At 70.4% G+C, this 57671-nt stretch carries 45 protein-coding genes and 1 pseudogene (1 of these 46 running past the window's edge); 13 read left to right on the forward strand and 33 right to left on the reverse strand.

Annotated elements, in window-relative coordinates; translation table 11 throughout:
• Positions 1–515 precede the first annotated feature (515 nt).
• Positions 516–1805: an amidohydrolase family protein gene (locus tag ACFV1L_RS29525; protein WP_380371489.1), complete on the forward strand. Its 1290-nt coding sequence runs from the start codon at positions 516–518 to the stop codon at positions 1803–1805.
• Positions 1806–1878: 73 nt separating this feature from the next.
• Here the strand turns inward: ACFV1L_RS29525 and ACFV1L_RS29530 are convergent, their stop codons facing one another.
• Positions 1879–2211, reverse strand: a complete 333-nt coding sequence (locus tag ACFV1L_RS29530) for a hypothetical protein (protein WP_380371491.1) — start codon at positions 2209–2211, stop codon at positions 1879–1881.
• A 118-nt stretch (positions 2212–2329) separates the two neighbouring features.
• Between ACFV1L_RS29530 and ACFV1L_RS29535 the strand changes: the two genes are divergently transcribed.
• Positions 2330–2929 carry a helix-turn-helix domain-containing protein gene (locus ACFV1L_RS29535; RefSeq protein ID WP_380371493.1) on the forward strand — a complete coding sequence of 200 codons (600 nt, stop codon included), beginning with the start codon at positions 2330–2332 and terminating at the stop codon, positions 2927–2929.
• A 147-nt stretch (positions 2930–3076) separates the two neighbouring features.
• Here the strand turns inward: ACFV1L_RS29535 and ACFV1L_RS29540 are convergent, their stop codons facing one another.
• The 7 genes from ACFV1L_RS29540 to ACFV1L_RS29570 form a co-directional block, all read right to left on the reverse strand.
• The gene (locus ACFV1L_RS29540; RefSeq protein WP_380371496.1) at positions 3077–3616 is read right to left on the reverse strand and encodes a hypothetical protein; all 540 of its coding nucleotides are present in this window, start codon (positions 3614–3616) and stop codon (positions 3077–3079) included.
• 47 nt (positions 3617–3663) lie between these two features.
• Complete coding sequence (locus ACFV1L_RS29545) at positions 3664–4545, reverse strand: VOC family protein (RefSeq protein ID WP_380371499.1); 882 nt, start codon at positions 4543–4545, stop codon at positions 3664–3666.
• 30 nt (positions 4546–4575) lie between these two features.
• Entirely contained in the window at positions 4576–5382 is an 807-nt protein-coding gene (locus tag ACFV1L_RS29550; protein WP_380371502.1) for a class I SAM-dependent methyltransferase, read from the reverse strand.
• Between the two features lie 177 nt (positions 5383–5559).
• Positions 5560–7935 (reverse strand): Helicase associated domain protein, encoded by a 2376-nt coding sequence (locus ACFV1L_RS29555; RefSeq protein WP_380371505.1) that lies wholly within the window; start codon positions 7933–7935, stop codon positions 5560–5562.
• Between the two features lie 112 nt (positions 7936–8047).
• Entirely contained in the window at positions 8048–8752 is a 705-nt protein-coding gene (locus ACFV1L_RS29560) for a helix-turn-helix domain containing protein (RefSeq protein WP_380371507.1), read from the reverse strand.
• Complete coding sequence (locus tag ACFV1L_RS29565; protein ID WP_380371510.1) at positions 8749–10986, reverse strand: hypothetical protein; 2238 nt, start codon at positions 10984–10986, stop codon at positions 8749–8751. The genes ACFV1L_RS29560 and ACFV1L_RS29565 overlap by 4 nt, the downstream gene beginning before the upstream one ends.
• Positions 10987–10993: 7 nt before the next feature.
• Positions 10994–11335, reverse strand: coding sequence for a helix-turn-helix transcriptional regulator (locus tag ACFV1L_RS29570; RefSeq protein WP_380371512.1), 342 nt, complete (start codon positions 11333–11335; stop codon positions 10994–10996).
• Between the two features lie 391 nt (positions 11336–11726).
• Between ACFV1L_RS29570 and ACFV1L_RS29575 the strand changes: the two genes are divergently transcribed.
• The 3 genes from ACFV1L_RS29575 (at position 11727) to ACFV1L_RS29585 (ending at position 13649) form a co-directional block, all read left to right on the forward strand.
• Positions 11727–12209: a hypothetical protein gene (locus ACFV1L_RS29575; RefSeq protein ID WP_030463975.1), complete on the forward strand. Its 483-nt coding sequence runs from the start codon at positions 11727–11729 to the stop codon at positions 12207–12209.
• 127 nt (positions 12210–12336) lie between these two features.
• On the forward strand, positions 12337–13305 hold the full coding sequence (locus tag ACFV1L_RS29580; RefSeq protein ID WP_380371514.1) for an ATP-dependent DNA ligase: 969 nt from the start codon (positions 12337–12339) through the stop codon (positions 13303–13305).
• Positions 13306–13343: 38 nt separating this feature from the next.
• Positions 13344–13649, forward strand: coding sequence for a hypothetical protein (locus ACFV1L_RS29585; RefSeq protein ID WP_380371517.1), 306 nt, complete (start codon positions 13344–13346; stop codon positions 13647–13649).
• A gap of 104 nt (positions 13650–13753) precedes the next feature.
• Here ACFV1L_RS29585 and ACFV1L_RS29590 read toward each other — a convergent pair whose 3' ends face one another.
• From ACFV1L_RS29590 to ACFV1L_RS29640, 11 genes are all read right to left on the reverse strand, one after another.
• Positions 13754–14284 carry an NUDIX domain-containing protein gene (locus tag ACFV1L_RS29590; RefSeq protein ID WP_380371519.1) on the reverse strand — a complete coding sequence of 177 codons (531 nt, stop codon included), beginning with the start codon at positions 14282–14284 and terminating at the stop codon, positions 13754–13756.
• Positions 14285–14319: 35 nt separating this feature from the next.
• Complete coding sequence (locus tag ACFV1L_RS29595; RefSeq protein ID WP_380371585.1) at positions 14320–15027, reverse strand: HNH endonuclease family protein; 708 nt, start codon at positions 15025–15027, stop codon at positions 14320–14322.
• A gap of 215 nt (positions 15028–15242) precedes the next feature.
• Complete coding sequence (locus tag ACFV1L_RS29600; protein ID WP_380371522.1) at positions 15243–17375, reverse strand: FtsX-like permease family protein; 2133 nt, start codon at positions 17373–17375, stop codon at positions 15243–15245.
• A 77-nt stretch (positions 17376–17452) separates the two neighbouring features.
• Positions 17453–18073, reverse strand: a complete 621-nt coding sequence (locus ACFV1L_RS29605; RefSeq protein WP_380371525.1) for an ABC transporter ATP-binding protein — start codon at positions 18071–18073, stop codon at positions 17453–17455.
• Positions 18074–18302: 229 nt separating this feature from the next.
• Entirely contained in the window at positions 18303–18653 is a 351-nt protein-coding gene (locus tag ACFV1L_RS29610; protein WP_380371527.1) for a hypothetical protein, read from the reverse strand.
• Positions 18654–19125: 472 nt separating this feature from the next.
• Positions 19126–19734, reverse strand: coding sequence for a helicase-related protein (locus ACFV1L_RS29615; protein ID WP_380371588.1), 609 nt, complete (start codon positions 19732–19734; stop codon positions 19126–19128).
• Positions 19735–19791: 57 nt separating this feature from the next.
• Positions 19792–23001, reverse strand: a complete 3210-nt coding sequence (locus tag ACFV1L_RS29620; RefSeq protein ID WP_380371529.1) for a DEAD/DEAH box helicase — start codon at positions 22999–23001, stop codon at positions 19792–19794.
• Positions 23002–23078: 77 nt separating this feature from the next.
• The gene (locus tag ACFV1L_RS29625; protein ID WP_380371532.1) at positions 23079–23483 is read right to left on the reverse strand and encodes a DUF6009 family protein; all 405 of its coding nucleotides are present in this window, start codon (positions 23481–23483) and stop codon (positions 23079–23081) included.
• The gene (locus tag ACFV1L_RS29630) at positions 23480–25099 is read right to left on the reverse strand and encodes a phage/plasmid primase, P4 family (RefSeq protein ID WP_380371534.1); all 1620 of its coding nucleotides are present in this window, start codon (positions 25097–25099) and stop codon (positions 23480–23482) included. The genes ACFV1L_RS29625 and ACFV1L_RS29630 overlap by 4 nt, the downstream gene beginning before the upstream one ends.
• A gap of 38 nt (positions 25100–25137) precedes the next feature.
• Positions 25138–26214, reverse strand: a complete 1077-nt coding sequence (locus ACFV1L_RS29635) for a bifunctional DNA primase/polymerase (RefSeq protein ID WP_380371537.1) — start codon at positions 26212–26214, stop codon at positions 25138–25140.
• 1358 nt (positions 26215–27572) lie between these two features.
• Positions 27573–27836 carry a hypothetical protein gene (locus ACFV1L_RS29640; protein ID WP_380371539.1) on the reverse strand — a complete coding sequence of 88 codons (264 nt, stop codon included), beginning with the start codon at positions 27834–27836 and terminating at the stop codon, positions 27573–27575.
• Positions 27837–28089: 253 nt separating this feature from the next.
• Between ACFV1L_RS29640 and ACFV1L_RS29645 the strand changes: the two genes are divergently transcribed.
• Together ACFV1L_RS29645 and ACFV1L_RS29650 are read left to right on the forward strand one after the other, a co-directional pair.
• Positions 28090–29376 (forward strand): pentapeptide repeat-containing protein, encoded by a 1287-nt coding sequence (locus ACFV1L_RS29645; protein WP_380371542.1) that lies wholly within the window; start codon positions 28090–28092, stop codon positions 29374–29376.
• 298 nt (positions 29377–29674) lie between these two features.
• Positions 29675–32299, forward strand: a complete 2625-nt coding sequence (locus ACFV1L_RS29650; protein WP_380371544.1) for an ATP/GTP-binding protein — start codon at positions 29675–29677, stop codon at positions 32297–32299.
• A gap of 42 nt (positions 32300–32341) precedes the next feature.
• On the opposite strand, the gene ACFV1L_RS29655 is transcribed toward ACFV1L_RS29650, so the two are convergent.
• The 5 genes from ACFV1L_RS29655 to ACFV1L_RS29675 all read right to left on the reverse strand — a co-directional run bounded on the left by ACFV1L_RS29655 (position 32342) and on the right by ACFV1L_RS29675 (position 39404).
• Complete coding sequence (locus ACFV1L_RS29655; protein WP_380371547.1) at positions 32342–32809, reverse strand: hypothetical protein; 468 nt, start codon at positions 32807–32809, stop codon at positions 32342–32344.
• 259 nt (positions 32810–33068) lie between these two features.
• On the reverse strand, positions 33069–33341 hold the full coding sequence (locus ACFV1L_RS29660) for a hypothetical protein (RefSeq protein WP_380371549.1): 273 nt from the start codon (positions 33339–33341) through the stop codon (positions 33069–33071).
• Positions 33342–33688: 347 nt separating this feature from the next.
• The gene (locus ACFV1L_RS29665; protein WP_380371550.1) at positions 33689–34123 is read right to left on the reverse strand and encodes a hypothetical protein; all 435 of its coding nucleotides are present in this window, start codon (positions 34121–34123) and stop codon (positions 33689–33691) included.
• Between the two features lie 614 nt (positions 34124–34737).
• Entirely contained in the window at positions 34738–35028 is a 291-nt protein-coding gene (locus tag ACFV1L_RS29670; protein ID WP_380371551.1) for a hypothetical protein, read from the reverse strand.
• A gap of 83 nt (positions 35029–35111) precedes the next feature.
• Positions 35112–39404, reverse strand: coding sequence for a LamG-like jellyroll fold domain-containing protein (locus ACFV1L_RS29675; protein ID WP_380371553.1), 4293 nt, complete (start codon positions 39402–39404; stop codon positions 35112–35114).
• Positions 39405–40066: 662 nt separating this feature from the next.
• On the opposite strand from ACFV1L_RS29675, the gene ACFV1L_RS29680 reads away from it, so the two are divergent.
• A complete protein-coding gene (locus ACFV1L_RS29680; RefSeq protein WP_380371555.1) occupies positions 40067–47110 on the forward strand; it encodes a polymorphic toxin-type HINT domain-containing protein in 7044 nt (2347 codons plus the stop codon).
• Positions 47111–47235: 125 nt separating this feature from the next.
• Positions 47236–47532: a hypothetical protein gene (locus tag ACFV1L_RS29685; protein ID WP_380371557.1), complete on the forward strand. Its 297-nt coding sequence runs from the start codon at positions 47236–47238 to the stop codon at positions 47530–47532.
• A 341-nt stretch (positions 47533–47873) separates the two neighbouring features.
• Here ACFV1L_RS29685 and ACFV1L_RS29690 read toward each other — a convergent pair.
• A pseudogene (locus ACFV1L_RS29690) lies at positions 47874–48376 on the reverse strand (site-specific integrase); the annotation flags it as partial.
• 68 nt (positions 48377–48444) lie between these two features.
• On the opposite strand from ACFV1L_RS29690, the gene ACFV1L_RS29695 reads away from it, so the two are divergent.
• The 3 genes from ACFV1L_RS29695 (at position 48445) to ACFV1L_RS29705 (ending at position 51406) form a co-directional block, all read left to right on the forward strand.
• Positions 48445–48891 (forward strand): hypothetical protein, encoded by a 447-nt coding sequence (locus ACFV1L_RS29695; protein WP_380371558.1) that lies wholly within the window; start codon positions 48445–48447, stop codon positions 48889–48891.
• A gap of 344 nt (positions 48892–49235) precedes the next feature.
• Entirely contained in the window at positions 49236–50318 is a 1083-nt protein-coding gene (locus ACFV1L_RS29700) for a ParA family protein (RefSeq protein WP_380371561.1), read from the forward strand.
• A complete protein-coding gene (locus tag ACFV1L_RS29705) occupies positions 50315–51406 on the forward strand; it encodes a ParB/RepB/Spo0J family partition protein (RefSeq protein WP_380371563.1) in 1092 nt (363 codons plus the stop codon). Before ACFV1L_RS29700 ends, ACFV1L_RS29705 begins: the two co-directional genes overlap by 4 nt.
• 610 nt (positions 51407–52016) lie before the next feature.
• Here the strand turns inward: ACFV1L_RS29705 and ACFV1L_RS29710 are convergent.
• Positions 52017–52472, reverse strand: coding sequence for a hypothetical protein (locus ACFV1L_RS29710; RefSeq protein ID WP_380371565.1), 456 nt, complete (start codon positions 52470–52472; stop codon positions 52017–52019).
• Positions 52473–52791: 319 nt separating this feature from the next.
• On the opposite strand from ACFV1L_RS29710, the gene ACFV1L_RS29715 reads away from it, so the two are divergent.
• Positions 52792–53220, forward strand: coding sequence for a DUF6210 family protein (locus tag ACFV1L_RS29715; RefSeq protein WP_380371567.1), 429 nt, complete (start codon positions 52792–52794; stop codon positions 53218–53220).
• Positions 53221–53237: 17 nt separating this feature from the next.
• On the opposite strand, the gene ACFV1L_RS29720 is transcribed toward ACFV1L_RS29715, so the two are convergent.
• The 7 genes from ACFV1L_RS29720 to ACFV1L_RS29750 all read right to left on the reverse strand — a co-directional run.
• On the reverse strand, positions 53238–54101 hold the full coding sequence (locus tag ACFV1L_RS29720) for an endonuclease/exonuclease/phosphatase family protein (RefSeq protein ID WP_380371569.1): 864 nt from the start codon (positions 54099–54101) through the stop codon (positions 53238–53240).
• Positions 54102–54175: 74 nt separating this feature from the next.
• Positions 54176–54652, reverse strand: coding sequence for a hypothetical protein (locus ACFV1L_RS29725; RefSeq protein WP_380371571.1), 477 nt, complete (start codon positions 54650–54652; stop codon positions 54176–54178).
• A 21-nt stretch (positions 54653–54673) separates the two neighbouring features.
• A complete protein-coding gene (locus ACFV1L_RS29730) occupies positions 54674–55219 on the reverse strand; it encodes a hypothetical protein (protein ID WP_380371574.1) in 546 nt (181 codons plus the stop codon).
• 86 nt (positions 55220–55305) lie between these two features.
• Positions 55306–56019 (reverse strand): hypothetical protein, encoded by a 714-nt coding sequence (locus ACFV1L_RS29735; protein WP_380371576.1) that lies wholly within the window; start codon positions 56017–56019, stop codon positions 55306–55308.
• Positions 56020–56093: 74 nt separating this feature from the next.
• Entirely contained in the window at positions 56094–56777 is a 684-nt protein-coding gene (locus tag ACFV1L_RS29740; protein ID WP_380371578.1) for a hypothetical protein, read from the reverse strand.
• Positions 56778–56887: 110 nt separating this feature from the next.
• Positions 56888–57379, reverse strand: a complete 492-nt coding sequence (locus ACFV1L_RS29745) for an AAA family ATPase (RefSeq protein WP_380371580.1) — start codon at positions 57377–57379, stop codon at positions 56888–56890.
• A gap of 40 nt (positions 57380–57419) precedes the next feature.
• A protein-coding gene (locus ACFV1L_RS29750; protein ID WP_380371581.1) for a transcriptional regulator crosses the window boundary here: on the reverse strand, positions 57420–57671 show its 3' portion. Its footprint extends 219 nt past the window's final position; only the last 252 of its 471 coding nucleotides appear in the window; the start codon falls outside the window, past its right edge; it ends in the stop codon at positions 57420–57422.

The following is a 57671-nucleotide window of genomic DNA, read 5'->3' on the forward strand; positions in this document are numbered from 1 at the left end:
GTTCAGCATCGGCTAGCAGCGCACACCCGCCCGTGCCCGGCCCACCCCTCGGGGCCGGGCACGCCCCTCGCCCGCCCGCCCGCAGCCCCTCGTGCGGCGGGCTCCCCGCTCACAGCGGCCCGAAACGTCGATCGACCGGTCGAAGACGCGATGCTTGGCATCGGGTGATCTCGTGCCGCAGACCCCGCCTCGCCTGCAGCGTATGCCGACGACTTCGAAGTTAGTGTGTGCAGTTGAGGGGCCACGCTGTCGGCTACCGGTTCCGCGGGAGGAGATCATGGCCGCCGGTCAGGCCTTGGGTTGTTCCGCGCGCCGCGACTTCCTCGGCGGTTCCCAGGATCACCGAGTCGAGACGAGCGGCACACGCCGGCTCCGGGCGGCACCCTTTCTCGGGAGAGCGGAGGAGGGAGATTGCCTGCCCGGTGTCCTGGCCTCTCCTTCTGCGCGAACGACCGAGTGCCTGCCCGGCCGGTGGGTCCCATCGGCTCGCACTGTCCCGCCATGAGAGGAAGACCGTGCCGGTCCAGCAGCCCCCCGTGCCGATCCTGATCAGCAACGTGCGTGTCTTCGACGCGATGAGTTCCGGGCCCAAGCCGACCCCGCCGACGTCCGTGCTCATCCAGGAGAAGAAGATCACGGCGATCGGCACGCCGAGCCCCCCGGAGGGGGCCGTCGTCATCGAGGGCGGCGGGCGGGTGCTCATCCCCGGCCTGACCGACGCGCACGTCCACCTCTTCGCGATCGGGACCTCCCTCGCGGGCCTGACAACCGGTGCCACCGGCACCGGCTACTACACCGCGCTCGCCTCGGCCGAGCAGATGCTCATGCGCGGCTTCACCACCGTCCGGGACATGGCCGGCGACGTCACCTCGCTGCGGCACGTCCTGGACGCCGGAACGTTCCCCGGCCCGCGCATCTACCCCAGCCAGGCCGCGATCTCCCAGACCTCCGGACACGGCGACTTCTCCCCGGTCTACGAGGACGCGGACACCTTCGCCTGCGGAGCACACGCCCGCGCCCAGCAGATCGGGTTCCTGCGGGTCGCGGACGGGCGCGACCAGGTCCTCGCGGCCGTCCGCGAGCAGTTGAAGAAGGGCGCCTCCCAGATCAAGGTCATGGCCGGCGGCGGGGTGTCCTCCGCCTACGACCCGCTGGACGTGCTGCAGTACACGCCGGACGAACTCGAGGCCGCGGTCGAAGCCGCCACGGACTGGGGCACGTACGTGGCCGCGCACGTCTACAACGACGAGGGCGTCCGCCGCGCGATCGCCGCGGGGATCAGGTCGATCGAGCACGGCCACCTCGTCGCCGGCGCCGAGACCGTCCGGCTGATGGCGGACAACGGGGTGTGGCTGAGCACCCAGCCCTTCCTCGAAAGCGACCACGAGTACCCCGACCCGGCGAACGCCGAGAAGAACAGGCGGGTCTGCGAGGGGGTGGCGAACACCTTCCGGTGGGCGCGGGAGGAGGGCGCGAACGTCGCCTTCGGCACCGACCTGCTGCTCGAACCGGAGAAGGCCGGGCTGCAGAACGAGATGCTCACCCGGCTGTCCACCCACTTCGGCTTCGAGCCCGTGGAGGCGCTGAGGATCGCCACGTCCGGCAACGCCGAGCTCTTCCGGCTCTCCGGCGAGCGCGACCCCTACCGGGCGGCCCCCCTCGGCCGGATCACCGAGGGCGCCTGGGCCGACGTCCTCCTCGTCGAGGGCGACCCCACCCAGGACCTCACCGTCCTCGGCGCCCCGGACAAGAACCTCGCCGTGATCATCAAGGACGGCCGCATCCACAAGAACCTCCTCGCCTGACCCGCGACGCCGCGCTGATGGCGCTACGGGTCGACCGAACCACGGCCCGGCCCCACACCGGGTAGGAGGAGGACTACCCCTCTCCGGCCGACGCCGCCCCGACCGGCCGAGCGGCCCACCCGCGGAGGGCCGGCCTGTCGGGGGCCGGGGCGGGCAGGCCGGCGGTCGGTTCCGCGGCGTACCGGCGGACCCTGCGGCGTCCGGCGAGTGCGGCGTTGGCCTTCAGCAGCGCGGGCACCAGGCCGTAGACGGCGGCGGGGACGAGGATCGCCGTCAGGACCAGGGTCCGCAGGTAGACCGGCAGCGGCGCGAGCACCGGTCCGAGCAGGACCGACAGCAGGGTGATGCCGGGGTAGATCGCCAACCAGGTGATCAGGGCCCGGCGGTGCACGGACGGGGGCTTCACGGCTGCTCCTCGAAGACCAGGGGAGCCCGGGCGGGCTTCCGGATGCCTGTGCATGCGACGATGCGGCCGAACGGGCCCGGCGGGCAAAGAACGTTGCTCTTCTGTCAAGGTGGGAATCATGGACGGCACCGCCGATCGCCCCCTGGACTCAGTGGGGCCCCGGCTGCGGGAGCTGCGCCGGGCGCGCGGCGCGACCCTGGCCGCCGTCGCCGAGGCGACGGGAATCTCCCCCAGCACCCTCTCCCGGCTGGAGTCCGGCAAGCGGCGCCCCACCCTGGAGATGCTGCTGTCCCTGGCCGGGATGTTCGACGTCACCCTCGACGGCCTCGTCGGAGCCCCGCCCACCGGTGATCCACGCATCCACCTGCGCCCCCGGACCGTCGACGGCATGACCGTCGTCCCGCTCAACCGCCGCCGGCCGGGCGGAGGCATCCAGGTCTTCAAGATGCTCGTCCCGCCCACCTCGCGGACCCCCGCGCCGCGCACCCACGAGGGCTTCGAGTGGCTGTACGTCATCGAGGGGCGGCTGCGTCTGGTCCTCGGCGACCGCGACCTCGTCCTGGCGCCCGGTGAGGCGGCCGAGTTCGACACCCGCACCCCGCACTGGTTCGGCACCGCCGACGGCCGGGCCGTGGAGGTCCTCTCCATGTTCAGCGGCCAGGGCGAGCGCGCCCACCTGCGGACCAGCCGCACCGACGCGCCGCCCCGCGGCGCCTAGCCGCACGGCGCCGCACACGACCCCATGGTGTGACACCAGCGACAGCAGGGCCCCTGACGCGCTCGGCGTCTCGACGACTTGAGCCGCATCGGGGGCCCTGCCTTCATGGCCGGCGAGCGGCGATCGCTACGACGCCGGCTTCCGAACTCAGTCGATCACCAGGACAGTCGTGCCGGTGAGGGAAGTGATGCCCGTGGTGGCGCACCTCTGCGCGAAGTCGGGGGCCAGGTAGGTGATGGTCTCGTTGAACACGTCGCCGGTGAAGGGGCCGCTGGTCACGGTGCCGGTGCGGGTGACCACGAGGTCCAGCCCTTCCTGTGTGGCGATGACGTTCACATCCGCGGTCGATACGGAGCCGTTGTTCCACGTGATGGACAACGTGTCCTGGCGCTGGCGCAGCAGGTCCAGGCAGGACCGGGCTCCGGTCCGCGACCCCGTGTCGGTTCCGCTGGTGATCCCCGGCGCGTTGACGACCAGGCAGGTGCTGTAGTGGTAGTTCCAGGCGTAGGTGACGGTGCTGGACGTGTCGGTGAGTCCCGGTGTGTACGTGGCGTGCGCCGTGCCGGCGCAGTTGGCGGTGCTCAGGGTCCGGGGCGAGGCGTGGGTGACACCGCCTGAGCCGATCGACAGGGCGCCCGTGAGGCACGACACCGCCACGGTGGCGAAGAGCTTCTTGAGTGCGGCCATGGAGTCTCGTCAAGCAAGCCAGTCCACGGGCGACGCCGCCGGGGCTCTCACCGGTCGGCTTCGCCCGCCCGCAGGGTGAGGCGCGCGGGGAAGGTTCCGGCGGTCTCCAGGACCACTTCGCCCGGGACGGAGGTCGAGGTGGTCGCCACTCCACGCCGGGCCAGCCGCCTGCGCGCCGCGTCGAGGTGCCCGGTGGCAAAGGCGACCGCGAACAGGCCCCTTCCGCGGGTGCGCAGATGCCGCGCCAGCGGGCCGTCGTCGCTCTCGGGCGCGAGCAGACGGACATGCCGTCCGTCGGGCAGGGTCCAGCGGGCCCAGTGGGCGCGCAGGTCGGTGTCGTGCCCGTGGCGCGGTGGGGCGCCGAGCAGGATCGTGTAGGACGGCACCGCCTCGGCGAGGCTCTCGGCCGCGACGTCCACGCCCGCGACCCCGTGGATCGCCCCGGGTTCCGCGTCTCCTGCGGGAGGGCTGTCGTACCGGTAGGGGTCTCCCTCGTACTCGACCAGATTGGGCAGCCGTCCGGTGCGGAACGTCTCGCCCTGCCCGGCGACCCACCAGCGGTAGTAGGAGCCGTCGCTGTCGCGGGTGGCCTGGCCGAGGGGCGGGGCGAGCTCCAGGCCGGCCTCCGCGAGGTCGGCCCAGGTGCGCACGACGTCGTCCGCGCGCAGGCCGAAGGACTTCCAGCCGTCCCCGGAGGCGAGCAGTTCCAGGCCGCGCTGTCTGGCCGTGCCGACGCCTCGGTGCGGGTCGGTGATCGCCTGGATCTCCAGGTAGTGCCCGGGGAAGAGCACGACGCGGGTGGCGGTGCCCCAGCCCGCTTGGCGGCGCTCGCCGCCGACCGGCAGGCCGAGCGTTCCGGAAAGGAAGTCGCAGGTGCCGTCGAGCGACGAGACCATGAGCGTGACGTAGTCGAGGCCGGTGACGGGCATGGAACCCTCCTGGTAGGACCGGGCCGGTGCTCAGGACACCCGGCGGGCGCAGTGCACGCGGGTGACGTACGGCAGTCGGAAGCGCGAGCGGCCGCGCAGGTCGGGGTGGGTGTCGACGAGGCGCGCGATGTCCTCCTCCAGACGCGCGCGGCCCTGCGCGTCCGAACGGATGTGGAAGGAGTGGCTTCGGTAGAGGTCGAGCAGACTCTCCCGGTTGTGCTCGACGGTGAAGGGGAAGCTCCGGCGGCTGAACGCGCCGAAGTGCTCGTCGGGCTCCGGCGGGCCGACGGTGGTGGCACCGGTGCGGTCGTAGGGGCGCAGGACCTCGGTGAGCGCCCGCACCCAGGGCGTCGAGTCGTCGCGCAGCTGCCACATGACCACGAAGCGGCCCCGGGAGCGCAGCACGCGGGCGATCTCGGCGTGCGCGCGCGGAACGTCGAACCAGTGGTAGCACTCGGCGGCCACCACCGCGTCGACACACCCGTCGGACAGTGGCAACGCCTCGGCCGTGCCGTCCAGCACGGTGACGGCAGGCATGCGACGGGAGAAGGCCTCCCGCATCCGCGCGTCCGGGTCCACCGCCGTGCAGCGGTGCCCGAGGGCGTCCAGTTCGCGGGCGAGGATTCCGGTGCCGGCCCCGACCTCCACCACATCCAGCGGCTGGCGGCCCAGCGCCCACCGCAGCGCGGCTCGCGGATAGCGCGGGCGGGCACGGTGGTACACCTCCGCCACCTCGCCGAACGACAGCGCATAGCCGCCGCCCTCCGGCTGTGGCTCGTGGCGGCCCGTGGGGACAGACCCCTCGCCGCCGGTGCCCGGGAACGGATCTCCTCGCATTCCGGCCTCCTCGGACTGCTTTCGGATCCGAAGGACCAACATAGCCCGGAAGCAAGGTCGAAAAAGCACCGATCAGACGGCTCGTCGCAAATTGTCCGATTCGCAGCGCCCGGCTACACGGCGGCCAGCCGGTGCCGCGCATCTGCCCTCCTCGACGGGTGTGGGTGCGGGACGCGATCAGCCGGTGACGGTCTCGGCGTGCCGGGTCAGCGCGTCCAGGAGCGCGATCTGCTGCTCGGTCAGCTTGCCGTCGGTGCGCGCCTTTTCCTGCTTGCGCAGCCAGGTGCCGGGCCTGAAGGCGGGGTCGTCGCCGAGGCCGGTGCGGTTCGCGGGGCCGTCGAGGGTGCCGCCGGCCTTCAGGTAGGTAAGGAGGCGCCGGTAGGAGCGGTTCCAGTCCGGCTCCAGGCGCCACAGCTCGTCCAAGGCATCGAGCTTGGCCACCTGGTCCTTGGTGAGGTTGTCGGCCTTGCGCTGGCGGCGCATCCACGCGCCCACCGCGTAGTCGTCGAGCTTCGCGGTCGCGGGGATCGCGAGGTGGCCGTGCTGGTGGTGGAAGGCCTTGGCGTACGCGAAGCCGCGCCCCCACGCGTTGGCGTTTTTCGACCAGATCATCCCGAGCGCGTCCAACTCCGAGATGCGGGCCGCATCCAGCAGGCCCTGGCCGGCCAGGTGGCGCTGGCGGGTGAGCCAGGAGATCAGCTCGGTGTGCTTGGCCTTGTCGGTGGGGTCGAGGTGGCCGTGCTGCAGGTGGAACATGGCGGCGACCGCGTGCATGCGCTGCCACTCGACCGCCCGGGGGTTGAACGCCCGCAGTTTGACGGTCTGCAGGATCTTCGCGGCGTGCCGGCGGGCGTCGATCTGGAGCCACTCGATCGGCGACTCCACCGGGACCGGCTGCTCTCCCTCCCCGGCTTCCCCGGCCTTGGCGCGCTCGCTGTCGGTCGGCGTGGCCGCGGTGGTGTGTGCGGCGCCCTGCGAACGCGCGCCGCGCAGCTCGGTGATCCGGCCGACGACGCGGGCGTCGTGCGCGGCCAGGGCGCGCAGGACGCGCCAGATGGTGCGGAAGGAGCTGGCTTCGATCTCGGCGTCGGCCTCCGCCTTCACCGCCTCCGCGGCGTCGTGGACCTCGGCCGGGTCCGCGGTGGCGGTGTCGTCGCCGACCGCCGGGGTCGGCAGGTAGACGGGGATGATGATCCAGGAGACCTTGCCCTGGCGGTAGGACTGGCGCAGCGCGCGGCCGACGGCCTGGACGATGTCGATGACCGAGCTCTTGGGGTCCGCGAAGCAGATGGCGTCCACGGCGGCGACGTCGATGCCCTCGGTCAGGAGTCGGCTGTTGCAGAGGATGCCGCACTCCTCGCCGTCCTCGCCGGTGTGGGCCTTGAACTCGGTGAACGCGGCGCGGCGGTCCTTGAGCCGGTCGGTGCCGGCCACCGCCTTCGCCCAGATCCGCTCCGGACGCTCCGCGTCGGGCAGCAGCTCCGAGGCCTCCAGCAGGCTGCCGGCGAACTCCCGCGCTCCGGCCACCCGGGAGTGGAACGTGATCACGCGGCGCAGTCCGAGGTCGGCGACCGCGCGCAGCACCGCGACCTGCAGCGCCAGGCGCAGCAGTTCCTCGTTGGAGCGCTGGGATCGGAGATCGGCGACGGCGGGGAGGTTGAGCAGCTCGCGCAGGTCCTCGTCGGTGACCACGGGCACGAGGACGCGGTAGTCGGCGAGGTAGCCGTGCTCGATGCCCTGCCCGAGGGTCCAGGTGAACACGGTCCTGCCGAAGATCCGCTCGTCGTCCATGGAGCACAGCGCAGGCAGCTTCTCCGCGCCCTCGGCGTCGGTGTCGGCGAGGTCGGCCAGGCCGTCCTTCGCGCTCCGATCGTCCGCGATCCTCGGCGTCGCCGTGAAGTACAGCCGGCGCAACGCCGGGACCTGCGCGTCGTCGTGGACGGCCGCCCACGCCTTCCCCTCCGCGCCTGCCGTGCGGTGGGCCTCGTCGATCACCATCAGATCCCAGACCGGAAGGCCGAACTGCTGGTGGGCCTGGACGATCCGCTCCAGCGAGGCGTAGGTGGCGTACACGGTGACCGGCTCGCCCGCCTTCGCGGAGGCGACCAGGTCGGCGATCCGCGCGGCCTGGGTGGTCACCTGGGCGTGGACGCGCCCGCCGGCCTCGGCGCTCTCCAGCGCCTCCTCCCGCGAGCAGGCCGCGATGGCCAGGCCGCGGCGACCGCCCCGCAGCGACCAGGCTTCGGCGGTCTGCTCCAGCAGCTCGATCGTCGGCACCAGCACCAGCACCCGGCCCCTCGCGGCCAGGCGCCGGGCGCAGCCGGCCGCGATCAGGGTCTTGCCGGAGCCGGTCGCCGCGATGACGGTGGCGCGGCCGCCGTCCTTCACCTCGCGCACCGCGGCCGCGACCGCGTCCTTCTGGAACCAGTGCAGCGGCAGCGGGTTCATCGCCGCCGCAGCGGTGCCGGACGGCTGTGCGGGGACCGGCTGCCCGGCTGCGGCGCGGAACGCGGCCGGCGCGTCCTGCTCGGCGGTGGCGGTGGTGGTCTCCACGGCAGTGCTTCTCCTTCGGAGGCTGAGACGGCTCGCAGGGCGGGCGGGGGGGTCGGGGCGGGCGGGCCCTTCCCGGGGCAGGTCATGGACGGGGAGAGGCCGACCGAACTGTCTACTGCTGGGACGGCACCCAGCCGCGGACTTCGAGGTAGGCGATGTCGGCGTCCTCGACGGCGCGGCCGGTCTCCACCAGCCACGCCTTCATCGCCTCGGTGACGTCGCCGTGGTGCTCGGCGACCCGCTGGGACCACTCGGCGGCGTCGAACCCGCCGGTCGAGGCAGAACCGTAGGTGCGCTCGTCGGTGCCGTCCGCGCGCGGGATGAAGCCGCGGCGGATGCCGCCGGAGTCCTTCTCCGAGCCCGCGCTGTAGACGTACTGGTCGGCCTTCATCCGCACGGTGAAGGCCAGGCGGCCACCGGCCTGGCCGGTGGCGTGGACGACCGGGGCGAGGTGGCTCGCGCCGGACTTGATGGCCTGCTTCCCGGCGCGGCCGGCCATCGACTCACCGGGCTTGCCGACGACGTCCTTGCCCCGCACCCGCGCCTTCTGGCCCGTCTTGGTGGTGCGGCGCTTGGTGTTCGCCTCCGCGATCCCGGACAGCGCCTCCTCGTCGCGCTCGCCGCCGCGCACCGCACGGACGACCTGGCGCAGCGCCCCGACGAACGCCGCGCCCTTGCCCTTGGTGAAGAACTGGGAGATCAGGCTCGCGTCGCGGCGGAGGATCTTGGCGACCTGGCGCTTGGTGTAGCCCTGGTCGAGCAGTTCCTGGGTCAGGCGGGCGGCCTCGTTGGGGTTGTTCGGGTCGGCCGGGCTCACTGGTCAGCTCCCTTCTCGGCGAGTTCGGCGCGGCCCAGGCCCCGCAGCTTCAAGTACTCCTCCTGAGAGGTCGGGTGCTCGACGGGCCCGGTGAGATGGCCCTTGAGGAGGTAGTCCCCGGGCTCCCCCCGGTAAGGCCACGGCTGGCGCTCCGTCAGGGCGATGCCGTCCGTGCCGAAGTACACGACCGTGCCGGGCTTCGCGTGCAGCGCGCCGGCGTGACCAATGACCTCTTTGCCCTGGCGGTACTTCATGTCCAGCAGCGCCGCCCGCGCCCCCGACCACACGTACGCGGCCCACTCGGGGTGCGCATACGGGTCGCGGGAGAACCCGGCCTGCCGCTGCCACGTCACCACGCTCTCGTCCTGGCCCAGGATCTCCACCCCGGCCGGCAGCGCCTCGCCGAGCGGGGTGGTGCCGGAGACCAGGCGCGGGCGCTGCGCGAACCCGCCCAGCCCGAACAGCAGCACCGAGCGCACCGCGCGGGAGGCGAGGTAGGCCGCCTGCCGCTGGCGCTCGTCGCCGTGCAGCTTCGAGAGGTTGGTCAGGTCCGCCCAGGCCGCCTTCAGGCGCTTGCCCCACTCGTCCAGCGGCTTGCCGTCCTCGAACAGCAGGCCGCCCAGGATCTCGACCTTCCACGGCATCAGGTGGTTGGCGAGGGCAAGGTGGACCTCGGCGCCGCCCGCCCACGTCACGAAGGTCTCCCCCGGCGTCGAGGGGTAGATCCAGGCACGGTCACCGGTGACGGGGGCGGGCAGCAGGCCGACGTGGTTCCAGCCGGCCGGGACGGTGACGCGCACGTTCCAGTGCGAGCAGGACATCAGCGCCTTCGTCTGCTCCGCCTCGCTCATCGCCGCGAACGCGGCCGCCGTGATGCGGCGCGGAATGCCGACCGGGGACTTCCACAGGTGCTTGGCGTAGGCGAAGGTGCGGTCGTACTCCACCAGCGCGGGCAGCTGCTCCGGCACCCGCGGCGGCAGGATCAGCTCCGTGCGGCCCTGCCCGCCGGTCGCGTGCAGCAGGCCGCGCAGCTCCTCCGACAGGACCGGGTAGCCGCCCGCCCACTTCCCGGTGGTGGGGATGGTGCGCGACCACAGGTCACGGCCGGTCTGGCTGGGGGAGCCCATCAGCACCGCGTCGTCCCAGTGCCGGCGCAGCGCCTGCCACAGCAGCGTGAACGCCTGGCGGCAGGTCACGACGTCCGCGCCGTCCGCATCGAACCACTCCCCCATGCTCCGGATCTCGGTGCTGGCGCTGTCCGGCGCGCTCGCGGGGGCGTAGCGGCCGACGGGCTGGCGCTGGTGGACGAAGTGCCCGGCAAGCTTGTCCCGGCCCGAGCCCACCGCGGTCGTCCACCGCTCGGAAGGGGTGTTGAGCCAGGCCGCGACCGCGTCCTTGAGCGTGGAGTAGCGCTCGGCACCGTCGTGCCACGGCGCACCGGCGGTGATGTAGACCCGCTCGGTGCCCGGCGCGGTCGCCAGGACGGTGTCCAGGATCTCGCCTGGGGTGCGGGCGCCTAGGTCGAGGCGCACCACGCGGTCGCGCACCGCCAGGTCGCCGGTCGCGGCGTCCAGGAACACCGTGGCGCGGGCCTGCTGGACGAAGTTCGGGCGCTTGGAGACCAGGCCCGTGGTGACGGCCTCGAACCGGGCACCGGCAGGGCCCCCGGGGAGGGCGGGCAGCTCGCGCGGCCCGGCCTCGACCGCGGGACGCGGCACGGCAGCGACCGACGCAGCCGACTGCACCGGATCAGCGACCGAAGCGACCGGAGCCACCGATTCGGTCGGCGCAACAGCAATGGGCGAGGCCTGGACGACCGGCGCAGCGGACGCGGCCGAAGCGGGCTGCTCGACGACGGTAGCCGGGCCGGTCAGCGCTGGGGCGACCGCGGCCGCCGGCTCGGCGTCGACCGGCGCGGCCTTCGGTGCCACAACGGGAGCGGGCGCGGCGGGGGCGGCCTGGTCGTCGGCCTTGGCCGCGCGAACGGCGGCCGGCGTCGGGTCCAGCAGCGGTGCGATCCTCACGACGTCGCCGACCGACAGCCCGGAAGCCTTCGCGACGGCATCCGCCTTCGCGGCCTCGTACCCCGCGAGCCCGGCAACCCGGCGCGCACGCTGGGCGGTGAGCTTGTCCAGCTCCTTCTGCGCGGCCGCGACCGTCTTCTCCGCGGCCGCGATCTCGGCGCGCAGCTCGCGCAGGCCTGCGAGCTCGGCGGTGTACGTCTGGCGGTCCATCAGGGTGTCACTTCCCGTCCGTCGCGTCGGTGTTGGCGTCGGTGCCGGTGGCGAGGGGGCGGGCCTGGCGGGCGAGGGCGAGCCAGCCGTCCGGGCCCTGGCTGCCGTGGATCTCAGCCAGCCCTGCGAGCAGGAACGCGTAGGCGCCGCGCTTCGGCGCGCGGGGCTGGGAAGCACCGGACTCCCACTTCGCGAACGTCTCCCGCCGGACCTCCAGGGCGTCAGCCACCTCGATCTGCGTCAGGCCGGCCGCCTTGCGCAGCCGCTCCCGCTCGGCCGGCTCCGGCAGGTCCCCGCCATCCCGGGCCTTCGCCAGCAGCGCATCCACCGCCGCGAAAATCTCAGACATCACATACCTCCTATCCGAAACGGTAACACAGAACTGCGCTTAGTGTGAACATATCTACTCGCACAAACATCTCACCGGTTGCCGCATAGGGGACTCATCTTCCCGGGGCGGCCCCTCTATGCGGTGCCGCCGCAGGCCGAAGTGACCTGTGACAGGTGACCTTGACTGTTTGCCATGCGATCTTGACCACCAGTAGGTTCTTGCCACCTGATCTTGACCGGTGCGGGGGAAGCGGCGGGGGTTGCTGCGCGGGCGTACGGCGATGCCGTGCTGTCGGAGTTTGAGCTGGGCTTCGTCGAGGCCTCGTCGGGATGATCGACTGTGGTTCGGGACCACCGTTGGAGCCGGAATTCAGGTGCACGCATCGCGTCGAGCGGATAGAACTGCTCTGATGATGATCTTCCACTGCGTCGAGTGCGGCGCGGCCCTGACACCTGCGCTGACGCCGCTGCCCGCTGTTCCAGAGCCCCCGCCCTTCGAGCAGCCGAGGCCGGGGGCCCGGGGACCGGAAGCGACGATCCCCCGGGGGCACTACGCGATCGAGACCGACCCGTGGGGTGCCCCGTACGAGCCCTACCCGGACGACGAGGATGGCCCCGCTCAGCGCCGGGCGGGCGGGAAGTCCGATATGCGTGGCTCACTGAGGTCCGCCGGACCCCGGGGCAACATCGTCCTGCATCCCGATGACGCGGCAGGCCTGACGATGCTGGTGGACACGAGCATGGGGTGCTGCGGCGGCCCGTCCGGAGACCAGGGCCTTAATCGCGCGTGCCGGTGCGGAACACCCGTCGCAACGCTGGCCGCCGACTGCACCACCGTCTACGAGCTGCACCTCGACGCGAACAGCGTGCGGGCTGACAAGGTGCCTGACTGACGGCGGCCACGCGCGTCGGCGCCATCGCGCCGATCAAGATCATGTGGCAATCGGTCAAAGCCGCCTGTCAACGGACACGAAGCAGTTCCGGCTGCGCCCACCAGTGCCCGACTCGACGCTGGGAGTCGTGACGTCGTGGGCACTGCCTCAGCCGATGCTCACCGAGCCGGTGAGCAGCCCCGTGCTGCCCATCGGGTGGGCGGCGGAGCCGAAGTGGGACGGCTACCGGGCCGGTCTGTTGGTCGGCCGCGGCGGGGAGGTGGTGCTGCGGTCCCGGCGCGGCGCGCTGATGGCGGCGGCGTTCCCGGAGATCGTGCGCGCCGCCCGGCAGTTGGGTGAGGGGTTTGCCCTGGACGGTGAGCTGGTGGTGTGGGAGGGCGGCCGGTTGGCGTTCGATCGGCTGCAGCGCCGGCTCGCCTCACGCGGGGCCCGCGCCGCGCAGGCCGCGGCCGAGTGGCCTGCGCACTACGTGGCCTTCGACCTGCTGCACGACGGCGAGCAGGACCTGGCCCGGTGGCCGTATGCGCGGCGCCGGGCCGCGCTGGAGGAGCTGTTCGCGGGGTTGCCGGCGGCGGGGCCGCTGGCGCTGTGCCCGTCGACGACCGACCCGGCACTCGCGCGGGAGTGGCTGAGCTGGACCGCCGCCGGACTGGAGGGCCTGTGCTTCAAGCGCCTCGACGAGCCCTACCTGCCCGGCCGGCGGGCATGGCGGAAGTACAAGGTCCGCGTCACGACCGAGGCCGTGATCGGCGCGGTCACCGGCAACACGGCCGCGCCCGGCACGGTGCTCCTCGGCCGCAGGGACCCGGAGGGTCGGCTGCGCTACGTCGGCCGCACCAGCCCGCTGAACCCGCTCCTGGCCCGCGACGTCGGCCGCCGGTTGACGCCAGCACAGGGCGCGCACCCGTGGGCCGGGCGGACGTTCTCGGCCGGCTGGGGCAGCCGCGAGACCCTCGACGTCCGCCTGGTCGAGCCCGAGGTGGTGCTGGAGGTCTCCGCCGACACCGCCCGCGACAACGCAGGGCGTTGGCGCCATCCCGTCCGCGCCCACCGCGTCCGCACCGACCTCGCACCAGCCGACCTACCCCCACCCTGACCGGCGGGCCGACAAGTTTTCGAACTAGTATTCGAGGCGTGAGCACCGTCCCTGTTCCGCGCCGCCAGGGCGATCCCGCCCTGCGCGGCCTTCGGACCGGTGACGCCCAGACCGCCCCGGCCAAGGTGATCGACGAGCCCTGCCGGCCGGACCGGCTGGAGCGGTGGCAGCTCGTGTGGATCCGCCTCGGCGGCCGGTGGCGGCCGGGCGTGCTCCTCGCCTGGCGGCGGGCCCTCGGCGGCCGGTGGTGGCTCGCCCTGGTCCAGTGGGACCGCGACACAGCCGCCTGGTTCTACTACGAACACGCCACGATCCGCCCGCTACCGGCCCGACGGAAGACGTGAACGCCGCCCGCCGGCAGCTTGCCGCGGTGGCACCCTCCGGGGGCTCCCACAGCCCCGCTGTCCTGACTCCCCGCCCCGTCCGGCTCCCGGAAGCTGGTTGGCCTTCAGCCGCCGGACCGCGGCGCGGGCGGAGCCGGCGCCGCGATCTCCCGGCCGTCCAGGAGCACCACCGTCGCGCCCCGCTGGTAGGCCTGCCACAACGAGGCGAACCAGGTGCTCTGCTCGCTCTGCAGGAACGGCAGCCACTCCTCGAAGGTCCGCCAGGCGAACGCGTCGTGCTCCCCGCTCAGCCGCACCGGCGTCCCGGCCGGCACCGGGGCGGCAGCGAACGCGAAGTCGACGACCGGCGGCCACCCGCCCGCCGCGCAGCGGTAGTCGACGGCCAGCGGGCGCGGCGGTGCGGCGGGCCGGATGCCGGTCTCCTCGGCGAGTTCGCGCAGGGCGGTGGCCAGGGGGTGTTCGCCGGGGTCGGCGAGGCCCGCCGGCGGCTGCCACCAGGCGGGGTGTCCGGGGTAGGGGCGGGCCTGGTGGAGCATCAGGATTCGCTGGTCCTCGTCGGTGAGAAGGACGGAGGCGGAGAGGGCGTGCGGGGGCAGGGTCGCGGCGAATGCGGAGGGCTCCAGGGTCTCGGTCACCGTGCTCGTCTCCCAGGTAGTGCTGGTGGGGGTGTTCAGCGGGCGAGGGTGACGGTCAGCTCGGTGTTCGGGCAGGCGGCGGCGAGGCGGTGGAGGGTGTCGGCCTCGGCCTGGTCGACCGACAGGCCCCAGCGGGTCTTCACCACCGTCCAGTCGGTGACGTAGGTGCAGCGGTAGGCGTCGGCCGGCGGCAGCCACTCGGTGACGTCCTTGTCGGCCTTCGACCGGTTGGACTTCGCGGAAACCGCGATCAGCGCCCGCGGCTCGTCGAGGTCGTTGGCGTAGGCCTGCCGCTCCGCCGCAGACCAGGCGGAGGCGCCGGAGTCCCAGGCCTCGGCCAACGGGACGACGTGGTCGACGTCCAGGAGCTTCGCGTCGTCCAGCACCAGGTCGTCGTACTTCGACAGCCACGTGCCGCCGGCCAGCGCGCAGTTCGCGCCGACCTCCGGCGCGGTGACCGCCTCCGCGAGCAGCACCTCCGCCCTCGTGTTGCAGCCGTTCCTGTCCGCGTCGATCCAGTGCCGGAACGCAGTACGCACATACCCGGTACGGTCCTCCGCCGCGACCGGCAGCGCGTCGATCGCCCCGTACAACGACGTGGTGACCTCCTTCCCCACCGCCCGATGCCGCGCCGCGGCGGCGGGGGCAGCCGCCCCCGGAGCGGTGGTGCCGGCGGCGCCGGCCGGGACGGCGAGCAGAACGGCCGCCGCGGCGGACAGGGCGGCGGCAAGGACGGGGCGAATACGCACGGGAAAGACTCCACGAGGGCCGAGGACGGGCAGCAGCACCCGGCCCAACCGCCCCGCCCCAACCGGCGTTGCGGCCCGACCCTCGAAGATCACCCGGAGGGGGTGCCCGGGTCTCGGCCGGCCGGAACCGCCCACCGCGCAGACAGGTTGAGGGCCCGGTCGCTGCGGCCGGGCCCGATCCGTCCTTCAGGTCATCAGGTTGCGGCGCATCAGTCGCCTTCGGGGAGCCAGGTGAACGCAGCACGTTGAGCTGACCACGTGGCTGCGGTCCAGATCCCCACTGCCAGGATCGCCACGATGCTCAGCAGCCACCCCAGGACGGTCCACGAAATCTGGGCGCCGACAAGAGGAGCCGTCAGTGGGCCCGACAGCCACAGGTCAACCAGCAGTCCAAGCAGGGCTGCGACAAGCAGGGGGGCGAGCAGCGTCCATGCGGCCACGGAAGCGAACAGGCTTCGTCGACCCGTCAACATTCCGAGGGGGCCGACGGTACGGCTAAAACGGACGAACTCTGCGAGGCTGTTGAGACCGATGGCAAGCCCGATGAAGAGAACCGCGCACGAGCCGAACAGCGTTATCCACGTCCCCCTGCTGTTCTTCAAGAGCGCACCGGTCAGCCACTCACCCCCGGGGGGTGAGAGAGCCGGGCTCAGTGACAGGTGCTGACGTGCGAGCCTGGTGAGATCGGAGACGTCCAGATTTTCTCCGCCGTACGACATCAGGACAATGTATGACGCACCACCAGGGACGGATTCTGCCGGAACAGCTCCCTTCTGAAGGATGATTGAGTTCTGCTGGCCGTACCAGTTTACGAGCTCTGACAGCCGCGGGTCCCGGTCGGTTCGGTGGAGGAGTTGAGCGCTCTCCGGACAGGGCAGGTGCATGGCCTGTTGGACTTGTGGGCAAGGTGCCTGCAGAACAGCCGTCCCCTTCGTCTCACCGCTGCCCGGGAGGAGCTGGAGAGAGAAAGCGCCCACGTTGTCAGGAAGCGCGTTCAAGAAGGCTGCGGAATGGGTGCCGTCCTTCGGCTGCTGTACTACCAGGACGCTGGTGCCGATACGCGCGGCAGTTGCCTTTGCAGCGATCATGGGCTGTCCGATTCGGCTGGAGTGCAGCTGCACCTGGCCAATGAGGCCGATCGCGATGACGATGCCGGCAACCAACCGCGCGGTCACGCCTGGGCGTTCGGTCAACCAGCGGCCGGCGACCAGAGTGCCCGTCCAGCCTCGCCGAAAGGCTGTGCGGTTCAGCAGACGGCCGGTAGAAGCCATCAGCAAGGAGATGGCCGAGGGCAGCGTCGCCAGGGTGAGGAGCACGCCTGCTGCGTAGACGACCAGGTAGAGTCTTGGATTCTGCGGGGCGAGCAGGCCTGGGGCCCGCGTTGCTGTAAGGAGGCCGACCGGCAAGAGAGCCGGCCACCAGCGAGGAGCACGGCGCTGCGCTTCCGGGCGTGTGCCACTCGTTGCCCGACGCCGCTTCTTCTGCCGCCGGTGCAGGAGAGTCACGCCTGCCAGGACAGCGGCTGCCGAGGCCACCGTGGTCAGGGCCAGATTGGCCGAAGCCGCCCGTAGGTCCGCAACCGGTAGGGGCATGTTCACGAACGGGAGCGAAACCTGCGTCCACGCCACGGTTGCGAGAATTCCTGTTCCAAGAACGGCACCGACCAGGGCCGGCACCCCCGCCTCACCCAGGTTGACGAGGGTCCGGGATCCTCGCCCTGCTCCCATGGTTTCGAGCAGCGCCGTTCGACGATCCCTTGCCTCGCCCCCGACCCTGGCTGCCACAATCAGCAGCACGAGAGCAGGAAAAAGGAGCAGAGAGGTGATCGCGAGCGTGAAGAGTCCGATCGAGTCGTTGAAGAGTTGATCGCCGAAGAATTGCCCTTCCTCGCCGTACCCTGTGATCGGAAACATCCGGTCGAGGTCGACCAGATCAGAAGGCGGCCTCACGTAGGCCAGCCGCTCGGTGGGAGAGCTGAGTCCTACGTCTGTGATTCGGCCGGCGTCGCGGCCGAGTCGGGTCGAGATACCTTCTTCAGCCCCGGCCTTGGCCAGCGCAGGTGAGAGAATTGCTTCCCCTGGCAATGGCCAGGAGTCCAGTCCCGGCGGCAGCGGAGCGTCGTTCCGCAGCGGAACGATGGAGACGACCGAGTATTGAAGCCCCTGGACCGTATCGTAACCGGGGGCCCACAAGGCGACAGGTTCGTTCCCAGCACCGTCCTGAGCCATACGGGGATTGCGCTGTTCACTTCGGTTCTCAATGCCTTGATACGCAGCGGACACCGCTACGAGCGAGCCAGTGCTCAGCGCCAGCGCACCTGCGGCAACGAGCAACGCGATCATGCGAACGATGCCCGCCCTGGCCCCTCTCCCGGCAGCGTTTCCGACACGCAGGAGCTGCAGAGCGAGATGGAGGTTCTTCACGCGGCATCGCCGCCGGCGACGCCGAGCTGTCCGTCCGTCAGCACAAGCTGTCGGTCGGCCCTGTCGGCCACGGTCTGATCATGAGTAACGACCAGGAGCGCACAGCCCCAACGTTCGGGCACGGTGAACAGGAGATCGCAGACACTGTCCCGGTTGCGGGAGTCGAGCGCTCCGGTGGGCTCGTCGGCCAGCAGCAAACCGGGCTTGTTGACCAGAGCACGTGCGACCGCGGTGCGCTGTCGCTCGCCCCCGGAGAGCCTGCCCGTCGGCGTGCCCTGGTGGGGAACTCCCAGGCCCTCCAGGAGCGACGCGGCGGTCGTGTAGGCCTCGCCGCGAGATTGGCCAGAAAGCAGCGCTGCGAGAGCGACGTTCTCCAAGGGAGTCAGTTCGGGCAGCAGCTCTCCCGACTGGAACACCACACCAATGTGGTTGCGGCGGTGTCGCGCCAAGGCCTGGCTGCGGAGCTTCGTAATGTCCACCTCGTCCACCCACACCTCGCCCGCGTCGGGCCGAACCAGGCCGAGCGCGGCCATGAGCAGGGTGCTCTTCCCGCTTCCGCTCGGTCCCGAGATCGCCACGGATTCGTTGACGCTGAGCGCGAGGTCGACGCCGGCCAACAGGGTCCGACCAGCGATCTCGTACCTCAGTCCCGCGAAGCGCAAGATCGGGGCCGCTGGTCCCTCGGCCCCTGTCTTTCGCGCTGACGCGCCGGCGTCTGCCCTCTGGTCAAACACGTGAACCCCACCCTTGGAAATGTGCATCGGGTCGGCCGCGGTTCACGGCCGACCCGACATGAAATCCGATGCCTATAGCAACGGCAAACTAACGGTTGCTACGTCAGCCGATTCAGGCAACCCAGCCGGCGCACGTGTCGCTGTCCCACTGCTCCTGGCGGCAGGCGCGGATGGTGAAGATGCGGCTGCCGTCCGAGGCGGACACGGTCGTGCCGGAACCGCTCTTGTTCCAGAGGTTGAGCGTGGTGCCCGCGTTGGCCTGGCGCTTGTACTGGCCGTAGGCGGCGCGACTGTCCGCGGAGGTGTCGCTCACGTTCATGGTGTCGTCGGTGGCCGAAGTCGTGCTGGTGAAGGCCGTCGACCCCGCGGTGGAGGAGGTGAGTGCGAACGCCGGCGCACTGCCGATCACAGCTCCCAGGCCGAGAACCACTACCGCGGTTCGCACGGCCAGCTTCTTGGTCATATTCCCACCCTTTCGTATAAGGACACCCAGGCGGCGTCCCGAGGTAGATCCAACACTTCGATCGGTCCGCATGTGAACTTCATATGATTAACATGGCTTGATTGCCACCCTCAATCACCCCAATGACCGAAATTAATCGGGTGCATAGCGGTCAAAGTACAGTAAATTACTAGGATTAAGGTCGTTTGCCGAATAGTTAAGACAAGTGGCCTTTTTTCGAAGACTATTCATCGAATTCTGCTGCCATTTACATTCGGGAAGCACTGAAAATCGATTCTTGTTCTCCCCGGGACCACTGCCCTCGCGCCCTGCGCTGGTGGGCCCACCACAGTGAGTCGAACCGGGCGCTCTACTCCGGCTGCAGGAACGGGGAGCCGCTCTTCGCAGGTCTTCCGGGCGAGCGCGTCGTGCCCCGTGCTCAGCCGCACCGGCGTGCCGACCGGCACCAGGTGGGCCGCGAACGCGAAGTCGATCATCGGCGGCCAGCCGCCGGCCGCACAGCGATGGTCGAAGGCCAGCGGGCGCGGCGGTGCGGCGGGCCGGAGGCCGTTCTCCTGATGCACCGGGAGGTGGGTTGCCGCGCGGGCCGTATCGGCTGCGGACCGCAGGCGAGCACGGCCGGCTCCCGCCGGCCGACGGGCTCGGTGATCCGGCCGACCACCCGAGCGTCGTGCGCGGCCAGGGCACGCAGGACCCGCCAGATGGTGCGGACGGAGGACGCCTCGATCTCGGCGTCGGCCTCGGCCTTCACGGCAGCCTCGCCGGCGTCGCGGACCTCGGACGGGTCTGCGGTCGCGGTGTCGTCGCCGACCGCGGGCGTCGGCAGGTAGACCGGGATGATGATCCACGCGATCTTGCCCTGACGGTAGGCCTGGCGCAGGGCACGGCCGATGGCCTGGACGATGTCGATGACGCTCGACTTGGGGTCGGCGAAGACGATCGCGTCGACGATCAGGTCGATGCCCTTGGTCAACAGCCGGCTGTTGCAGAGGATGCAGCATTCCTCGTCGAGACCGCGCCCGGCCTGGCGGAAGCGCGGACGGCCGCTGCCGCCCGTTGGGCCGGGCCGGCGAAGTCTCAGGCCTGGTCGGGGGGCGGGGTACCGCCGGGCTTCGCGCTCCGCTGTCCGCCGGCTTCCTCACCCCACCGAGTTGTAGGTGCCGGCCCATCCGGCTGCGGTGCGGTCGCCTCGGGTGAATGCCACAGCGCCGGTCATGCCAGCGGACGGATCATCGGGGACGGGATCCGGGTAGGGCAGGTCGGCGCGCGTGCCGGTGCTGGTGTGTCGGGTGTGGGCGGTGCCGTTCCAGATGATCATGGTGGCTCCGCGTGGGGCGTGGATGCGGGCGTGGTCGGTGTGGAGGGTGATGGTGGTTCCGGTGGTACGGGTGGCGAGGAGGTTTCGGTAGTCGGCGGGTGCGAGGCGGCAGTGGGTGGGTGGGGTGGTGCCGGGCCAGTCGGGGGCGTCGATGCCGCGGGCGCGGGCGGCTTTCCACATCTGGGGCACGAGGGTTTGGGCGTGGGCGGGGGTGGCCATCTGTTCGCACATCCACAGCAGGCGGCCGGCGCCGCGGGTGGGGGCGAGGGTACGCCAGCGGATGCGGTGGGCGAGGTCGGCGGCGACGGTGGCGGTCCAGGGGTGGACGGTGGCGAGAGGGCCTTGGGCGCCGAGCCAAGCGAGGTAGCGCTGGGCGTCGTCGAGGACGGGGGCCATGGAGTCGGCGGGGATGCCGCGGATGTAGGCGGGCCGGCCGCGGAAGGCCTGGGGTGCGCGGGCGACGAGGAGCAGGACGGCGCGGGCGAGGTCGCCTGCGACGGGCTGCCACTCGTTCTCGTCGTCCTGGTCCTGGTCCGCGTCGGGTTGGCCGAGGGTGCGCAGGACGTTGTAGAGCTCGGCTTTGGCGCGGTCGGTGAAGGGGGCCTGTTCGAGGGTGGGCAGGCGGGTGGCGAGGGTGGTGATGAGCAGGTCTTCCGCAGCGTCCGGGTCGGTGGGGACGGGAAGGTGCGCGGTGGCGTCGGCGAGGGTGGAGGCGAGGTCGGCGTCGACCATGAATCGGCTGGTGAGGCGGCCGAGTTCGGTGGCTTCGATGCGGTCGTCGCCGCCGTCGGGGTCGGGTGTGCGGAGGAGGTAGCCGGCGTCGGTGAGGAAGTCGGCGGCGTCGTGGAGGGGGTCGAAGGGGTGGTGGCCCTGGTGGAAGGCGAAGGTGCCCTTCCACCAGTTCTCGGCCTGGGTGAGGGCGTTGATGCGTAGTTGGACGGCTTCGGCGAGCAGGTGGTCGGGGAGGCGGTCGCGGATGCGGGAGGTGACGGTGTATCCGGCGGCGAGGCGGGCCTGCCAGTGGTGGCGCTCGCTGGGGGCGGTGAGCAGGTAGGCGTGGCCTTCGCGTTCACCGGCGCCGATGCGGCCGGCGCGGCCGAACATCTGCTGGACCATGGACACTTCGATGCGGCTCATGCCGATCTGGGTGTCGCGGACGATGACGGCGCGGGCGGGCAGGTTGACGCCGGCGGCGACGGTGGAGGTGGCGACGAGGACGTCGGCCTGGCGGGTGCGGAAGGCATGTTCGGCATCGCGCTTGTGGGGCCAGTCGCGGTAGTGCAGGCGCACCCCGGCCTTGGTGCACAGGCTCTCCACAAGGTCGCTGTCGTCCGGGTCGGCACCGGTGGTGTCGATGCCGCGGTCGTGGGCGAGGGCGAGGGCGGTGGTGCGCACGGAGCGTTTGCTGCCGCAGAACACCAGGACGCTGCCGCCGTCTTGGGTGTGGTGGCGGGCGAGGTCGACGGTGCGGCGGGTGCGGGCGTTGTTGCGGCTCGCCCAGTCGGCGGCGTCGGCCTGCGGGGGCATGGTCGGCAGCTGCCAGGTCAGGCGGGTGGGGCGCCAGGGTGAGCGGACGAGGCGGGCGCCGAGCCAGTGGGCGAGTTGGTCGGCGTTGGCGACGGTGGCGGACAGGCCGACGATCCGCACCCGGGCGGCGTCCTCGCGGACCCGGGCGAGGAGCGCTTCGAGGACGGGGCCGCGGACGGGGTCGCCGAGTAGGTGGATCTCGTCGACGACCAGGCAGCCGACCTCGGCGAGGGCGGTACGCAGGGATCCGGCGCGGCAGATCGCCTCGAACTTCTCGGTGGTGGCGACCCACAGGTCCGCCTCGCGGATCAGGTCGGCATCGACGGCGGCCTCGCCCGTCAGGCGCACCACGCGCAGTCCGGCGCGGCGCCAGGTGGCGAGGTCGCGGTCGAGTTCGTCGGTCAGCGAGCGCTGCGGCACCAGCCAGGCGGCTTTGCGGCCGCGGTGGTGGGCGGTGAGGGCGGCGACCATGCCGATCGCGGTCTTGCCCGCGCCGGTGGGAGCGACGACCATGACGTGCTCGTCGCCTTCGGTGACCGCGGGGACAGTGGCGGCCTGGACCGGGTTGAAGGACGGGTGCGGCAGCAACGGCTTCCAGGCTTCGGGGACCAGGTCCTCGATCGGCGTGAACGCCTCGAGGTCGCCGGCGGGGAGTTCGTCCAGGGCGTCCCACTGGGCGGCGAACGCGTCCCGGGCCGCGTGGGCGGCGGGGCCTGTGGCCGGGGTCTCCGTGCCGCCCGGCCAGGCCGCCAGCTCGACGCGCGTACCGAGATCGGACACCGTCGTGACGACCTCGTCCTCCACCCAGTGCGTGGCGGTGCGCACCTTGGCCCCGAGGGCGGTGAGCGTTTCGCGCAGGGCATCGAACCGCTCCCCCGCCGGGACGATGGCCCGTACGTCGTCGGCGGCCCGCAGTGCCGCCTCGGGTGCGTTCCAGGCGGGGTCGGTGACTTTGCCCCACCACAGGGCCCGCGTCTCTTTCTGGGCGGGTAGGGGCAGGTCTTCGGGCCACTCCGGGCCCGCCGGGGCGGTCGCGGGTCCCGGGGAGGGGCGGGGCAGGCGGATCGGGGTGACGCTCACCCCGGGTTCGGTCGAGTGGGGACAGGTGTCGAGGCCGGTCATGAGCCGCGCTGCGGCGCGGGCGGTCATGGCGGTGGCGGTCCCCGTACGGCGGGACACAGGGACGGTGGATGTCGCGGGTGCGGGGAGTAGGAGTTTGTCGTAGGTCTTCACGCCGAGGTCGGCGAGCGTGAACGCCGCCGGGCAGGCAGGGCAGACCACGGCGACGTAGCGGTACTGGCGGCCGCCGGACTCGTAGGGGCGGCGCAGCGAGTGCAGGGGCCCGGTGCATCCGGGGCACGGGCGTGGCACCGGTTCCTGGTAGGTCCAGCCAGGTTCGGTGAACCGCTGCTGCAGGCCGGTGGTGGGCAGGTCGCTGCCCCACCTGTCGCGGATGAGCTGCGGGACCGTCAGGTCGTTTGTGCCAGTGTCTGTTTCGTGCACAGCGCTTACTGTGCCAGTGCCGGTGGGGACAGTGCGGGGCTTTGCCGACGCGGAGTGGCGGAGGGTGTCGTGGGTGGTCAGCCGCGCGGGAGTAGTATGCCGAGTTCGACCATCGCGGGGGATGCGGGGCCGCCTTGGGAGCGCTCGGTTTTGGTGCCCTTGACGGTGGGGGCGATGGTGCGGGGGTCGACGGCTTCGGACGGTGCGCCGGTGGCGTAGAGGCCGTCGGGCTGGGTGTCGCGGTCGTGGGGCAGGAGCCAGAACACCCTGCGGCGGAAGGTTCCGGAGGCCCGGGAGGCGCGGGCGCCGGGGCCGAGGACGGCGTAGCCGACCATGCGGCCGGCGCTGTGGTAGGGCGGTTTGCCCTTGCGGGAGTTGAGTCGCTCAAGGGACTGGCGGACGTAGTCGAGGTGCTCGGTGTCCTCGAGCCAGACGATGTCGGTCTCGTGGGCGAGGTCGGCGGGGTCGATCAGGGCGCTCACGGCTGCGGCTCCTCGTCGGCCAGGAGGCCGATCCCGGGGTAGTACTTGCGGGAGTTGGACAGGACCATCTCTTTCGGGGAGGTCATACCCAGTGTCTCGCGCACTCGTGCGGCGAATGCGCGGGCGCTTGCGGGGTTGGCGCCTTCTTCTGCACACCAGCGGCTGTAGGCGCTGTAGAGCTGGGACTGCTCGGCGCGCAGTCCGTCGGCGATCTTGCAGGCGTCGGTGAGGAAGCGGCCGGTGCTGTCCTCGGTCTCGGCGTAGGCGTTGGTGGCGAGCTGGACGCTCTGCGGGCCGGCGAGGTCCTTCTCGCCGGAGAAGTAGCGGCGGGCGCCGGCGACAAGCCAGGCGAGGATGCCGGGGCCTTCCTCGGCTGCGAGGAGGCTGGCCAGGTTGTCGATCTTGCGGTCTTCGGCGACGACGCGTTCGAAGGGGATCAGGCGCATGCGGCGCCAGAAGGAGAAGCCACCGGTGTTGACCTCGGGGCGGTGGTTGCCGAGCAGCCACAGCTTGTGGGTCGGGGTGAAGGAGAAGAAGTCCTGGCGCATGCGCCGGGCTTTGATCTTGTCACCGCCGGTGAGCAGCTTGAAGCGGCCCTCGTCGAAGCGGTCGCCGGGCTTGAGCTCGGAGCACAGGATGATGCGCCGCCCGTGGAGCTCGGCGAGGTCGGTGGGGTGGCCGTCGAAGGCCTTGGCCATGAGGAAGCCGGGCGGCGCGGCATCCGCGTAGTCGCCCATCAGTTGGAGCATGACGTCGAGGAGGACGGACTTGCCGTTCTTCCCCTTGCCGTACAGGAACGGCATGATCTGCGCGCCGACGTCGCCGGAGATGGAGTAGCCCAGGCACAGGTGTAGGAAGTCGATCATCTCCCGGCCGGCGGCGTCCGTGCCGAAGGTGTCTTCCAGGAAGCGGAACCAGCGGGGGGTGGGCATGTCGACGGGGGCGACGGTGGTGGAGCGGGAGTGGCGCTGGGTCCGCGGGTCGGGCGGGACGACCAGGCCGGTGCGCAGGTCGACGACGCCGCCGGGGGTGCACAGGGCGTACGGGTCGGCGTCGAGGGCGAAGGCGTGCATCACCATGCCCGGGGCGGCTTTGGCCTGTTCGAGCATCGCGGTCATGCCGCTGGTGGACAGGGCGCGCTTGCGGTGCCGGCGCAGTTCGCTGGTGGTGTGGAAGCCGGTCGGGTCGTGGAGTGCCAGCTGTTCTGCGAGGTCGCCGGCGGCCCACAGGACGGTGTCGGTCTCGTCGATCTCCCAGCGGTGTCCCGCCCATCGGTACCAGCCGAGGCCGGGCACGTAGCGGTAGTCGCCGCCGTAGAGGCGGACGAAGAGCTTGGCGTTGCCCCGGTCGCTGAGAGAGTCGGGCAGCAGGCCCGTTGCGGTGAGGACGGGTGCAGTCGATGCCGCGGGGCGGGGCGCGGGGTTGGGCGATGTCGGGGTGACCACTGGCAGTGTCGGCTCCGCGCCGGTGCTCGACGGTGCCGGAGCGGGGACCGGATGGTCGAAGAAGCTGCCCTGCACCACGGTTACGGCACCTGCGGCGCCCTGTCCCGGCAGGATCGCGGTGGCTGCGGCGGGTTGTGCTTCGGCGGCCAGGATCTGCTGAGCGGCGGCCATCGGGTCGAACTCTCCTGTCCCGGGGGATGGGGTGGGGTTCATGAGCGTCCTCGGGGGTGCAGCGGGCGCCGGGCGCCTGCCGCCAGTGCGGAGCGGATGATCGACTCGGTGCGCCGCTCCTGGTGGGGGCGGGCGTTGTGGGCTGCGCTTTTCAGGAGTTCCTCGGCGCGGTCTTCGGTGAGCAGTCCTGCGGCGGCGAGGCCGCCGGCGGCGAAGGCCGCCCGGTTGAGCTTCTCCGAGAAGCCGGTGCCCTCGGGGGCTGCGGCGCAGTCTCGGACGTCGTCGAGCAGGGTTGCGAGGACGCGGGGCACTCCGTGGGCGCCTGCGTGGGCGCTGACGGCCTGGCGGGCGCGCGGCGGAGGGGCGGCCGGCGCGGCGGTAGAGGGCTGGTCAGCGTGGTGGGTGCGCAGGAGTTCCGCGGCGAGCCAGCCTGGGAGGGGCGCTGGGTTCCTGGTCTCGCCGAGGGCGGTGTAGGTGCCGGCGGTCGTGCGGGTGCCGGGGGCGATGATGTAGCCGCCGTGGGCGCGGACGTCGACCTGCCAGGCCAGTGCGCGGGTCTTTCCCGACCCGGAGGAGGAGCGGACTGCGAGGTGGGGGTGTGCCTGGTACCAGATGTGGGTGCCCCCGGAGGGGGTGCGGACCCGCAGGGTGCCGGTGTCGTCGGCGGGGCTGGGGTGGCCGCGTAGGGCAGCGAGCAGGGCGATGGTGTGGAAGCCGTTGGTCAGTCCCCGGAGGTCGACGCTGTCGGGGATGTCGATGCCCGGCAGGAGTTTGCTGCGGTCGGGCACCGTGGTGGCGTGTGCGTCGACATCGATGACGACGAGGCCGGCGGGGCCGCAGGCGATGCCGACGCCGAAGGCCGGGTTGGCCGTCCACCAGGCGGTGACGGTGGCAGGGTCGGTGGTGGCGGCGCGGAAGCCGTGGCACCAGCGGCCGGCCCTGAGGCAGGGGCAGCCGTCGGCGGTGTGTCCTCGGGCAGCGCAGGCGTTGCAGTTCGCGGCCGGGATCTTGCCGCCAGGGGTGAGCGGGTGGACGGGCCAGCCCCGGCGTGCGCACCAGTGGGCGAGAGCGGCCGGACGCACCGGGACGGCGCTGGTGGGCGAGCTGGCCGGCACCTGTTGTCCCTCCCCGGTTCTGCTGGCCCGCACGGGGCCGTTCTTCAGTCGCTGGCACGTTTGCGCTGCTCAGGGCGGCCGGAGCGACTGAAGCGACTCAGTTTCCAATATGGGCCCACACCTTATCCGAGGTGGAGGGACGCTCGTGCGGATCTGCCGATTCCTTGTCCGGCGACCGAGGGGTGGACGAGCGACTGACGACCTTCGGTCGCTCGAAGCCGCGATCCGTTAAAACACCAGGTCAGAGGCCCGACAGTCGCCGTTCAGCGACTGAAGCGACTGAAGGTCGGGTGTATGAACGCGTACGCGCGCACGCAAATGTCGCCATATGCCCAACTCAGAGTCGCTTCAGTCGCTGACCTGCCCTGATCACGCCTCTGACCTGCAAAAACAGGCAGCGACCAAGGCCAGCGACCGAAGCGACCGATGCCCACCTCGGTCGCTCCGACACCGCACAGCGACCGAAGCGACCCAACCCCGAAACAAGACCAACCAACAGACGCGCCGGGCGTGTCGACCGGAGGCGACACCAACACGCCACTGCACTGGCAAGCGACCGAGGGCAGCAGCCAGCGACCGAAGAACTTCGGTCGCTGACACCAGGCGCTCGACAAAGAAGCAGGCCAGAGGGCTTGATCCGGAAAACAGCGACTGAAGCGACTGAAGGTCGGGTGTATGAACGCGTACGCGCGCACGCAAATGTCGCCATATGCCCAACTCAGAGTCGCTTCAGTCGCTGACCTGCCCCGATCACGCCTCTGACCTGCAAAAACAGGCAGCGACCAAGGCCAGCGACCGAAGCGACTCAAACAACAGCCTCACAACGAAGAGCTCGATCTCACCGGCTTCAGCGGCCCGAGAAGCAGTCCTCGTCTACATCTGCCGTCGTGACCCCCGCCACGAACCCTGGGTCGCCGTCGAATAGGGCGCGCCAAGGCGGCGGAGAGGTGAAGGAGGCCGATTCAGGTCGCGCTTCGCCCCCAGGCCGCGCCCGCTTCCCGTCCCGGCGCGCGCGGGGTAGGAGCAGTTCGAGGGCCGATTCCGGGGACCCGGACCGGGCTATGTCGTCGATGGAAACTAAGGCAGAGAGGTTCTTCTCGCACTGGCCAAGGAGGGGCGCCCACGGGCTCGGAGCCCAGTGATGATCACGATCGTTAGTCGGTGACAGCGCGCCGCCCGGCCTGTTCACAGGTCCATGGGAGGTCCGAAGTCCTCTGGTCAACATCGACTTGCCCTGAACACGTCCGAGTGCTTTCGCATGTGCGGCAACGTGTCTGGCCGGTCGGCGGCGGAGCTACCGCGATCGTGTAGTGCTGAGAGGGTGCCATCCGATTCGGTGCCCGGTCGGTTCTGAGAGCTCATGATGGCCAACCCTTCCCAGACCGGTTCAGCACCAGCACCGCACCCTGCACCCCGCCCCGGGCGCCCCTGGAGGCGCTCGACCCGTCGGTCTTCTCCCGCGTGCTGGAGAGAGCACGCGCCGACCGTCGGCTGCCTTCCGAGCGGATCTGCTCGCTGTACCAGGCCGCGACGGCCTCGATCTTCTCCGCGACGGCGGCGGCACCGTCCCCGGCCTCGTCCAAGTCGGCGGTGAGCGGATCAGGAAGTACGGGTTCGTGCACGGGAGAGCCGCCTCGGTGTCAGGCTGCGCCGGCCCTTCCGGCGCAGCCCGAGCCTACGGTTCGTCACCGGTGCCGGCCGGGGCTGTCGGTGCTCCGTCGATCACCATGCTCGCTCCACAGGCAAGGCGGCGCTCGCGCGGTTCTTGCCGCATCCTCCGCCGATCGTCGGACGCTGCTGCGCCTCCTCCTGAACGGGGCTCAAGATTCGCTCAAGTCGGTTTTGCCGCCGCCTGCTTCGCGCACTCATGAGGGCATGGAGCCCCACAGCGACTTCTTCGATATCCGTGCCCGGGACGCGATCCGCTGGTTGATCGCCGACCGATGGTATGCCGCTCTTGGAAGGATCAAGCGAGGGCGGAGGCGGTTCCCCGCGCTGGCCTCGGCAGGGTGCGTGCTCCTGGCGGCTGCGGTCCTGTGGCATTGGGGGGGCACGTGGTGGCGGATGCTGGTGCCCATGGCGCGACCGGAGTGGGATGGCTTGCCGGCCGATCTGCGTGCCCAGGCCGAAGGGCAGTTCAGGCTCTTCGCCGTGCAGGCCACCGCGGCGATCGGCGGTGTGGTGGCGCTCGCCTACACCGCCCGCAACTACCGGCTGTCTCGACGCGGCCAGATGACAGACCGGCTGGTGAAAGCTCTGGAGCGGCTGGGGTCGGCCGAAGAGTACATCCGGTTGGGCGGCGTGCTCGCACTGGAGCAGATCGCCCACGACGCCCCGGACCAGGCGCAGCACATCGTCCAGATCCTGCAGGCATTCGTTCGCAGGCACGCCCCGCGTGCCGCCTTCCGGAAGCCCGAGGAAGGAGGCGGGGAAGCGCCCTCTCCTGAGCAGAGCGTGCTCCCCGAAGTACCGGCGTCGGATGTTCAGGCCGCCCTGACCTTGATGACCCGCCCATTCCTCGCACGCCGTCCCCGGCTCGTCCCGGAGCTCATCGAGTCCGACGGCGACGTCCTGGGCGCACCGAACCTGAACGGTCTCCACCTTCAAGGAGCCGACCTCTCGGGAGCCTGGCTCAAAGGGGCCCAGCTGGACGGTACCAACCTCACGAGAGCCCGGTTGGACTCCGCCAATCTGTCCCTCGCCTCTCTATCAGACGCCCGGCTTCAGCTGGCTTCGCTCGGGAAGGCCAGCCTCGCACGGGCCAAGCTGTTCGACGCCGATCTCGAGTCCGCCAGGATGGATGGCACCGACTGCACCAAGGCCTCCTTCATCGGCGCCAACCTCACAAGGGCAACCCTCCGGGCCGACCTCACGGGTGCCTTCTTCCACGAAGCCAATCTGAAAGGAGCGGAGCTGGGGGACACGGATCTGACGAAGTGCCACAGCCTGACGGCCGAACAACTCGCCGCGGCAAAGCTGACCCAGGCGACACGGCTTCACGCTCACATCGCCGACGATCCACGGATCCGTGAAGCCATCGCGAACGATCAAGCCGCGAAAGCCGAGTTGCAGACGCGCCTCCGGCTCAGGCAGGCCGCACCTCTCGAGAATCCGGACGCATCGGCCGCCCCGCATCCCACCCCTGGCGAAGAGCCCACCTGATCCCGCCGAGAGACTTCCAGGACATAGGTTGATGCCCTGTCAGGCCGGGTCCGGAAGGGGCGGGCTGTGGCGGGTCGGGATCTGCGGGCGCTGTTCGGGTCGAACGAGCGGGTGGGCACGGACGAAGCGTTCACCAACCGGGAGCGGCAGTGGGCGCAGGTCTCCGCCGCGATCTCGGAGCACCTGGGGGCGGATCGCCGCGCCGGGCTTCGACGTCCAGGACCTGGAGGCGGCCCGGCGCAACGTGCTGGTGTTCCACGGGAACGGCGGGATCGGGAAGTCGACGCTGTCGCGGAAAGTGGAAGCCGCACTCGGCGGGGCACCGGGGCGGCCGGCGCAGTGGGGCGAGCCGTCGTGGCCGCAGGCGCCGGTACTGCTGCCGGTGCGGATCGACCTGGCCCGGTCGGCGGGGATGGACTTCGAGCACCTGGTGCTGACGCTGCGCATGGCGTTCGCCGACCTGGACCGGGCGACGCCGGCGTTCGACCTGGCGCTGCTGCGGTACTGGGGGCACAACCACCCCGGGGAGAGCCTGGAGGAGTACCTGCGCCGGGCCGGGCTGGTGCACCGGCTGGCGAAGGCGCTGCCCGGCCAGCTGCAGGGAGCGCTGTCGAAGGCCGCGGAGGAGCTGGCCCTGCCGGGGGCGGTGGGCTCGGCGGTCGGACAGGTCACCACCGCGGTGGTGCGCGCGGTCCGTGAACGCCGTACTGCAGCCCGGGCGCTCGCCGGCTGCTCCCGGCTCGCCGACCTGCTGGAGGCGGAGCCGGACCTGGACGCGCTGTCGTTTTACCCGCACCTGCTCGCCTACGAACTCGACCGGCTCCCGGCGAAGAAGAAGGTCGCGCCCGTCGTGCTGCTCGACACCTTCGAGGACGTCGGCGACCGCACCCACCGCGACCTGGAACGCCTGATCCAGCGGGTGATGTGGCTGATGCCCAACGCCCTGTTCGTCGTCACCGGCCGCAGCCGACTCCAATGGGCCGACCCCGCGCTCCAGGGACAGCTCGACTGCACCGGACCCACCGCCTGGCCGCAGCTCGCCGCCCACCTCCCCCGTCCCCGCACCAGCCCTGCCGCCGTCCACGGCACCGACGCGGCGGACCACGGCCGGGCCCCCGACGCCGACGGCGTGGACGGCGGCCAGGCGGTCGAGGCCGACGGCGTGGACGGCGGCCAGGCGGTCGAGGCCGACCGGCAGGTGCTGATCGGCGATTTCAGCCCGGAGGACCGCGACGACTACCTCGCCCGCCGCCTCACCCACCCCGACGGCCGGCCGCTCATCGAACCCGAGCTGCGCGCCGTCATCGCGGAACGCTCCCACGGCCTCCCGCTGTACCTCGACCTCGCCGTCCAGCGCTTCCTGGAGATCCGCCGTACCCGTGCCCCCGAGCCGGCCGACCTGGACCACGACTTCCCCGCGCTGCTCGCCCGCACCCTGCAGGACCTCACCGAGCCCGAACGCCACGTCCTGCGCGCCGCCTGCCTGCTGGACGCCTTCGACATCCCCCTCGTGACCGCCGCCGGCCTTCCCCGCGAAGCCCCGGCCCGCCGGCTGGTCGAGAGGCCGCTGGTCCTGGAACACCCGGCCGGGCTGTGGCCCTACCACCTCCACGGCGTGGTCCGCTCCACCCTGCGCCACGCCGACGACCGCACCGACGACAGCTGGAGCGAACAGGACTGGCACGCCGCCGCCCAGCGCGCCTTCACCGCGATCGGCAACCGCTGGACCACCAGCGCCCACACCGACGCCGGTGCGAACGGCGCGACTGGCACCGCCGGCACGGGCCCGGGCGGCCGGGATGTGCTCGTCGCGTGCCTGCGCCAGGGCCTGCGCCTGGCCCGCGACCACCGCCTCGACCTCGACTGGCTCACCGAGGCCGCCTGGGCCTACATCGGCGACTCCGTGTGGGAGCCCCTCGCCCCGCCCGCACCGGCCCCGGCCCCGTCGCCGTCGCCGAGCACCGCGCCGCCCCGGGACGGCGACGCCGCAGCCGAGCCGACGCCCGCCGACATGCTGGTCGAGACGCTCTCCGCGCTCACCCGCCGCCAGCACGAACACCGCGCCCGCACCGTCCAGCGCCTCGCCGCCGTCGTCGACAGCCGCCTGCTGCCCGAGGACCTGCACCTGATGGCCCTCTACTACCTCGCCAAGGCCCAACGCGACCTCGGCCACCGCGCCGACTCCCGCCACGGCATGCAGACCGTCGCCGACAGCGCCAGCCGCCTCGCCCCGGCCGCCCGCCGGGGCCTGGTCCACCTCCTGCGCCTGGCCGGCGACTTCCCCGCCGCCCAACAAGCCGCCCAGCACCTCGGCTGGAAGGGACGGCAGCACCGCGTCGAGGGCGACCTCCACTGGCCGCACGGCGACATGGCCACCGCCGCCGCCTCCTACCTCGCCGCCCGCACCCAGGCCGAACAGCACGCCGTCGCTGGCGAAGCCGCCACCTGCCAGGCCCAGCACGCATTCGTCCTCGCCTTCACCGACCCGCAGGCGGCAGACGACGAGATCGACCTCGCCGAGCAACTCCTCACCGGACTCGACCTGCGCGCCACCACCCTCACCGTCCGCACCGCCCATCTCCTGCGCGACGCCGGCGCCGACAACCTCGACCAGCGCATCGATGCGCTGCGCACCGACACGCGTGCCTCCGGCATCACCGCCGCCCAGGCCGCCGTCGAACTCGCCGCCGCCTTCCACTGCGCCGTCCGCAGCGACGGTGCCGGACACGCCGCCGCCGTCACCCGCCTACGCGAAGTCGCCCGCGGAGGCGACTACTCCTACTACACCGACATCGCCCACTACATGGCCGGCCTGACGCCCGGCAGCCCCTCGACCGCCCGGTGGAACGACGCCGAACACACCGTCCGCACCCGATGGCACACGCTGGTCACCGACCGGCAGCAACACCTCGCCGCGCCATAGCGGCCTGCCATCCGGCGACCGACGCCCGTCCCACCCCGTCCGTTACGGCGCGGGCGTGGCGAGGGTGTCGTCGATCAGCACCTCCGGCGCCGGGTCGGAGGCGGACCGTGCGGGCTTGATGCCGTCCAGCGCTGTCCCAATGGCCTCGTAGACCCTCGCCGACGACTCCTTCTTGTAGTCGCCGTCGAGCCAACCGGGGTGGGCGTTTTCGTCGAGCTCCTTCATGTAGGTGATGACCTGCGTCCCGGTCAGGTTGACGCGGACCAGGCCGCGAGCACCGCGGTCCCCGTCCAACTCGTCGATGCCCACCTTGTCGAGGGAGCTGTACGGCTTCGTATCGCTCCACAGGCTCTTCGGCATCAGCAGCGAGATGTTGGCGATCCCCGCTGCCTTGGTTAGTCGCGCGTCCTGCGAGGCCGGTGTGTGCGTCTGCAGGCCACAGGCGGTGAGGAGGAGGGAGCAGACGGCAAGCGCGCCCAGGCGCAGCGGGACCCGAGTAGTGGTGATCACGCGGACATGATCGCGGTCGAGGCAGCGAAATCCGCGTCTTCCCCATCAAGATCACCGGAAAGAGGATCGCCCGGTTTCCCACGTTGACGGATCGTTTCTCGGCGCGGGCGGCCGGGCTGCCGGAGCGGCGGGCGGTGGCGGCCGACGGGGCCGCGACACGCACCATCGCGTCGTACGGCTACACCCCCCGACCGGCACGACCCGTAGCCCGTGCCCAGCCCGGGGTATGCCCGCTCCCCGCGCACGCCCGCCCGCGTCGCTACGGGGTGTCGCCCGCCCAGTCCCACCGTCGCGGGTCGTCGGGGCGCGGCTCGTAGTGGGCGCGGCCCCCGCCACCGTAGTGGCCGAGCTCGGTGATCAGCGCGGCACCGCATTCGAGCATGTCCGCTTCCCAGCCGGTGACGTCCAGCAGCAGCCCGTCCAGCGGACCGCCCACCAGCTCCCGGTAGTCGTGGCCCGGGCGCGGACCCGGATCGTTGTGCTCGGCGCCGTACACCCGGCCGCGCAGCAGCTGCTCGTCATACTCGCCCACCAGGCCAGCGTGGCACCTCCGACCGACAGCGCGCGCAACCGGCGCCACCGGTAGGCGGCATCCGTCATCGCGACCGACAGCACCGGCACGGCGGCCGCGGACGCGGCCGGACTGTGACGGCGGCGACCGGGCAGAGGCGCGCTCCGGCCGGGGCCGCCAAGGGCAGCCAGCGCACTTCCGTGGCCGAGCAGCGCGGCGGCCGGCTCCTCTCCGTCGGCGACCAGGCCGCCGGGCAGCGGGTGCTGTGCGTCACCGGGCCGGTGACAGCGCGGATCACACACACCCGGCTGTCGGGGTCGACGAGCACCGCGCACGCCCGCACCGGGATCGCGGCGGGCGGCGCGGGGTCAGTCCTTGTCGGGTCGGCCGAGGCTCCAGCCACCGACTGCGGCAATCGGTCCGCGCCACAGCGCCAGGGTGTGCCTGGTGCGGCCGGCCTGGTGGGTGACGTCGCGCAGGTGCAGAAAACGCTGGTCGATCTCGCGTCGGCGGCGCCCCGTGTCCGCGGCGGAGTCGAGATGGCCGACGGCGTCGCGGACGATGCGGCGCAGCGTGTCGTCCTGGTCGCCGAGTTGACGCAGGTACAGGCGCTCCCACGTGTCGGTGGAGATCACCGTTCCGGTGACGAGCGCGCCGTCCAAGACCAGGGTGACGGTGATGTCGCGGGCGGCGACGTCCTCGTGCTCGACGCCCAGGCGCAGGATCTCCAGGTGCGGGTCGACACGGCTGTCCTTCTGCAGCAGCATCCGCAGGGCCAGCGGTACCGCGTCTCGCCACGACATGCTGCTGCTCCCCTGTGTCTCTGCCGGTGGTTGGTTCTCCACGGTAGGTGGGCGGGGGTCGGGATGTGAGGCGTTTCCCGTAGCGATCGGCTCGTGGGTGATAGCGCCGCGGCGGGATGTTGTCCGCGGGGAGATATGTGCGGCTGGGTGGGGGCTTCGGGGGGCTGAGAGCGGCGTCCATCGGTGGGGAGGACGTCCCGTGGGTCTCCGGGCAACGGGTAGACCGGACTTGGGGTGGAGGGCCTCGATGAGGGCCATGTGGCTGTCGTCGTCCAGCACTGGCCGGAGGGCGGTGGCCTGTTGGCCGCAGTCGCGACCAGGGCACAGCGAGGTTCTCGGCGGAATGACGTTCGATGCGGTGCGACGGTGCCCTGCGTGTTGGTCGTGGTCAACACGCAGGCACCGTCGCAGCGTTAAGTGCCGTGGTCCTGGTTGGCTGTTTTCGACCCCGCGCGGGTGTGGTTCCCGCGGATTGGTTGTGCAGTTCCGGTAGTACGGGAGGAGCAGGAGCGGCCAGCGGCTAAGCGGCCGCTGGTCACGGTGCGAGGTCTCCTGGCGCCTGTGAGCGCGGGGCCGATGTGCTGGCCTACCCAGGCGCGTTCGAGCCGGCGGGACTATCCGATCGCCGCGTTGAGGGCGAGCGCGACTATGAACCAGAGGACGGCCGCGGCAAGGTCGACGCCGATCATGGCGAGGGCCTTGGTAGGCGTGGACAGTTCCTTCTTGGCGACCTTGATGTTGGCCAGTGCGGCGCCTGCTCCAATGGCTGCGCCGATGGCACCGAGGAGGAAGGCCAGGGCGAGGCCGAGGGGGAGGAAGGTGAGGAGGAACTGCCAGCCGTTCATGCCGGCGAGGGGGCCGCCGACTGCGCTGTCCTTGTTGAGCTGGGTGGGCTGCTTGGGCATGGGATTCCTTGGGGTTGGAGTCTGATGGGTGGGTGAAGGGCCCGCCGAGCCTGTTTCGTCCGGCGGGCCTGGTCGCAGTGGGTTCAGGGGTTGGGGTTGTAGGTCTTGGAGTCCCAGGCGAGGGTTCCGGACGGCTTGTAGATGACGAAGTTGCAGTCGTCCTGGATCTTGGCGACGGCACCGGGGTTTCCGGCTGTGGCGGAGTTCCAGAGGGAGTTCGCGCTGTTGCCGGGAGTGGTGAAGGTCGGGTCGGGCTTGTAGACGACGAGGTTGCCGTCGGTCTGCATGGTGGCCCAGGCGCCCGGGTTGCCGTTGGTGCCTGTGGCCCAGAGGGCTTTTCCGGTGAGGGTGTTCTGGATGTTGAGGGCGTAGAGGACGAGATTTCCGTCCGGTTGCATGACCAGCATGGTGTGGGCGGAGTAGACGGTGTCGCCGGGGCGGAGGATGCTGCCGCCGGTGAGGGTAGTGGGGAGGGTGTCGACGAAGTTGCTGACAGAGACGTCGGCGACGGCGCCCTTGAAGTAGTTGCTGTTGGCGTTGCCGCCCCGGTACCGGCCGATGACGAGCTTGCCGGTGGCCGGGATGGTCGTGTTGTGGGTGCCGAAGGCGGCGGGGGCGCCGTTGACGAACAGGACCATCTGCTTGGTGGTGGCGTTGAAGGTCGCGGTCAGCTTGGTCCAGGCGCCGGGCTGGACGCGGCCGGCGGAGTTGACAGCTTCTGTGGCGTCGTAGGGCCAGCCGCTCGCGGTGTCGGCGGTGGCCATGGCGAACTTCCAGTAGGCGACGCCGTTGACCAGGCTGGGCCAGATCATGAAGTTGCTGGTGCCGGTGCCGTCCTGGCTGACGACGACGCCTTCGGTGAGCTGGTCGGCGCGGGCCCAGGCGCTCACGGTGAACGACTGCTGGGTGTTGACCTGCAGGGTCGTGTCGATCTCGCCGTTGTTGCCGGTGCTGTTGAGCAGTGCGGCGTTGGCTGGCTCGGCCCGGCCGGTGGAGATCCAGCTGACGTCGCCCGTGACGGTGCCGTTGTTGCGGCCGATGGCGTCGTTGGCGTTGTCGGCGAGCGGGTAGCGGGCGAGCGGCGGACGCAGGTCGCCGACCGTGTTGACGCCGGTGAAGCCGGTCACCACACCGGGGTGGCCGGTGGCGTCGCCGATCTTGCCGGGCCAGACGGTGAGCTGGCTGGCCGAGTTCTGCGCGTACAGGTCCGGAATGCCGTCGCCGGTGAGGTCACCGACCGAGCCGACCGTCGGGTAGGCGGCGGGGTCGATGCCGCTCCCGATGACGGTCCCCTTGGTGGGGTCCGCGAGCGCGGAGTAGTCGATGGCGCAGTTGTTGGCCGGGTTCCTGGTGATCGGGTAGGAGAGGATCTTTCCGGTGCTGCGCTCGCGGGTCCACAGAGTGGCTTGCTTGGTGGTCGTCGTGGTTCCGGCGGCGTTGGTGCAGGTGGTGGTGCCGTTGGCGGGGCCGGGGCCGATCAGGTCGTAGTTGCTCCAGTCGAGGTTGGAGATCTGGGTGTCCTTGGGCGCGAGCAGCTTGATGCTGTTGCTCCCGGGGGAGAACAGCCAGAGCTTTTTGCCGATCACCGCGATCAGGTAGGTCCTGGCGGGCGTGGCGGTGACTTCGTCGTCGACGGATCCGACGGCGAGGATCTGGGTGGCGTTGCTCCAGTCGGTGCCGAGCTCTGCCGGGCAGGTGATGGTGAGGCCGTTGGCGTCGGTGCAGGTGACCACGCCCTGGGTGGGGGTGCCGTTGAGAAAGAACGAGGTACGGGTGGCAAATCCAGTGGTTGAGTTCAGGTACAGGTACATGCGCGGGTCGCCCGCCGGGTGGGCGATCAGGTCATCGAGGTAGACGCCGCCGCGCAGGGAGCCGTGGTGGGTGATCTGGACGCCCTGCCAGTTGCCGGTCGGCGAGTCAACCGCGGATCCGGCGAGCCAGCCCGCGTGGGCGGGATCGATGGTGTTCTGGACGACACGGAGGTTGCCGGTGTTGTCCGGCAGAAGGATGTCAGGGCGTCGGTCGCCAGTGATGTCGCCGTAGATGACGCCCTGGGATGCGGACCACGGGGCGTAGAAGCTGTAGGCGTACGGCTGGCTGTAGTTGCCGGCGTTGTCCTGGGCTTGCATATAGAGGACGTTGGTGCCCCAGCGGGGCGGGGTGTAGCTGTAAGCGGCGCTGCCGTCGGTGCCGGGCAGTAGGACGCCGGTGTCGTTGCAGTGCCAGCCGGTCACCGGGCTGGGGTCGGTGCTGACCCGGAAGCAGGCGGGGCCGGAGGCGGTGCCGCCGGCGGGGGCGGGGTCGGAGCCGGTGATGGTGAACGAGCCGGCGGTGCCGACGACCTTGGTCGGGTTCGGGGAGCCGGAGGGGGGGAAGTCGGTGGAGCTGACGTTCACGCTGGGCGGTGTCTTGTCGACGCGCAACCAGCAGGGGCCGGAGTTCGGGGAGGTGAGCAGGCCGTCGTTGGCGTTTGCCCACCAGCGGTACTGATGACCGTCGGCCAGAGCGGAGCCCGGCACGTTGACGTAGCCGTCACCCCACGCAGGTGCCGGGGTGGACCAGACACCGGGGAAGGTGTTGTCTGTCTCGTCCCAGAGGGCGAAGTTGTCGGTGAGGTTCTGTCCGACCGGCGACCACTGGCTCAGGCCCAACGTAAGGTTCTGGGTAGCGCCGATCCAGCCGGGGGTGTTGCTGCCGTAGCAGTCGCCACCGGCCGGCTTGCCCTTGCCGTCGCTGTTGGCGAAGCCGGGGGACGGGGTGCTGCGGGGCCACCACGAGCTGGGCGTGATGTCGTAATTGGTGGTGATGGAGACGTTGCTCCGGATGTGGTGGCGGTAGAGCTTGTTGTTCTCGTCGCTGGGCGCGATGCCGACGGTCCAGTCACCCCACTTCTGGGACGCGGCCTGCTGCATCTGCGCGGTCACGTTGAAGGAGATCGTGCCGGTTCCGGTGATCGGCGCGGAGGAGTCTGCGACCTTGGTGCAGCCGCCGAAGATGGCGCTGCCGTTGCACGGCTGGTTGTTCCATGTCGTGTTGGCGTCGATGGTCCCGGTCCAGTACAGGCCGAACGAGGTGCTGGTGGTCGGGGAGGACGCGTCGGTGACGTTCACGAGCATCGTGGAGTCGTAGACGGTCGGTGGGGCCGGGGCGCCGCTGGGCTGGGTGTAGATCTCGGGTGCGATCCCGACTCTGATGTAGGCGCGCTCACGGCCGTAGCCGGGACAGGGGTTGGAGCCGCTGCTGTAGCCGCAGTAGCCGACGCCGAGGTCCTGGTCGGCGGTGCTGAAGTACTTGGCGTCGCGGAGGTACTCCTGGACCTGGGTGGCGGCGGCTGCCCTGCTGACGCCGCCGATGGTCGGGTCCAGGTACCACGGGCCGGTGCCCTTGCCGAAGGTGGCGGCATCCGGAATCAGGTCGATTCCGGCGCTGGTTGCCTGCACGGCGATGGGGGCGGTGACCGCGGTATCGCCGGGGCCCGCGACGCTCGACTCCGAAGTGGACAGGACGTTCTGCGTGGTGGCTGTCAGGGAGCGCGGCGCCGTGTCGGTTCCGCTGGGGGCCGACTGCGCGACGGGCACGACGGTGGAGTCCCACTGCAGTGGGGTGGGCGCCTGGAAGCGCACCTTGCCGGCGGTGTCCTTGAAGCTGATGTTGCCGGCCTGGTCGGTCTCCAGCGTCAGGCCGGTGAGGGATACCGGGAAGTGCAGCGTCTTCAGGCGCGGATCGGCGGCCGCGGCCGCGGTGTTGACCACGATGACGTCCCGCCACCCCCCGTTGCTGAGCGCGGTGACGCGCAGGTCGACATCCGGTAGCACATTGGAGTAGATCGCCGTGTCGCCGGAGAGAGTCGGGGCCGGCAGTGTGAACGGCGCGGTGACGGCCAGTTTGGCGCCATCGGCGGCGGTGATGGTGGCGACCGGACCGGAGCCGCCGCCCGACAGTGAGAGCGAGTCCAGGGTGACGACCGGACTGATCGTGCCGTTCGCGTTCCGGTGCAGCGTCGGGTCGAGGTCCGCCCAGCCGTCTGCCCGCGCGGTGCGGACGGCCAGTGAGTTGTCGGTGGTGGTGAGCGTGCCGTTGGGGTTCGCCACCGTCCTTGACGACTCGGTCGTCATCGGCGCGACCACCACTGGCTGACCGGTGGACTTGGCCAGCTTGCGGGCGTCCAGGATCGCCTGTTGTTCGGGCGTGATAGCCGGTGCCTGTGACGGCGAGGCGGACGGGGATGCTGTGGACGTGTCCGCGTGGGCCGCTGGGATGCCGAGCAGGCCAAGGCTGAGTGCGCCGGTCGCGGCCAGGGCCACCAGCCGGTGCAGATTTCTCGTGCGGGGCTTCGCTAGCCGTCCGGTGTGCGGGGTGGAACTTCGGTTGGACATGGATCGGGCTCAAATCTCTGCGAGGACCGTATGTGAGCGTTCCAGATGCTTGCCGGAGAGTGGGGCCATGTGAAATTTCCATGTCCGGAAATGTCCCCACCAAGCCGTTAGATCCTTGATAACGATCCAATGACGGCGAAACGCCCGCATCTGCCGCCCCCTTGAATCGTTACAGGTGAATGCCCTGACGCCGACCAGAGGGCGGCTGCCTGCAATGCTCGACAGCGGCGCCAATGACGCCCCCTGGGATCCCCCGGCCGGCTCGAACAGCTCGGGTCGACTTGCTCAACTGGACCCATGCGGGCATACCGTGACATGGCGTCAGCACCAAATGTAAAGCTTTGGCAAACCCTTGAATCTGTGTCCGTTTTCCACCGTTCCGACCTTTTGGGGATCTTTAGCATCTCCACGATGCGCACCCGACTGCGCATTGGCGCGTGCACATATGCACGCGCGGAGTTCTTGGACAACTGGAGACATCTGTGAGGGTTTGGCGCGCGAAGACGCCAGCAGGGCGATGGCTATGGGGAAGGCATCGATGGCTGGGAGTTTCCACCCTGTTGTCGGTGCTGATGACTCTGCTGGCGATACCGTCTGTCGAAGCATGGGCAGCCACTGACGGATGGATACCCAAAGCTGCGTGGGACAGCGGTCTGACGCCGGTGAGCGGCACTGATCTGGTGCTCGCGAAGGCCGATCCGCCGCCCTTCCCGGTGCCCAGCGACTGGAAGCCCTCCGACCACATGACTGCCGTGGCGAGCGGCAGCGCCGAGGTGACCATCGGGTCCGGATCGGCCGCGGCGAAGGATGCTGCTGCGGCGACGGGCGGAGCGTCGCCCTCCTCCGGCGGCCGGGGTCTGGTGAAGGCCGGCTCGTTGCCGGTTCTGCTGGGAGTGGGCAGCGGCGAATCCTCAGCCCCTCACTCGATGAAGGTCGAGGTGGTCGACGAGGCCAAGGGCAGGGCGGCCGGCGTGGCAGGCCCGCTCGTCACCCTCACCGGCAACCCCGACTCCGCCGCTGCGGCGGGCCGAAAGGTGGCCGTCGCACTCGACCTGAAGGCATGGCCGGCGGCCCTGTGGGCGGACCGCGCCCTGCTGGTCGCACTGCCCGCCTGTGCGCTGACCAGCCCCGACAAGCCCGAGTGCCGAACCCAGACGCGGGTCGACAGCAGGGTCGACGTCACCTCCGGCCGGCTCACTGCCGACGTCACCCTCCCGGCCACCTCACCGGCGACAGGCAAGACCGTCACCAGCGGTCAGGCCTCGACCGGAGCGCTCGCACCGACGGTTCTGGCCCTGACCGCCGGCTCCTCAGGCGCCAGCGGCTCGTTCGCGGCGACCTCCCTGTCGCCGTCGGCGGCCTGGGGTGCGGGTTCGAACATGGGCAACTTCACCTACTCGTACCCCGTCCAGGTTCCCGCGGGCATCGCCGGCGCGGCGCCGACCGTGTCCCTGTCCTACGACTCGTCGGCCGTGGACGGGAAGACCTCCGGGGTGAACTCGCAGTCCTCTTGGATCGGTGACGGCTGGGCTTACGAGCCCGGCTTCGTCGAGCGGTCCTACCAGTCGTGTTCGAAGGACGGCATCGCCGGCTCCAGCGATCTCTGCTGGGGCGGCCAGAACGCCACCCTCTCACTGGCCGGGCACTCGGGTGCCCTCGTCCGGGACGACGCGCAGGGCGTGTGGCACCTGCAAGGTGACGACGGCACGCAGGTCGAGCTGCTGACGGGTGCCCCCAACGGGCTCAACAACGGCGAGTACTGGAAGGTCACCATCGCCGACGGCACCCAGTACTGGTTCGGCCAGAACCACCTCCCGGGCGGTGACGGCACCGATCCGGCGACGAACTCGGCCTGGTCCGAGCCGGTGTACTCGCCCAACAGCGGCGACCCCTGCTACAACTCCGCCACCGGCAAGGGTTCCTGGTGCGCCATGGGGTGGCGCTGGAACCTCGACTACGTGGTGGACACCCACCAGAACCTGATCAGCTACACCTACGTCACCGAAGGCAACAACTACAGCCGCGGCGCCGGCCAGAACAGCGGCACCGGCACGCTCACCCCGTACATCCGCGGCGGCCAGGTGAAGGAAATCGCCTACGGCCAGCGCCTGTCCGAGCAGACCGCCGCCCACGGCACGCTCAAGCCCGGCGCCAAGGTGGCCTTCACCACGGCCGAGCGCTGCCTTCCGTCGGGAACGATCACCTGCGACCCCTCCCAGCGCACCGCCGCGAACGCCGCCTACTGGCCTGACGTCCCGCTGGACCAGCTGTGCACGACCAGCTGCACCAATGCCGGGCCGTCCTTCTTCACCACCAAGCGCCTGACCGGGATCTCCACCCAGGTGCTGGTCGGGACCGGCTACCGCACGGTCGACACCTGGACCCTGAACCACTCCTTCCCCGACCCCGGTGACAGCACCAAGCCCTCGCTGTGGCTGGCCTCCATCCAGCGCACCGGCACCAACGGGCAGGCCGAGGCCAAGCTCCCCGCCGTGTCCTTCACCGCGCGTGAACTCGACAACCGGGTCGATGGCCTGGTCCCTGCTCAGCCGGCCTTCAAGCGCCCGCGCATCCAGCAGATCACCACCGAGACCGGCGGCCAGATCCTGGTGTACTACTCCTCCCCGGAGTGCTCGCGGGTCAACAACCGCATGCCGTCCTCCGAGGACGGCAACACGATGGCCTGCATGCCCGTCCACTGGTACCTGCCGGGCTCGTCCTCGCCGGACCCGGTGAACGACTGGTTCAACAAGTACCTGGTCACCAGCGTGGCTGAGAAGGACGCCGTCACCGGCGCCTCGATGACCAAGAAGACCGCCTACACCTACAACGGCGGCGCGGCCTGGCACCGCAACGACGCCGAGTGGACCGACCCGAAGACCCGCACCTGGGACGGATTCCGCGGCTACCAGTCGGTGGACACAGTTCTCGGCAGCGGCAACACGGGCGAAGCGCCCAAGACCCAGCAACGCGTGACCTTCCTGCGCGGCATGGACGGCGACGTGCTCGCCAACGGCACCCCGCGCAGTGTGAGCGTCACCAGCCCGCTCGGCGGAAGCGTCACCGACAGCAACTGGCTGAGCGGCTCACCGATCGCCACCGAGTTCTACGACCAGGCCGGCGGCCAGGTCGTCAGTATGAGCGGCACCACCAGCAGCGGCCAACGCGTCACCGCGACGCACAAGCAGTCCGGCGGCATGCCCGACCTCGTGGCCCGCTACCCCGCCGACCAGGTCACCACGGTGGCCAAGAGCAAGCTTGCCGACGGCAGTTGGCGGACCACCACGAAGATCGCCACCAGCGACCCCGCGCACGCCAACCGCGAACTGCAGATCGACGACAAGGGCGACGGCACCGCTGCCACCCCGGAGATCTGCACCACCACGAAATACGCCACCAGCAGCAACACCGCGCTGGTGACCCTGGTGAGCGAGAAGAAGTCCGTCGTCGGCCCCTGCGGGACAACGGCGAACTCCTCCAACACTGTCGGCAACACCCGCACTCTCTACGACTCCAAGCCGTTCGGCCAGGCCGGCACTCTCGCCGAGCCGACCAGTGCCCAGACGCTGGACCACTACGACGCCTCCGGCAACCCGGTGTACGTCAACACCGCCACCACCGGCTTCGACGTGTACGGCCGCCCGGTGTCCAACACGCAGGGCGACGGCTCCACCTACGACGTGGACGGCAACCAGCTGACCGGACGCGACCCGGCAGCGTTCGCCGCCAAGTCCACCGTCGCATTCACCCCGGCCACCGGGGCAATACCCACCAAGGTCACCTCGACCGGCCCGAAGGGGTGGACCTCCACCGTCGACCAGGATCCCGGGCGCAACCTGCCGCTGGTCTCCACCGACGCCAACGGCCGCATCACCACACAGCAGTACGACGGCCTCGGCCGCCTGACCGCCGTGTGGATCCCGGGCCGCGCGACCAATCTGTCCCCCAACAACAAGTTCTCCTACGCGGTCAACGGCGTCACAGCGCCCTCGGTCGTGACCTCGCAGAGCATCAACGAGAGCGAGAAATACCTCACCACCACCCAGCTCTACGACGGCCTCGGCCGGCTCCGGCAGACCCAGAGCAACGCGCTGACGACGATGGCCGGACGCTTCCTCACCGACACTGTGTACGACTCGCACGGGTGGGTGACCAAGACATCCGGCGCTTACTACAACACCACCGCCACCCCGAACGGCACGGTCTTCGTAGCGAACGACAGCCAGGTGCCTGCGCAGACCTGGAACACCTACGACGGCATGGGCCGGGTCACCAAGTCGGCCTTCATGGCCTACGCCCAACCACAGTGGTCGACCACCACCGCCTACCCCGGAGCGGACCGCGTCGATGTGACGCCCCCTCAAGGCGGCACACCGACCACCACCTACACCGACGCGCGCGGACGCACCACGGCGCTGTGGCAGTACCGCGGCTCCGCCGTGACCGGCAACGCCGCCGACGCAGACGTCACCACGTATGCGTACACCCCGGCCGGCCAGCCCGCCTCGCGCACTGACAGCCAGGGCAACACCTGGAGCTACGGCTACGATCTGCGCGGCCGGCAGACCTCGGTCACCGACCCCGACACGGGTACCACCCGTAGCACGTACGACGTCAACTCCCAGGTGGCCTCTACTACAGACGCCAAGGGCAACACGCTCGCCTACAACTACGACCTGCTCGGCCGCAAGACCGGCATGTACGCGGGCAGCATCGCCCCGGCCAACCAACTGGCCGGCTGGACCTACGACACCGTCGCCGGAGCCAAGGGCCAACCGGCCTCCTCCACCCGCTATGTAGGCGGCGCCACGGGCAACGCCTACACCCAGGCGATCACCGAATACGACACCAACTACCGGGTCACGGGCAGCAGCGTCACCATCCCCTCCAACGAAGGAGCCCTCGCCGGTACATACACCACCACGAACCACTACACCTCCATTCTCGGGCTGTTGCATTACACCAACCTGCCCGCGATGGGCGGCCTGCCCGCCGAGGAAGTCGACTACGGCTACAGCGACAACGGCCTTCTGGTGGGCTCCGCCGGCCTGAGCACACTGGTGACCGACGTCCAGCACGACGGCCTCGGCCGAACGGTCCGGACCATCCTGGGAGATCCCAACACCCAGGTCGCATCCACCCAGATGTACGATCCGTCGACCGGGCGCGTGACCAAGTCGACCCTCGAGCGCCAGACCGGAACCACCGAGCTGGACGTCACCAGCTACACCTACAACCCCGCCGGCCGCATCACCTCTGTCAGCGACATCCAGAGCGCCACGGCAACCGACACCCAGTGCTTCACGTACGACTACCTGGGACGGCTCACCAACGCCTGGACCGACACCGCCGGCACCAAGACCGCCGCGATGCCCTCCGTCCCCGGCATCGGCGGCTGCATCAACGCCACCGGCCCCGCCATGACCGGCACCCCGGCCAAGCCCAGCGTCGGCGGCCCCTCGCCGTACTGGCAGACCTACGACTACGACCCGACTGGCAACCGCAAGACCCTGATCCAGCACGACGTCACCGGAAACACCGCCAAGGACGTCACCACCACCCAGACCTTCGGCGCGCCGAAGTCCGTCAACACCCCCACCACCGCCCCGAACACCGGCGGAGGCACCGGCGGCCCGCACGGCCTGCAGAGCGCCTCCACCAAGTCGGCGTCCGGAACCGTCGCGACGTCCTACCAGTACGACGCGATCGGCAACACCACCTCGATCACCGAAACCAGCGGCACCACCACGCTCACCTGGAACGGCGAGGACAAACTCGAATCGGTCACCAAGACCGGCGAAGCCAAGGGCACTTCCTACCTGTACGACGCCGACGGCAACCAGCTCATCCGCCGCAACCCCGGCAAGACCACCCTCAACCTCGGCTCCGACGAACTGACCCTGGACACCGCCACCGGCTCCATGTCGGACGTCCGCTACTACAGCGCGCCCGGCGGCCTCACCATCACCCGCGTCACCGGACCCACCGGCGGCGGAACCCTGGTCTACCAGGCCTCCGACCCGCACGGCACCAGCAGCGTCCAGATCAACACCGACGCCGGCCAGTCCGTCACCCGCAGGCCCGTCGACCCGTTCGGCAACCCCCGCGGCACCCAACCCGCACCGGGCACCTGGTCCGGCGACAAGGGCTTCGTCGGCGGCACCCTCGACACCACCACCGGCCTCACCAACCTCGGAGCCCGCGAGTACGACCCCGTCCACGGCCGCTTCATCAACCCCGACCCACTCCTCGACGCAGCCAACCCCCAGCAATGGAACGGCTACGCCTACAGCAACAACGACCCCGTCAACAGCTCCGACCCCTCCGGACTGATGACCAACGCCTACTCCGGATCGGTCTGGAACCTTGACAGCGAGCCGGTCTACCAGAGCGAGACCCCGGCCACAACCGACAGCAACGGCAACGGCAGTGGTGGAAACACCGGAAACGGCCGAAACACCAAGAAGTGCGGGGGTGGCTGGTCCGGTTTCACCTGCCACATAAGCAACGGCGCGAAGCGAGTCCAGAACTTCACCACCGACCACCCCGTCGTCCGCGCAGTGGTGGTGCTGGCCGTCGAGATCGGCGCCGGCGCCATGTGCTACACCGGCGGCGTCGCCGGAGCCATCGCAACCGGCGGCGCAAGCGCAGTAGCAGCAGCCGTCGGCTGCGCCGCGGCGGTCGGAGCACTCGGAGCCGGCGTCAACAACATGCTCGACGGCAACGCCGACCACTCAGTGGGAGGCCTCCTCAAAGACGAGCTGACCGGCGCAGCAATCGCCGTGACAGCCGAGACCGGCCTCGCGCTCGCAGCCCCGGTGCTCAAGAAGGCCGGAGGCGAGGCACTCGAAAAGGTCGGCGATTGGCTCGCGTCAAAGCAGTCAAAGCCAAAGCCGCCGTGCAGTAACAGTTTCCCCGCCGGAACCATGGTTCTGCTCGCCGATGGAACCACCACCAAGCCGATCGACCAACTGACCACCGACGACACCGTCACCGCCACCGACCCCGCAACGGGCACCACACAACCCGAACCGGTCACGGCGACCATCATTGGCCACAACGACACCGAGTTCACCGAACTCACCCTCACCACCCAGTCCCAGACCACGACCATCGTCTCCACCCAGCACCACCCTTACTGGGACGTCACCACCAACCGCTGGGCCGACGCCGGCGACCTCAAACCCGGCGACCAAGTCCTCTCCACCAATGACACAACCGCCACGATCGAAGCCGTACGCACCTACCGGACCGAACCGCAGACCGCCTACAACCTCACCATCTCCGACCTTCACACGTACTATGTGCTGGCAGGAGCCACTCCGGTCCTGGTCCATAACTGCGACCCTCGGCCGGACTTCAATTCTAATCAGTCTGCTGGCGCTCACTATGCAAAGCACGTCAAGGGCGTTGATTTCAGAATTAAGAAGGGCGCTCCGCGCGAGCCGAGGGCAGTGGACCCTGACATGCCCGAGTTCGATGGCCCCGGTGGTCGTGCGGCCTATCGTGAGGCTGCGCGTGATTTCATGGCCGGTGATGGTCCGGATGGTTCAATCAGCGTGACTACTGCCAGTGGAGGCATGCATCGCTTCGATCCGACTACCGGGTACTACGGATACCTTAATAGTGGTGGGACCATCTCCACGTTCTTCCGCCCTGATGACGGACTGTCGTACTTCCGTCGTTCTGCGATGAGCTATCGCTAAAGAAGGTGAGTCTGCCATTGGAGGCCGAGTTGTCGTTCGTTAGCCTTTTCAGAGATGCCCTTCGAAGCTCGGGTCGGCGCCACCCGGAGACTCCGGGGCGTGCACTTGAAGCGTGGTCCGATTTCGTGGAAGACTGTCAAGAGGGATATTCCGCAACTCTCTTTGAGTACTGGAACGACCTGTCAGTGAGAGGCTTCCTGCAGACCGTAATCGAAAGCCTGGGTGCTGAAGGTGCCCCCGAAGCCGCATGGTTCATCGCAGAGGTTGCTGAAATTGACCTTCGCTTCAAGAACCTAATTGAAGGAGGGTTTGATATCTCTGGACGTTGGGGCTGGTGGGAGCAGAAAATTCCGAGATTCTCGGGTGAGAATATGGCGAGAGACGTAAGGGATCAGTTCGGATTTGAGATGGAAGTGCTCTAGCGCTTGACGAGTCCGCGCTGCTTGCATTGGTGGCGCAGTAGTTAAGGATTAGCGTTTTTTTGCTGGCCCATGGCCCCGCCGGATTAGCACCTTCGGCGGGGCCCCTGGGCTATCTGACGGCAACGTCAGCGGACGGGTGCCGCACAAAGCCGCTAGAGCCTTCAGGGAGTGGTAACCCGCCTGTAGCCATGTATCAGGAGGGCAGTGTTGAGGTTCGCGCGCGATGGGATGCGTTTAGTGATTTCCTGACGGTCCGGAAGCCCCGTCAGATTCAACTCTGACGGGGCTTCTTGGGTGTCTGACGGCAGGGGTGACGGCAACGTCAGCGGACGGGTTCTTACACTTGACGGGTCGTCAGGGCTCGCGGTGGCTCGGAGGGCGTTGCCGAGGGTGTCGATGGCTTGGCGCTGGAGGCGGAGTCGGACGGTGGCGGTGACGCCGATGTGGGCGTGTCCGAGGAGTTCCTTGATCACGCCGAGTTCGACGCCCTGTTCGAGGAGCAGGGTTGCGGCGGTGTGCCTGAGATTGTGAAACCGGATGCGGCGGAGCCTGGCCGCCTGGCATAGCGCGGTGACGTGCTGGTCAGTGTGGACAGGTCGGCAGGCGAACCGTCGGGCGCGGTGAAGACGAAGCCGCTCTCCGTTCAGCCCGCGCCGGCAGTCTCCCGCTCCTGGTCCTGCCGTTCGCGATGGCGCTTGAGTGCGGGGACGCACTCGGCAGGAAGAGGCGATGCGCCGTTCCGAGCCGACGGTCTTGGTGGGCAGGCAGTGAGGCCGCCGGTGGGGGTCCGCTGGAGCGTGCGGCGGATGCTGGCGGTGCCGCCTTCCAGGTCGAGATCGTCCCAGCTGTGCAGCGCCATGCTTACATCTATCGTTCATTGGCATTACGTGTAAGCGCGGCTACGCTGCGGGGGTGGAGATCCGTATCATCGACCCCTCGCCGGAGGAACTGGAGCTACTGGCCCCGTTCCTCGAGCGCCACCGCGACTGCATCGTCGTTGACAGCGCGCCGGTGCGGTGGACCGTCGAGACTGCCCGCGCCTACTACCGGCAGCTTCCTCCTCGCGCCCGGGATGTCCTGCGGCTGCTCGCCGCCCCCGGGCATGACGGCGTGCGCGGTGCCGATGAGTTGCGTGCCGAGTTGGGGGCCTCAAACCTGCGCGGCTTCACCGGCTCGTTCCGCCCCATCCTCGCCGAGGGCGAGCGCGCGGGGCGCTGGCCTGCCGGCCTCCCCATGCCGGTCGAATCGATCAAGCGCGGCGGTGCCGTCACCTCCTTTCAGATCACCAATCACACCGACCACCCGGACTTGCTCGACGTCTTCAAGGCGGCCGTCGCCGACCAGGCGTCCGTGGACTGACGGGAAGCCAGGCCCGGGGCCTATGGGCGCTGGTCTGCACGATCCCCTGCCCGTCGACGAGGTGCTTGCATGCCGCCTCGTCGAGGGGCAGGCCCGTCTTCCGGGTCCGAACCGGACGTGCACCGGGTCCGAACCGGACGTGCACCGGCGGCGTCAGCGACGGTGTGCGCCACGCCGATTCGGGCCCGGATGCATCAAAACCCCTCTGACGCCACTATGGTGACGTCATGGCATCTCCATACTCCGATGGAGAGCGGGAAAAGGTTGCGTCGAAGCTTCCGCCGACTCTCCGCCAAGCGCTGAAGACCCGGGCCGCCCAGCTCGGCATCGACATGCAGGTAGCGGTGACTGAAGCAGTCCAGCGGTGGCTCGCCCGCGAGGTCGGCCAGGACGCGACCGTGGACACCTCCGGCGCCGACAGCTTCAACACCTGGCTGCCCGCCGGCATGTACGACACCTTCAAGTCCGAGTGCACCGCGCGCGACATCTCCTTCGTCCAGGGCCTCGCCCAGGCGATCCGCTCCTGGATCGACTCGCACGCTGCGCCGCTGTCGGATCTGGCGATCCCGCGCCAGGTCCGGCGGTTCATCGTCTGCAATCAGAAGGGGGGCGTCGGCAAGACGACTGTTGCCGCAGGCCTTGCTCAGGCCATAGCGCTCGGTCTGCCGGCGACCACCGGGGCGTCGAAGCTTCCGGCCATCCCCGGTCTGCGCACCCTGCTCGTGGACTACGACCCGCAGGGGCACCTCACCGAGCAGTTGGGCTGCAAGCAGATCGCGCCGGGCACCGAGAGCCTGGTGACGCACATGGTCGAACGCGAGCGCGTCGTCGGCTCCCTACTGGACCACGTCGTGCCGATCGCCCCCGAGTACTTCGAGGGCAGGCTGTTTCTACTCCCGTCGTCGTTCGAGGCGTTCCTGCTGGACTCGAAGCTCGGCGGTGTCCGCGGTCCCCGCGAAGCGCTCCTGCAGCGGGCCCTGGCTCCGCTCGAGGAGCACTTCGATGTCGTCGTCATCGACGCCCCGCCGAACCTCGGACTCGCGATGGACGCTGGCATCTACTACGCGCACCGCCGCAAGAACGAGGCCAGGGGCAACTCCGGCGTCGTCATCCCGGTCGAAGCCGAGGACTCCTCCGCGCACGCGTACATGATGCTCGAGAGCCAGATCAACACGGTCTCCCTCGACTACGAGGTCGACATCGACCGCCTCGGCCTGGTCGTCAACAAGTACGACGTCCGCAAGGGCTTCGTCGTCGTCAACGCCCTGCAGCAGTGGGAAGGCCTCCAGGACCCGCCGGTTCTGAGCGTCCTGCCCGACCTGAAGGAGCAGCGTGAGGCGGTGCACCTGAAGCAGCCTCTGCTGCAGTACGCGCCGTCCTCCACCCAGGCGCAGCGCATGCGCGAGATCCGCAGGAGGCTCGGATGAGCATCGCGAAGAAGCTCGCCGGTGGCGGGTCCGCATTCGGCAATCTCACTGCGAGCAAGGGCGGTGACCTTGCGTCGGCAGAGGCCCGCAGTGAGGCGCTGGGGCGGCCCCGCAAGGCGTCGAGCGTCCCCTTGAAGGATGTCGTCTTCAATCCTCGCAACCATCGCAAGACGTACAGCGAGGCGGCGATCGACGAGACTGCGGCGAGCATGCGGGAGGGCGGCCAGATCACCGCCATCACCGTGGTGTCGCGGATGGCGTTCCTGGACGCCCATCCGGGGGTGTCCGAGGAACTCCTCGGTGACGCGTCCTTCGTTGCCCTCGACGGCAACCGCCGTCTGAGGGCCGCTGCCCGTGCCGGCCTGGAGCGGATCCGGGTCGATCTGCAGGACGACCTCGCGCCGACCGCTGCTGCGATGCTCGAAGCTGCGTTGATCGCCAACATCCACCGCGAGAACGTCCCTCCGGTGGAAGAGGCCGAGGCGATCAAGGAACTGCTCGACACGGTCTATGACGGAAACCAGGCCGCCGTGGCGCGCCGGCTCGGGAAGACCGCGGCGTGGGTCGGCCAGCGCTTGGCGCTCCTTCACCTCGAGCCTGAGGTGAAGGAGATGGTCGAGGCGAAGGAGATCGGTGTCAAGGATGCCCGCCGGCTCGGTGCGGCGGCTCGGGCCGGCACGCTGTCGGCCGACGAGCAGGTCGCTCAGGCCCGTGCGGCCCGTGACAAGCCGAAGACGACGGTGGCCCGGCCTCGGAACGAGGCTCGTGTAAACCCGGTTTACCCCACGGCCCCGACGAGCTCGTCCTCGGCGGTGTCGGACGACGGAGTAAACCCGGTTTACCCGGAGGGCCGGGCGGCAGGAGACTCGGCGTCTGCGGCTACTGCGGGTGGCGCGAGCACCTCGCACCACCCGGTCCCCGATGGTTCGCGGGTGCTGACCCTGGCGGTCGATCCTGCGGACCCGGAGGCGCTTGCCCGAAGCATCCACTCGGCGTTGACCTCCCGTCAGGCTGCTGCGGTCGCGCGAGCGCTGATCGAGCTCCTGGACTCCGCGCACAGTGCCGAGGCAGCGACGCAGGCGGTGTAAACCCGGTTTACTCCGCCCTGCCCGTACCTGGAGCTGCCTGGGCGGGCCCCGCACATGTAAACCGGGTTTACACCGACCTTCGGAAAACCGGCGGCAAGGGCGGGCGTCGAAGACTCAGCCGCCCCGTCCGGCGGCCCTTGCCGGGTACCGGATCGGATCGGCCAGTAGACATGGAGAGGCCCGGACCCAGCAATGGGTTCGGGCCTCTCTGCATCGGGCAGCAGTGAGGCGCGCGGCCGCGGCGAGCGCGGCCAAGGCGGCGATCGGGGTTCTGCGGCCCGCTGCAGGAGGATCGTCTTGGCACGGATGGCGGAGGTCACCGAAGTGGTGGAGATGGCGGTCCGGGGCGGAGGCCGCGCGCAGCTGCTCGGGTCGAGGCCGGACCGGAAGGCGGGTGCCTGGTCGCCAGGTCGGGCTTCGCGCCGGGGCCGGACGACGAGCTCGGTGTGGGTCGTGGCGGCCAGGAAGGGCGCGGAGGGGCCAGGGCGATTCAGACCAGCACGGCGCGGGGAGCCGGAGCGGCGGCGGGGGACTCGCACTCCTGAAACGCAGAAGGGCCCGTCTCCTCCGGCGTCGATGCCGGAGGAGACGGGCCCTTCTTGCGCGGCGGTCACCAGGACCAGTTGCCGCACTCCCAGATCCTGCCGTCCGAGAAGCCCAGGCAGGTGCGGAAGGTGACGTCCTTGATGGGGTAGTTGGAGCTGTAGTAGGGGGAGGTGACCTGGCTGCCGTTCGAGCTGCAGTCGATGGCGGGAGTGCGGTACTGCCAGTCGGGGTTCCAGGAGGAACCGGTCTTGACGTGGTACCGGAGCTGGGTGACGGCGCAGAATCCGTCGCCGTCCCAGAGGTCGTTGGCACCGGTGTGGACCTCCACCGTGGTGCCGCTCCAGTCGACCCGGCCCCAGCCTTCGACCTGCCCGTTGTAGTTCATGTAGCCGGTGGGCTGCTTGTTGGCCAGGCCGGTCCAGCCGGAGATCTTGGTCCAGTCGTCGGAGGCATGCGCCGGCATCACGGATCCCAGGGTCAGCACGGCAGTGCCTGCCAGGATCGCGGCGATCTTCTTCACGTTCCTTCTCCTTTTGTCGGGCTTCTGCCGGGGTGGGCCCATCCTTGCTTCGGCGGCGTTCCGCGTCGTCAACCCTGCGCGGTAGAAGGCCGGTAAACCTGAGATGTATACGTCCTTGCGCGTGCGATGGGAGCGGAATGTCCACGCCGGCGAATGCTCGGAGCCGGAAACCACCGGGAGGATCAGCCCTGAACCACCGCTCGCGGCCCGGGCGGTGACGGCGAGTAGGGCGTCGAGGGGCCTCGGTCGTATCTCGTAATTGATCTTGCAGGGTCAAATGTCGTTGAGCTTGCGACGGGCAGCCCGGAAGACTGGTGCCATGAGCTCTCGACGCTTCGTCTTCCTTGATCCAGACGGTACGAGCGCCGGCGGCTGGCTGTATGCGGTGGTTGAGGCGAAGACGGGTGTCTTCTATCAGCAGCAGTACGGCGGAACGGCTTGTCGACAGGGGCAGGTCGAGGGCTTTCTGGTGCCGCTGTTCGGCCCTGATGAGCTGGACGCGTTGCGCGAGCTGTTTGAGAAGCACTTCCGTGGTGCCGGCACCCGGAACTACGAGTGGCCGGGCGACGAGCGGGAAAGGCTCCGGGAGATCATCGGAGCCCTCCGCTACTGGGCTTGCGACGGGACGACCGAGGAGCCGCATGCTCTGCGGCTGGACGAGAGCCGGATCCGTGAGACCGATGAGGCGTGGCTACCGGTGATCACGCCGGACGGCCCCGGAGTGCTGGTGTGGTTCAACTCGGACTGAAGCGGTGTGTCGGTTGGTCACGCGTACGTCCAGGCCTGGGTGGTGTTGATGCGGTCGGTGTCGAGGGCGACGGCCAGGCCGTGGTGGTCGCTGGCGTCGGGTGGGGTGTCGAGCAGGGTGTAGGAGAGGACGGCGGGGGCGAGCGGGGCGGAGACCCAGAGCTGGTCGATCCGGTCGTCGTTGCCGGTGCGGCGGAGCAGGTGCTCGTCGCCGGTCTGCCGGTACAGGTGCCAGGCGGTGTCGGTGAGGCCGTTGGCGGCGAGTTTCCAGGCGACACGGCGGTCCGGCACCGGAGCTGTCGTGGGGTGGAGTGCCGGGTCGGTGAGGAGGGTGCGGGAGCTGCGGTTGTATGGGCGCATGCGGTCCCAGGCCGGGTCCGGGCCGGCGGCGGGCGGGTAGTTGATGTCGCCGCCGAGGATGCAGTAGGGGCCGTGCCGGTAGGTGCGCGAGGCGGCGAAGTCGGCTTCGGCGACGGCCCGGTCCGCGCTGTAGGGGGTGAGGTGGACGCTGGTCACGGCGAGCGGCGCGGGCAGGCCGGGCACCGTGAACCCGGCGACGCCGAATCCGTGGTGGGTCTCCTCGGCCGCGTGGTCGGTGTTCCAGGCGATCCGCCGGCCGAGGGTCTCGCGCCGGTAGAGCAGGGCGGTTCCGCGGCCGGAGCGGGACGGGGCGATGAGTCCGTCCATGCCGAGGTCCTGTTCGGCGCGGACCAGCTGCCGGTGGCCGGCCTCGGCCCACCCTTCGGCTTCCTGGAGCAGCACCAGGTCCGGGTCGGCGTCGGCGAGCCGCTTCGCGAGGAGCGGCCAGCGGTCCTCCCCGTGGCCGTCCTTGTCGAACAGGCCGCCCCGTTTCAGGTTCTGGACGGCGATGGTGAGGATCACGGTCTCCCTCTCCTTCTGGGGGATGTGGTGGCGGTGGCGCCCACCCCGGTGCGGACCGGGGCGGGTGTTCCGGGTCAGTGCGAGGTGTGCGGGCGGCCGTCCGCGGGGCGGCGGCGGGGGAGGGCGTCGGGCGGGAGGCCGATGCCCTGGGCGACGGCGGTGAGGGCCTCGGCCCAGTCGCCGGTGAACGCGACCGCGCGGTCGTCGACGTACCGGGCGGCGCCCAGCTTCCGGTTCGTCACGAGCACGAGGCCGCGCTCGAGCCAGTACGAGCGGGCCCGGGAGGTGTCGACGAGAGCGGGCAGTCCGCTGTGGCGGGTGACCCAGTCCGCGACGGCCGCCAGGTGGCTGTCGGGCCTGGCGGTGCACACGAAGACGGCGCGGTGGTCGGCGAGCAGGCGCAGCGCCTCGATGGCGCCGGGGATCGGTTGGCCGTAGATGAGGCCGTTCTGCCATCCGCGGTCGTGGGCCGCCAGGGTGTCGTCGAAGTCGATGCCGACTGCGTGGCTGGCGGGGCTGTCGGGGGTGGGTGCGATGACGCGTCGCTGCATGCAGTCCTCCGTCGGGGTGGGCTACGGGAAGGTCGGCTGGTTGGCGTCCGGCTCGGGGCCGTACTCGGTCCGGGCCCGGGTGCGGGCGTGGTCGTGGGCGTCGTCGTCCCGGTCGCAGACGAGTCGGCCGTCGGGCAGCTCGGCCCATTCGCGGCTGCCGACCGCGTCGTCGGCGGCGGCCTCGGCGCTGTCGTGGTGGGGGATGAACTCGTCCTCGACCAGGTCCCCGCACACCGAGCAGCGGGCGGTCCAGCACAGCGTGGGGACGGCGATGCCGGCTCCCGGGCGGGCCGCTCCCTCGCGGCGCCAGGCGTGGCCGTGGTGCAGGACGAGGGCGTGGCTTGCGGGCTGGAGCGGCGAGCCGTCGTCGAGGTCGGCGGCCAGGGCGTTGTGTTCGGCGGCGGCCATGAGCGCGGTGGCGAGGTCGGGCATCTCCAGCAGGGTGTTCGGGCCGGTGAGCCACAGCTCCCACGCGCGGGTGGGGGTGCCGGGGCGCAGTCGCTGGTCGGGGTCGACGGTGAGCAGGCCGCGCCGGACGGCCGGGGTGATGGTGGGGATGGCGGTCATCTCGAGTTCTCCTTTGACGGGATCGGTCGGCCCGGGTGCGGGCCGGGCGATCGGAGGGGGTGGACGGGGCCGTGGGGGCGGCCGGGCTACCGGCTGCCGTCGGCCGGGGTCTCGGCGTCCTGGTCGCGGTCGTTCTTCTCGTCGCCCCCGGTCCCGGCGGGCACCAGCTCCTCGATGCCGAACTCCTTGCCGATCGCCGTCCACGGGTCGCCGTCGTCGGCGGTGGGGAAGTCCTCGGCGTCCAGGTCGAGGAGGGCGACGATGTCGCTGATGCTGCGCACCGGCACCTGTCCGTCGTCGCGCACCAGCAGGAAGCTGCGGGTGATGTAGCCGCCTGACCCGGCGGGGGAGGGGACGCACAGCAGGTGGGCGCCGCCGGGCAGGTCGCATGTGGCGGTGCCGTCGGGGTTGCCGGTCCAGTTGTCGGCCTTGGTGAGGCTGCCTCGGCTGTGGTCGAGGCTGTGGGCCTGGGTGGCGGCGCGGTGGGCGGCGTCGGCGGCGACCTCGCCGGCGAGCTGCTCGGTGGTGGGCGCCGGGGCGGGCTCGGTCAGGCGGTAGTAGGGGGTGGGGGTCAGGCCGAGGCGGTCGCGCAGGGGGCGGCGGATCTGGGTGGTGATCTGGTCGGTGGCGCAGGCGGCGACTGCGGCGGCGGCGAGGGCGAGGGCGGCGCGGGTCTCGGTGGGACGGCCGGTCAGGGCGCGGTAGGTGGTGAGGCCGGCGGTGGCCGCGGCGGCCGCGGTGGCGAGGTTGTCGACGGTGTCCAGGACGGTGGTCAGCACGCGGGCGCGGCTGTCGGTCATCGGGCGGGTCCCTTCGGGGCGAGCTCGAGCGGGCCGGGCGGGATGCCCGGCCCGGTGGTGGGTGTGATGCCGGATCAGCGGCCGGCGGAGCCGAGCAGGAACTGGACGCCTGCGCCGGGGGAGTCCTCGGTGCGGACGGTGAGCGCGGCCTGCGCCCGGTCGTGGGGGACATCGATGCCGAGGTGTTGGCGGGCGGCGCGGCGCACGTCGACCAGCGAGGCCGAGGCGCCGTGCTCGGCGACGGCCAGGTCGGCGGCGGCGAGGGCGAGGAGGTCTTCGCGGGCGGGCCCCTTGGGGGATGCTTCGGTGAGCCGGGCGAAGGCTGCCCTCCACTGTTCGCAGGCGCGTTCGCGGGCCACGGCAGGCTGCTGCAGGTGGCTCTCGCCGATCCGGCCACGTCCGGCCACCCAGTAGGAGATCGGGATCTCGAGGGATTCGGCGTACAGGGCCTCGCGGCGGGTCGACTCTCCGAGGTAGAGCTGGTCGTCGGTGACGACTAGGACCTCGTCGGCGGTGGAGATCTTCGCCAGGTGCAGGGCGTCGAGCCGGGCTTTGAGCTGCTCGGCGGCGGCGGGGTCGGCCCACAGGGTGTGGTGCTGGCGCATGTCGACGGCCGGGGCCAGGACCATCCGGCCGGCGATGGTCTCCTGGAGCGCCGCCTCGGCGATGTGCTGCCGGAAACGGGTGCTGCCGCAGATGGTGACGATCGGCGGCAGCATGCCGCCGGGCTCGGCGGAGTATCGGGTGGTGGACGGCATCGGTGTCTTCCTTCCGGAGCGGGGCCGGGGTGGGTCGGCCGGGCGGCCGCGCCGCGCACCGGGCCTCGGCCGCGCCCGGGCGGGGCGCGGCCGAGGTCCGGTGGGCAGCGTCAGTGCCCGGAGGTGTGGCGGCGGATCTCGTCGACCTGTTCGCGGGCGAGGTGGTGGCGGGCGTCGCGGGCGAAGCGGTGCGCGGCGCGCACGAAGTCCTCGGGGACGCGCTGCGCGTCGTCCCGCCGGGCGTTGCGCTGCAGCAGCTGGTCGAGGGGTGCGTCGACGAGGACGGCGATCGTGGGGCGGCTGTACTGGCGGGCCAGCCACAGGATCGGCTGGCGGTGCTCGGCCAGCACGGAGCAGTTGTCGACGTAGGTGGTCTCTCCCCGGCGCAGCCGCATGGTGAGGATCTGCTGCTGCAGCAGGAGGGCGTCGGCCGTGGCCGTCTCGTCGCCGGGGCGGCTGACGGCGGCGCGCAGCCGGTCGAGGGAGACGACCTGGTGGGTGGGGATGTCGCGCAGCAGGGTGCTCTTGCCGGAGGCGGGCGCGCCGATCATCAGGACGAGGGCGCCGTCGGGGACCGGGTCGAGGGTCGGGAGTTGATGCATCGTGGGGTCCTTTCGGGTGGTGCGCGGCGTCGGTGCCCGGTCAGACGGCCGCGATGAGGAGGGCCGCGACGAAGAGCCACAGGACGTGGAAGCTCTGGTCCAACGCGTAGCTGCCTCGGCCCAGGTGTCGGCCGGTGATGCCGTCCTGGGCGGTGGAGGTGTCGACGACGTCCGCGCCCAGGCTGTAGAACTCGCGCTTCCCGGTCACCTTCGCCAGCCAGGCCAGGGTGGTGCGCCTGTCGGCCCACCAGTGGGTTCCGGCGTCGACGGCCAGGCCGAGCAGCAGGCCCGC

Origin of the sequence: Kitasatospora sp. NPDC059646, assembly GCF_042734615.1 — a bacterium.
Lineage (GTDB): Bacteria > Actinomycetota > Actinomycetes > Streptomycetales > Streptomycetaceae > Kitasatospora.

What these genes read in the sequence shown, in the direction of transcription:
- ACFV1L_RS29535 (WP_380371493.1), top strand. Translation starts at nt 2,330, where the DNA reads ATGGACGGCACCGCCGATCGCCCCCTGGACTCAGTGGGGCCCCGGCTG.
- ACFV1L_RS29540 (WP_380371496.1), bottom strand. Translation starts at nt 3,616, where the DNA reads ATGGCCGCACTCAAGAAGCTCTTCGCCACCGTGGCGGTGTCGTGCCTC.
- ACFV1L_RS29545 (WP_380371499.1), bottom strand. Translation starts at nt 4,545, where the DNA reads ATGCCCGTCACCGGCCTCGACTACGTCACGCTCATGGTCTCGTCGCTC.
- ACFV1L_RS29550 (WP_380371502.1), bottom strand. Translation starts at nt 5,382, where the DNA reads ATGCGAGGAGATCCGTTCCCGGGCACCGGCGGCGAGGGGTCTGTCCCC.
- ACFV1L_RS29565 (WP_380371510.1), bottom strand. Translation starts at nt 10,986, where the DNA reads ATGGACCGCCAGACGTACACCGCCGAGCTCGCAGGCCTGCGCGAGCTG.
- ACFV1L_RS29570 (WP_380371512.1), bottom strand. Translation starts at nt 11,335, where the DNA reads ATGTCTGAGATTTTCGCGGCGGTGGATGCGCTGCTGGCGAAGGCCCGG.
- ACFV1L_RS29575 (WP_030463975.1), top strand. Translation starts at nt 11,727, where the DNA reads ATGATGATCTTCCACTGCGTCGAGTGCGGCGCGGCCCTGACACCTGCG.
- ACFV1L_RS29600 (WP_380371522.1), bottom strand. Translation starts at nt 17,375, where the DNA reads ATGATCGCGTTGCTCGTTGCCGCAGGTGCGCTGGCGCTGAGCACTGGC.
- ACFV1L_RS29610 (WP_380371527.1), bottom strand. Translation starts at nt 18,653, where the DNA reads ATGACCAAGAAGCTGGCCGTGCGAACCGCGGTAGTGGTTCTCGGCCTG.
- ACFV1L_RS29630 (WP_380371534.1), bottom strand. Translation starts at nt 25,099, where the DNA reads ATGGCCGCCGCTCAGCAGATCCTGGCCGCCGAAGCACAACCCGCCGCA.
- ACFV1L_RS29645 (WP_380371542.1), top strand. Translation starts at nt 28,090, where the DNA reads ATGGAGCCCCACAGCGACTTCTTCGATATCCGTGCCCGGGACGCGATC.
- ACFV1L_RS29665 (WP_380371550.1), bottom strand. Translation starts at nt 34,123, where the DNA reads ATGTCGTGGCGAGACGCGGTACCGCTGGCCCTGCGGATGCTGCTGCAG.
- ACFV1L_RS29670 (WP_380371551.1), bottom strand. Translation starts at nt 35,028, where the DNA reads ATGCCCAAGCAGCCCACCCAGCTCAACAAGGACAGCGCAGTCGGCGGC.
- ACFV1L_RS29675 (WP_380371553.1), bottom strand. Translation starts at nt 39,404, where the DNA reads ATGTCCAACCGAAGTTCCACCCCGCACACCGGACGGCTAGCGAAGCCC.
- ACFV1L_RS29705 (WP_380371563.1), top strand. Translation starts at nt 50,315, where the DNA reads ATGAGCATCGCGAAGAAGCTCGCCGGTGGCGGGTCCGCATTCGGCAAT.
- ACFV1L_RS29715 (WP_380371567.1), top strand. Translation starts at nt 52,792, where the DNA reads ATGAGCTCTCGACGCTTCGTCTTCCTTGATCCAGACGGTACGAGCGCC.
- ACFV1L_RS29725 (WP_380371571.1), bottom strand. Translation starts at nt 54,652, where the DNA reads ATGCAGCGACGCGTCATCGCACCCACCCCCGACAGCCCCGCCAGCCAC.
- ACFV1L_RS29730 (WP_380371574.1), bottom strand. Translation starts at nt 55,219, where the DNA reads ATGACCGCCATCCCCACCATCACCCCGGCCGTCCGGCGCGGCCTGCTC.
- ACFV1L_RS29735 (WP_380371576.1), bottom strand. Translation starts at nt 56,019, where the DNA reads ATGACCGACAGCCGCGCCCGCGTGCTGACCACCGTCCTGGACACCGTC.
- ACFV1L_RS29740 (WP_380371578.1), bottom strand. Translation starts at nt 56,777, where the DNA reads ATGCCGTCCACCACCCGATACTCCGCCGAGCCCGGCGGCATGCTGCCG.
- ACFV1L_RS29745 (WP_380371580.1), bottom strand. Translation starts at nt 57,379, where the DNA reads ATGCATCAACTCCCGACCCTCGACCCGGTCCCCGACGGCGCCCTCGTC.